Annotated in this window: 47 protein-coding genes, 1 tRNA gene and 1 CRISPR repeat array (2 of these 49 only partly in view); of the genes, 18 read left to right on the top strand and 30 right to left on the bottom strand. The window is 69.5% G+C overall.

The window, feature by feature from the left end; all coding sequences use genetic code 11:
* From FHG71_RS09675 to FHG71_RS09685, 3 genes are all read right to left on the bottom strand, one after another.
* Positions 1–744, bottom strand: partial view of a carboxypeptidase M32 gene (locus FHG71_RS09675; protein WP_139081424.1) — the 5' portion only. The gene continues 726 nt to the left of window position 1, outside the view; 744 of the gene's 1,470 nt are visible here — the first part of the coding sequence; its start codon is at positions 742–744; its stop codon lies off the left edge, out of view.
* Positions 745–1,884 (bottom strand): heme A synthase, encoded by a 1,140-nt coding sequence (gene ctaA / locus FHG71_RS09680; protein WP_139081425.1) that lies wholly within the window; start codon positions 1,882–1,884, stop codon positions 745–747. It lies immediately after the preceding gene.
* 97 nt (positions 1,885–1,981) lie between these two features.
* Positions 1,982–2,728: an RNA methyltransferase gene (locus FHG71_RS09685; RefSeq protein WP_139081426.1), complete on the bottom strand. Its 747-nt coding sequence runs from the start codon at positions 2,726–2,728 to the stop codon at positions 1,982–1,984.
* Positions 2,729–2,823: 95 nt separating this feature from the next.
* On the opposite strand from FHG71_RS09685, the gene FHG71_RS09690 reads away from it, so the two are divergent.
* Positions 2,824–3,447: a thiamine phosphate synthase gene (locus tag FHG71_RS09690; protein ID WP_139081427.1), complete on the top strand. Its 624-nt coding sequence runs from the start codon at positions 2,824–2,826 to the stop codon at positions 3,445–3,447.
* Here the strand turns inward: FHG71_RS09690 and olsA are convergent.
* The 3 genes from olsA to FHG71_RS09705 form a co-directional block, all read right to left on the bottom strand.
* On the bottom strand, positions 3,444–4,241 hold the full coding sequence (gene olsA / locus FHG71_RS09695; RefSeq protein ID WP_176559359.1) for a lyso-ornithine lipid O-acyltransferase: 798 nt from the start codon (positions 4,239–4,241) through the stop codon (positions 3,444–3,446). The two genes, FHG71_RS09690 and olsA, sit on opposite strands and share 4 nt — an antisense overlap.
* Positions 4,238–4,984, bottom strand: coding sequence for a GNAT family N-acetyltransferase (locus FHG71_RS09700; RefSeq protein ID WP_139081428.1), 747 nt, complete (start codon positions 4,982–4,984; stop codon positions 4,238–4,240). The genes olsA and FHG71_RS09700 overlap by 4 nt, the downstream gene beginning before the upstream one ends.
* A 92-nt stretch (positions 4,985–5,076) precedes the next feature.
* Positions 5,077–5,271 (bottom strand): DUF3553 domain-containing protein, encoded by a 195-nt coding sequence (locus FHG71_RS09705; RefSeq protein ID WP_139081429.1) that lies wholly within the window; start codon positions 5,269–5,271, stop codon positions 5,077–5,079.
* A gap of 65 nt (positions 5,272–5,336) precedes the next feature.
* On the opposite strand from FHG71_RS09705, the gene FHG71_RS09710 reads away from it, so the two are divergent.
* From FHG71_RS09710 to FHG71_RS09720, 3 genes are all read left to right on the top strand, one after another.
* Positions 5,337–5,990: a histidine phosphotransferase family protein gene (locus FHG71_RS09710; protein ID WP_139081430.1), complete on the top strand. Its 654-nt coding sequence runs from the start codon at positions 5,337–5,339 to the stop codon at positions 5,988–5,990.
* 77 nt (positions 5,991–6,067) lie between these two features.
* Complete coding sequence (locus FHG71_RS09715) at positions 6,068–6,616, top strand: HD domain-containing protein (protein WP_139081431.1); 549 nt, start codon at positions 6,068–6,070, stop codon at positions 6,614–6,616.
* 639 nt (positions 6,617–7,255) lie between these two features.
* On the top strand, positions 7,256–7,564 hold the full coding sequence (locus tag FHG71_RS09720) for a hypothetical protein (protein WP_139081432.1): 309 nt from the start codon (positions 7,256–7,258) through the stop codon (positions 7,562–7,564).
* A gap of 671 nt (positions 7,565–8,235) precedes the next feature.
* Here FHG71_RS09720 and FHG71_RS09725 read toward each other — a convergent pair.
* The 4 genes from FHG71_RS09725 to FHG71_RS09740 all read right to left on the bottom strand — a co-directional run bounded on the left by FHG71_RS09725 (position 8,236) and on the right by FHG71_RS09740 (position 13,781).
* The gene (locus FHG71_RS09725; protein ID WP_139081433.1) at positions 8,236–10,212 is read right to left on the bottom strand and encodes an oxidoreductase; all 1,977 of its coding nucleotides are present in this window, start codon (positions 10,210–10,212) and stop codon (positions 8,236–8,238) included.
* A 7-nt stretch (positions 10,213–10,219) separates the two neighbouring features.
* Positions 10,220–11,794, bottom strand: a complete 1,575-nt coding sequence (locus tag FHG71_RS09730) for a trimethylamine methyltransferase family protein (protein ID WP_139081434.1) — start codon at positions 11,792–11,794, stop codon at positions 10,220–10,222.
* 91 nt (positions 11,795–11,885) lie between these two features.
* Positions 11,886–12,800 carry a LysR substrate-binding domain-containing protein gene (locus tag FHG71_RS09735; RefSeq protein ID WP_139081435.1) on the bottom strand — a complete coding sequence of 305 codons (915 nt, stop codon included), beginning with the start codon at positions 12,798–12,800 and terminating at the stop codon, positions 11,886–11,888.
* A 66-nt stretch (positions 12,801–12,866) separates the two neighbouring features.
* A complete protein-coding gene (locus tag FHG71_RS09740; protein ID WP_139081436.1) occupies positions 12,867–13,781 on the bottom strand; it encodes a LysR substrate-binding domain-containing protein in 915 nt (304 codons plus the stop codon).
* Positions 13,782–13,921: 140 nt separating this feature from the next.
* On the opposite strand from FHG71_RS09740, the gene katG reads away from it, so the two are divergent.
* Entirely contained in the window at positions 13,922–16,147 is a 2,226-nt protein-coding gene (gene katG / locus FHG71_RS09745; RefSeq protein ID WP_139081437.1) for a catalase/peroxidase HPI, read from the top strand.
* Between the two features lie 57 nt (positions 16,148–16,204).
* On the opposite strand, the gene FHG71_RS09750 is transcribed toward katG, so the two are convergent.
* Positions 16,205–16,738 carry an isochorismatase family protein gene (locus FHG71_RS09750; protein WP_139081438.1) on the bottom strand — a complete coding sequence of 178 codons (534 nt, stop codon included), beginning with the start codon at positions 16,736–16,738 and terminating at the stop codon, positions 16,205–16,207.
* Between the two features lie 275 nt (positions 16,739–17,013).
* Here FHG71_RS09750 and FHG71_RS09755 point away from each other — a divergent pair, with 275 nt between their 5' ends.
* The 3 genes from FHG71_RS09755 (at position 17,014) to FHG71_RS09765 (ending at position 21,479) form a co-directional block, all read left to right on the top strand.
* A complete protein-coding gene (locus tag FHG71_RS09755; RefSeq protein WP_139081439.1) occupies positions 17,014–17,214 on the top strand; it encodes a hypothetical protein in 201 nt (66 codons plus the stop codon).
* A gap of 139 nt (positions 17,215–17,353) precedes the next feature.
* Complete coding sequence (locus tag FHG71_RS09760) at positions 17,354–21,073, top strand: PAS domain S-box protein (protein WP_176559360.1); 3,720 nt, start codon at positions 17,354–17,356, stop codon at positions 21,071–21,073.
* A 67-nt stretch (positions 21,074–21,140) separates the two neighbouring features.
* A complete protein-coding gene (locus FHG71_RS09765) occupies positions 21,141–21,479 on the top strand; it encodes a cupin domain-containing protein (RefSeq protein ID WP_139081441.1) in 339 nt (112 codons plus the stop codon).
* 63 nt (positions 21,480–21,542) lie between these two features.
* On the opposite strand, the gene FHG71_RS09770 is transcribed toward FHG71_RS09765, so the two are convergent.
* A complete protein-coding gene (locus FHG71_RS09770) occupies positions 21,543–22,214 on the bottom strand; it encodes a TetR/AcrR family transcriptional regulator (protein WP_246045405.1) in 672 nt (223 codons plus the stop codon).
* 167 nt (positions 22,215–22,381) lie between these two features.
* Here FHG71_RS09770 and FHG71_RS09775 point away from each other — a divergent pair, with 167 nt between their 5' ends.
* The 4 genes from FHG71_RS09775 to FHG71_RS09790 all read left to right on the top strand — a co-directional run bounded on the left by FHG71_RS09775 (position 22,382) and on the right by FHG71_RS09790 (position 27,315).
* Positions 22,382–23,563, top strand: a complete 1,182-nt coding sequence (locus FHG71_RS09775) for an HlyD family secretion protein (RefSeq protein WP_139081442.1) — start codon at positions 22,382–22,384, stop codon at positions 23,561–23,563.
* 4 nt (positions 23,564–23,567) lie between these two features.
* Positions 23,568–25,133 carry a DHA2 family efflux MFS transporter permease subunit gene (locus FHG71_RS09780; protein ID WP_139081443.1) on the top strand — a complete coding sequence of 522 codons (1,566 nt, stop codon included), beginning with the start codon at positions 23,568–23,570 and terminating at the stop codon, positions 25,131–25,133.
* 120 nt (positions 25,134–25,253) lie between these two features.
* Positions 25,254–26,126, top strand: coding sequence for a lytic transglycosylase domain-containing protein (locus FHG71_RS09785; RefSeq protein ID WP_218014073.1), 873 nt, complete (start codon positions 25,254–25,256; stop codon positions 26,124–26,126).
* Between the two features lies 1 nt (position 26,127).
* A complete protein-coding gene (locus tag FHG71_RS09790; RefSeq protein ID WP_139081445.1) occupies positions 26,128–27,315 on the top strand; it encodes an acetyl-CoA C-acyltransferase in 1,188 nt (395 codons plus the stop codon).
* Here FHG71_RS09790 and FHG71_RS09795 read toward each other — a convergent pair.
* From FHG71_RS09795 to FHG71_RS09825, 7 genes are all read right to left on the bottom strand, one after another.
* Entirely contained in the window at positions 27,312–29,897 is a 2,586-nt protein-coding gene (locus tag FHG71_RS09795) for a PAS domain-containing protein (protein WP_139081446.1), read from the bottom strand. The genes FHG71_RS09790 and FHG71_RS09795 overlap by 4 nt on opposite strands.
* 3 nt (positions 29,898–29,900) lie before the next feature.
* A complete protein-coding gene (locus FHG71_RS09800) occupies positions 29,901–30,488 on the bottom strand; it encodes a CHASE3 domain-containing protein (protein WP_139081447.1) in 588 nt (195 codons plus the stop codon).
* A gap of 177 nt (positions 30,489–30,665) precedes the next feature.
* Positions 30,666–32,240 carry a sensor histidine kinase gene (locus FHG71_RS09805; protein WP_139081448.1) on the bottom strand — a complete coding sequence of 525 codons (1,575 nt, stop codon included), beginning with the start codon at positions 32,238–32,240 and terminating at the stop codon, positions 30,666–30,668.
* Positions 32,241–32,283: 43 nt separating this feature from the next.
* A complete protein-coding gene (locus FHG71_RS09810; protein WP_139081449.1) occupies positions 32,284–33,006 on the bottom strand; it encodes a Crp/Fnr family transcriptional regulator in 723 nt (240 codons plus the stop codon).
* A gap of 189 nt (positions 33,007–33,195) precedes the next feature.
* The gene (locus FHG71_RS09815; RefSeq protein ID WP_139081450.1) at positions 33,196–33,951 is read right to left on the bottom strand and encodes a Crp/Fnr family transcriptional regulator; all 756 of its coding nucleotides are present in this window, start codon (positions 33,949–33,951) and stop codon (positions 33,196–33,198) included.
* Between the two features lie 120 nt (positions 33,952–34,071).
* Positions 34,072–35,553, bottom strand: a complete 1,482-nt coding sequence (glpK, locus tag FHG71_RS09820; RefSeq protein WP_139081483.1) for a glycerol kinase GlpK — start codon at positions 35,551–35,553, stop codon at positions 34,072–34,074.
* A 45-nt stretch (positions 35,554–35,598) separates the two neighbouring features.
* Complete coding sequence (locus FHG71_RS09825) at positions 35,599–36,327, bottom strand: RlmE family RNA methyltransferase (RefSeq protein WP_139081451.1); 729 nt, start codon at positions 36,325–36,327, stop codon at positions 35,599–35,601.
* Between the two features lie 104 nt (positions 36,328–36,431).
* On the opposite strand from FHG71_RS09825, the gene FHG71_RS09830 reads away from it, so the two are divergent.
* Complete coding sequence (locus FHG71_RS09830) at positions 36,432–37,478, top strand: DUF3616 domain-containing protein (protein WP_176559361.1); 1,047 nt, start codon at positions 36,432–36,434, stop codon at positions 37,476–37,478.
* Between the two features lie 204 nt (positions 37,479–37,682).
* Here the strand turns inward: FHG71_RS09830 and FHG71_RS09835 are convergent, their stop codons facing one another.
* The 3 genes from FHG71_RS09835 to FHG71_RS09845 are packed head-to-tail and all read right to left on the bottom strand — an operon-like array spanning position 37,683 to position 39,988.
* A complete protein-coding gene (locus FHG71_RS09835) occupies positions 37,683–38,732 on the bottom strand; it encodes a methyltetrahydrofolate cobalamin methyltransferase (RefSeq protein WP_139081453.1) in 1,050 nt (349 codons plus the stop codon).
* A 3-nt stretch (positions 38,733–38,735) separates the two neighbouring features.
* A complete protein-coding gene (locus FHG71_RS09840; RefSeq protein ID WP_139081454.1) occupies positions 38,736–39,665 on the bottom strand; it encodes a methylenetetrahydrofolate reductase in 930 nt (309 codons plus the stop codon).
* A gap of 26 nt (positions 39,666–39,691) precedes the next feature.
* Positions 39,692–39,988 carry a virulence factor gene (locus FHG71_RS09845; RefSeq protein WP_139081455.1) on the bottom strand — a complete coding sequence of 99 codons (297 nt, stop codon included), beginning with the start codon at positions 39,986–39,988 and terminating at the stop codon, positions 39,692–39,694.
* A 161-nt stretch (positions 39,989–40,149) separates the two neighbouring features.
* On the opposite strand from FHG71_RS09845, the gene FHG71_RS09850 reads away from it, so the two are divergent.
* Positions 40,150–41,259 carry a Ppx/GppA phosphatase family protein gene (locus FHG71_RS09850; RefSeq protein ID WP_139081456.1) on the top strand — a complete coding sequence of 370 codons (1,110 nt, stop codon included), beginning with the start codon at positions 40,150–40,152 and terminating at the stop codon, positions 41,257–41,259.
* Positions 41,260–41,285: 26 nt separating this feature from the next.
* On the opposite strand, the gene FHG71_RS09855 is transcribed toward FHG71_RS09850, so the two are convergent.
* Entirely contained in the window at positions 41,286–42,953 is a 1,668-nt protein-coding gene (locus FHG71_RS09855; RefSeq protein ID WP_139081457.1) for an alpha-amylase family glycosyl hydrolase, read from the bottom strand.
* A 210-nt stretch (positions 42,954–43,163) separates the two neighbouring features.
* Between FHG71_RS09855 and FHG71_RS09860 the strand changes: the two genes are divergently transcribed.
* The gene (locus FHG71_RS09860; RefSeq protein WP_342777512.1) at positions 43,164–44,123 is read left to right on the top strand and encodes a glucokinase; all 960 of its coding nucleotides are present in this window, start codon (positions 43,164–43,166) and stop codon (positions 44,121–44,123) included.
* 91 nt (positions 44,124–44,214) lie between these two features.
* Here FHG71_RS09860 and FHG71_RS09865 read toward each other — a convergent pair whose 3' ends face one another.
* The 3 genes from FHG71_RS09865 to guaB all read right to left on the bottom strand — a co-directional run bounded on the left by FHG71_RS09865 (position 44,215) and on the right by guaB (position 49,288).
* Positions 44,215–46,542, bottom strand: a complete 2,328-nt coding sequence (locus FHG71_RS09865) for an ATP-binding protein (protein WP_139081459.1) — start codon at positions 46,540–46,542, stop codon at positions 44,215–44,217.
* Positions 46,543–46,664: 122 nt separating this feature from the next.
* A complete protein-coding gene (locus tag FHG71_RS09870) occupies positions 46,665–47,843 on the bottom strand; it encodes an RsmB/NOP family class I SAM-dependent RNA methyltransferase (RefSeq protein WP_139081460.1) in 1,179 nt (392 codons plus the stop codon).
* A complete protein-coding gene (guaB, locus tag FHG71_RS09875) occupies positions 47,840–49,288 on the bottom strand; it encodes an IMP dehydrogenase (RefSeq protein ID WP_139081461.1) in 1,449 nt (482 codons plus the stop codon). The genes FHG71_RS09870 and guaB overlap by 4 nt, the downstream gene beginning before the upstream one ends.
* A gap of 195 nt (positions 49,289–49,483) precedes the next feature.
* Here guaB and FHG71_RS09880 point away from each other — a divergent pair, with 195 nt between their 5' ends.
* The 3 genes from FHG71_RS09880 (at position 49,484) to FHG71_RS09890 (ending at position 52,990) form a co-directional block, all read left to right on the top strand.
* Positions 49,484–51,490 (top strand): ASKHA domain-containing protein, encoded by a 2,007-nt coding sequence (locus tag FHG71_RS09880; protein WP_139081484.1) that lies wholly within the window; start codon positions 49,484–49,486, stop codon positions 51,488–51,490.
* A 45-nt stretch (positions 51,491–51,535) separates the two neighbouring features.
* A tRNA-Gly gene (locus FHG71_RS09885) sits at positions 51,536–51,609 on the top strand.
* 160 nt (positions 51,610–51,769) lie between these two features.
* The gene (locus FHG71_RS09890; protein WP_139081462.1) at positions 51,770–52,990 is read left to right on the top strand and encodes a tyrosine-type recombinase/integrase; all 1,221 of its coding nucleotides are present in this window, start codon (positions 51,770–51,772) and stop codon (positions 52,988–52,990) included.
* A gap of 256 nt (positions 52,991–53,246) precedes the next feature.
* Positions 53,247–54,556: direct repeats of the CRISPR family, unit length 29 nt; unit sequence CGGTTCATCCCCGCTCACGCGGGGAACAG.
* A gap of 95 nt (positions 54,557–54,651) precedes the next feature.
* On the opposite strand, the gene cas2e is transcribed toward FHG71_RS09890, so the two are convergent.
* The 4 genes in view from cas2e to cas5e are tightly spaced (each overlapping or abutting the next) and all read right to left on the bottom strand, a layout consistent with a single transcriptional unit that may run on beyond the window.
* Positions 54,652–55,071 (bottom strand): type I-E CRISPR-associated endoribonuclease Cas2e, encoded by a 420-nt coding sequence (gene cas2e, locus FHG71_RS09895; RefSeq protein ID WP_342777513.1) that lies wholly within the window; start codon positions 55,069–55,071, stop codon positions 54,652–54,654.
* On the bottom strand, positions 54,992–55,852 hold the full coding sequence (gene cas1e, locus FHG71_RS09900; RefSeq protein ID WP_246045406.1) for a type I-E CRISPR-associated endonuclease Cas1e: 861 nt from the start codon (positions 55,850–55,852) through the stop codon (positions 54,992–54,994). The genes cas2e and cas1e overlap by 80 nt, the downstream gene beginning before the upstream one ends.
* Positions 55,849–56,568 (bottom strand): type I-E CRISPR-associated protein Cas6/Cse3/CasE, encoded by a 720-nt coding sequence (gene cas6e, locus FHG71_RS09905; protein ID WP_139081464.1) that lies wholly within the window; start codon positions 56,566–56,568, stop codon positions 55,849–55,851. The genes cas1e and cas6e overlap by 4 nt, the downstream gene beginning before the upstream one ends.
* Positions 56,565–56,990, bottom strand: the 3' portion of a protein-coding gene (cas5e, locus tag FHG71_RS09910) for a type I-E CRISPR-associated protein Cas5/CasD (protein WP_139081465.1). It continues 267 nt past the right edge of the window; 426 of the gene's 693 nt are visible here — the last part of the coding sequence; the start codon falls outside the window, past its right edge; the stop codon is at positions 56,565–56,567. Before cas5e ends, cas6e begins: the two co-directional genes overlap by 4 nt.

Genomic DNA, 56,990 nt, shown 5'->3' on the forward strand with positions numbered 1-56,990 from the left:
GCAGTTGAACGGGTCCTCGGGGTTCGTGCGCGTCGTGATCCGCACGTCCTGACCGCTGCCGGACGAAAAAGGATGGACAGCCTTGTCGAGCCGCCCCTTTGAGAAGTCGTAGCCGAAGGCGCGGGCGACCTCGTTCGCCAGACAAAGCTGCCCCTGCTCGGAAAAGGCGCCCGTGACCCGCGGCGCCTCGGGCGCCCCTATCACCCTGTCGCGCAAGGCCACCAGACGGGGCCGCAGCGCCCCGAACATCGCGGCGATCTCAGCCGAGGTCGTCCCAGGCTCGTAGTCGTTCAGAAGCGCGTCATAAGGGTCGCCATTCCGGGCGAGTGCGGCCCCCTCCTCGCGTCGCAGCCGCACGACCTGCTCCAGCACCGGCAGGAAGCCCGCCACGTCCTCGTTGGCCCGCGCCTCGGCCCAGATCCCCTGCGCGCGAGACGTCACGCGGGCGATCTCGGAGGCCAGCGACGCCGGCACCTTCCTGTTGCGCTCGTAGCGCCGTCGGATCTCGCGCAGGTTGGCCGTTCCGACCTCGTCGGGCGCCTTGGCCGCATCCAGCCAGTCTCCGACCCGCGGATCGGTGCGGCGGGCGTGAAGGACGCCTTCCAGCGCCGCCATCTCCTCGGCTCGCTGCCCGGCCGAGCCCGGCGGCATCACCGTCTCCTGATCCCAGCCGAGCCGCCCCATGACCTGCGCCAGGGCCTCGGTCTCGCGCTGGAAGGACAGGAGCTCGGCATAGGCAGTCATTCAGCGGCCTCGGATGGTGGCGGGAATCGGATGCCGCGCGAGGAAACGCCCGCGGATCACGAGAGTCCAGAGCAGAACGGCCACCGCCTGATGAGTGATCGCGACGTGAAGCTGCGCCTGCGACAGCACGGCCCAGACGCCCAGGCCCACCTGCACCGCCATCGCGGCCAACATGTAATGGAACGCCCGCCGGGTGCTCGCGTGCGGTGACTTCGATGCCCGCAGCCAGACCACGAGCGCAAACACCGCAAAGAGATAACCTGTCATGCGGTGGATGAACTGCACGGTCCCGGCGTTCTCGAAGAAGTTGCGCCAGACGGGCTGGAGGCTCAGCGGGTCGGGCGGCAGGAAGCCCCCCGCCATGTCGGGCCAGGTCGGATAGGCCCGGCCCGCGTCGATCCCCGCCACCAGCGCCCCCAGCACGATCTGCAGGAACAGGAGGTGCACGAGCCCCGTGGACATGGAGAACAGCCGCGGCTCGGCCTGCCGCCGCGCAGTCAGCAGCTCCGTCTCGCGACGCGAAAGGAGGTTGGCGTACCAGACAATCAGCCCGAGGATAACGAACGCGAGCCCCAGATGCGTAGCCAGCCTATAGGAGGCAACCGAGGTCATCCCCTCCTGCAGTCCCGAATGCACCATCCACCAGCCTACGGCACCCTGCAGCCCGATGAGTCCGCCCAGGATCAGCAGGCGCCCCGCCCAGCCCGGCGCCAGTCGCCGCGACAGCCAGAAGCCCAGGAAGCCCGCGATGAACACGAGGCCGATCACCCTACCCAGGAAACGGTGCCCCCATTCCCACCAGTAGATGAACTGGAACTCCTGCAGCGTCATGCCCCGGTTCATCAGCTCGTACTGCGGCGAGGCGCGGTAGAGGTCGAACTCGCTCTGCCATTGGGCGGCGCTCAGCGGCGGCAGCGTCCCGGTCACGAGATCCCATTCCGTGATCGACAGCCCCGAGTCGGTGAGCCGCGTCAGCCCGCCCACCACGATCATGACGACGACCAGCGCGAACAGGGCAAGAAGCCACAGCCGCACCCATCTTCGCGCGTCGGGCCGCCCCCGGTCGATGGCCCCCGCCACCGCGGCGGGGCGTTGGGTGGTGGTCACGTCCTCGAAGATCGCGCGCGGCTTGGTCGCCATGGAAGTCCCTCTCCGGTCGGCGCGGGTCTAGACGCCGGGGAACGGCCCTTCAAGGCCGAGCCCCCCAAGTCGCCGCGCATTCGCGTCGAAATAGGCGCTATTCCGGCCGCTTGCGCGCCCAGCGGACCATCTGTCGCAGCATTCCGTGAAGGGTCTGCACGTCCTGCCCGGTCAGCGGCATCCGGCTCCACAGGTTGCGCAGGGACAGCTTCATGCTCTCGGCCTTGTGGTCGGGAAAGAAGAAGCCCGCCTCTTCCAGCCGCTCCTCGAAGTGCCGGGCAAGATGGTCCACCTCCAGCACGCTCGCCTTCTGGGTCCCGGCCATCACCTCCTGCAACGCCGGCGTCTCGTGGGTGGCCCGGCGCCATTCGTAGGCGACCAGCAGCACGCACTGCGCGAGGTTCAGCGACGGGAACTCCGGGTTCACGTCCACGGTGATGATGGCGTTGGCCTGCGCGACGTCCTCGTTCTCCAGGCCCGCGCGCTCGGGTCCGAACATCACCGCGACCCGCTCGCCCTCCCCGATCCGCCGGACCATGTCCCGCGCGGCGGCCTCGGGGCTGAACACCGTCTTGGTCAGGTCGCGCGGCCGGGCGGTGGTGGCGTAGACATAGGTGCAGTCCCCCGCCGCGCCAGCGAGGTCCGGGAACACCTGCGCCGCGTCCAGCACCCGCCCCGCCCCCGAGGCCATGGCCACCGCGCGCGGGTTGGGCCAGCCGTCGCGCGGATCGACGAGCCGCATCCGGCTCAGGCCGAAGTTCCACATGGCGCGCGCCGCGGCGCCCACGTTCTCGCCCATCTGCGGGCGCACGAGGAGGAAGGCGGGTTCGACAGGTCCTTGCATGGCACGCCTCCTAAGGGCCGCCGCGCCCGCCGGCAAGCTTGCAAAGCCGCGCCGGGGGGCTAGAAGCGGCCGGACCCCAGACCGAGAGGACCGCCATGACCGACCCGCGCGAGAGGCCGCAGATCACGCTCGTCACGCCGCCGGAGCTGGAGCTGTCCACCTTCCCCGACCTGCTGCGCCGGGTGCTCGACGCCGCCCCCGTGGCCTGCCTGCGCCTCGGCCTCTCAACCCGCGACGAGGACCGGATCAGCCGTGCGGCCGACGCCCTTCGCGAGGTCGCCCACGCGCGCGACATCCCGCTCGTGATCGAGAGCCACGTCCTGCTGGTCGGCCGCCTCGGCCTCGACGGCGTCCACCTGCTCGACGCCGCCCGCTCGGTCCGCAAGGTCCGCAAGGACCTCGGCCCGGACGCCATCGTGGGCACCTACTGCGCGGCCTCGCGGCACGACGGCATGACCGCGGGCGAGCTGGGCTGCGACTACGTGAGCTTCGGCCCCGTGGGCGCCACGCCCCTGGGCGACGGCCGCCAGGCCGAGCGCGAACTCTTCGAGTGGTGGTCCGAGATGATCGAGGTCCCGGTGATCGCCGAAGGCGCCCTGAACGAGGATCTCGTTCGCAGCCTCGCGCCGGTGACCGACTTCTTCGCCTTCGGCACCGAGGTCTGGAGCGCCGAGGACCCGGGGGCGCGCCTCCGGGCACTCGATGCGGCCATGGGCTAGAGAGCGGAGCGCACTGAGGCTTCCGCCTCGGCCGCCAGCGTCTTGCGATCCCGCCCCGCCACGGGGATCGGCGGATGGAATGTCACCTTGACCCGCCCGCCGCGCCGGGCCGCCAGCACCGCCAGCGCGTGCGGCCCGAGGTCCATTCCGCCGTACCAGGCGAAGAAGCGCGGGTCCTCGCCTTCGGGCGCCTCATAGCGCAAAGTTACCGGCTGCACGGCTGGCCCGGCCATCAGCCCGGCGAAGAGCGCCGGCCGGAACGGCAGGACGCGGCGATTGTCGGTCGAGGTGCCTTCGGGAAACAGCGCGAGCCGCGCCCCCTGCCCGATCCGCTCAGCCAGCGTCTGCGCCTGCGCCGCCACCTCGCCCCGCGCCTCCCGCCGGATGAAGACCGTTCCCGTCGCCCGCGCCAGCAGCCCGATCCCCGGCCAGCCCGCCACCTCAGCCTTGGACACGAAGACGACCGGCGCCTGCGCGTTCAGAACCAGGATGTCCAGCCAGGACGAGTGGTTGGCCACCAGCGCGCCCGGCCCCTGCATCGGCCGCCCCCGTGCTTCGACCCTCAGGCCCAGGATGCGCATCGCGATCCGGCAGACGGCGACCGTGATCCAGGGCGACAGGGGTCGGCGCGCCCCAGCCAGCGGCCGCTCGACCGCCCGCACCAGCAGCTTCAGCCCAAGCCCCAGCGCCAGGACGGTGACCAGAGGCCCGCCCCGCAGCAGGACCAGCGCCCAGCCGACCGCGCCCGGCCGGGCCGGCACGAGATCCGGCCCGTCGCGCCAGGTCAGGCTCACCCCGCCGCCTTTCCCGGCATCACCCGCTTGTTGAGCGATCCGCTGTCGAGCACCATGCAGACGTCGATGCAACCGAACGCCTCATCGAGAAACGCCCCTTCGCCGACCCCCGCCCCCAGCCGGAGGTAGGCCTTGACCAGCGCGGGCATCGCTAGGACTGCCGCGCGCCGGTCGAAGATTCTCCCCGTCATGGGAACGGGCCGAAGGGATCGTGGCCGCAACTCCTTGGGCGCGGCATGCTCGGCCGCGAGCACGCCGAGTTGCGGCGCGACCTCCGCCGGGTCGAGACCCCGGAGTGACGCGAGTCCGAAGATCAGCTCGGTCCCTTGCTCCGCCACGACCTGCGCAAGGCCGCCCCATAGCTGGTGCAGCGCCGAGCCCCCGCGGTGATCGGGGTGCAGGCAGGTCCGGCCCACCTCCAGGAGCCGTCGCCCCGAGTCCCGAAGCGGCCCAAGATCGAATTCCTCCTCGGTGGCGTATCCCCCTGCCGCCCGGGCCCCCTCGGGCGTGAGCACCCGCGTCGTCCCCACGACGGCGCCGTCCCGCAGGGGATCGACCAGCAACAGATGCAGGCAGTGCGGGTCGAATCGGTCGGCTTCGATCCGCCGCTCCCCATCCGTAAGGGCGCCGCCCCTCCCGCCAAGCTCGGCCACGAAGACGGCGTGACGCAGCGCCTGCGCCGCCGTCACGTCAGCGCCGTCGATGGCCGCCCGCAGCAGGTAGCGCGGCGCAAGGCGCGTCATCCCCAAACCGACAACTCCCTGTTGAGCCCGCGTCACGGGGCCAGCCGTTAACCCTTTGGCAACCAGACTCATGTAGGCTTTCCGCAGGACCCCTAGAAGGGGGTCTGACCAAGGGAGACGAGGGTCAGGGGAATGCGCGCGCCGTCGATGACGATCTTGCCCGTTTCGGGAAAGTTGACGGTGATGCGTTGACCCACGACGGACTGCACCTGCCCCGTGCCCCATTCGGGGTGGTCGGGATGCGCGACCAGCATCCCCGGCGCGAGGATCGAGTTCATGTCGGACATCGGGTCCCTCGGTCCAGGAACGGAAAGGCCGCGCGGCGGCACGGAAGCGAAGGGTGCACCCGCTCATGACCGAAGTCCACAGCATCGCCGACGATCTCCTTGCGACGGATCGCCCCGCGGGCGCGTCCGACCCGGCGATCGCACTGGCCGCGACGATCGTGTCGCGGATCTGCCACGACCTCGTGAGTCCCCTTGGCGCGCTCGCCAACGGCGTGGAGCTCCTGGCCCTTTCGGGGGAGGAGCCTTCGCCCGAGATGCAGCTCATCGCCCAAAGCGTGGAAAGCGCGAATGCCCGCGTCCGCTTCTTTCGCCTGGCCTATGGCGCCTGCAGCGATCAGGTCGTCGGCCGGTCCGAGCTGTCGCGTCTTCTTGCCTCGATGTCGCGCAGCGGCCGCATCGCCTACGACTGGCCGCTGACGGTCGAGCAGCCGCGCCGCATCGTCCAGGTGATGTTCCTCGTCTTCCAATGCCTCGAATCGGCTCTTCCGGCGGGCGGTCGCATCGTCGTTCGGCCCCGTGGCAGCCGTTGGGAGGTCACGGCGGATGGACCACGGCTCCGCCTGAATCCAACGGCCTGGGACTGCCTGGGCCTTCCCCGAACCCCACCGCCCGCCGGGCCGTCCCTGGTGCAATTTGGCCTTCTTGCTACCGCGCTCGCCGACTCGCGACGTCAAATAGAGTTCGACTTCGGCCCGGATCGTATCGTCGCCCGCTTCTGACCGCTGGCGCGGAACGGCGGCAAGCTACCTTCCGACATGACGGGCGCTGGACCGCCGCGTGACGAGGACGCCGACGCATGACCGACCCCGAGAACCTGCGGCGCATCGCCGCCGCCTTCAACCTGGCTGCGCAGGCCCATACGGGCCAGACCCGCAAGGGCGCAGCGGCGGAACCATATGTGAATCATGTGGCCGACGTTGCCGCCCGCCTCGCACAGAGCCCGGCGGTCACGGATGACTTGCTGATCGCGGCCATCCTCCACGATGTCGTGGAGGATACCGCCCACAGTCTCGACGAAATTATCCAGCGCTTCGGCCCAGAGGTCGCAGGCTACGTCGCGGAGGTCACGGACGACATGTCATTGCCTGATGCAGAGAGGAAGCGGCGGCAGGTCGAGGAAGCCCCCCGCAAGTCCGATGGAGCGAAGCGGATCAAGCTGGCCGACAAGGCTTCGAACATTGCCGCCCTGGCCGACTCGCCCCCGCATTTCTGGGACCGAGCGCGGAAGCGCCGCTATCTCGAATGGGCGCGAGAAGTTGTAGCGGGGCTGCGGGGCGTCGACCCCCTGCTGGAAGGAGCCTTCGACCGCGAGTCGACCCGGGCCGAATCGGTTCTGGACGACTGATGCAGTACATTGCGCGAAAAACGGCGGGTACATTCGATGGCCCAAGTGAACGGCCTTGCATAGCAAACCTTAGGGTTCCGGCTGGCGGCGGAAGTGACTCCACAACGGCGTAACAGGACGGCATGATGCGCCAGTCATGTTCAGCCGTCTCTCTTTCATCTTGAGTCTTGCCGCTTCGGGTGTTCCCCTACTCTTGTTCGCGGTCCAAGCGTTCGGAGATGCCCAGGCTGCCAACGATATGCTGGGTTTTCTGGCCCCAGGCGTCCGGGAGGCGGTCTTGTCCGACGCCGGTCTTGTGACGGTGTTGGCCACTAGCTATTTCTGCTTCGCTTGGCTTCTTTACCGTGAACACACAGCGAGCTAGCGGGCGCGCAAAGGTCTTGCCGCCTTGCAGGATGAAATCAGAGCGGCCCACCTCAACTTCGAGATGATCTAAAGGCTGACGTCGAGGAGCATGGTCGGCACGTTGCTTCCGTGTCGCGCCGAGTAGCCCGAGAAGGCGTAATTGCCGCTGGCGTGTCCGGCTTGGTTCAGGCCAACTGGTCCGCTTTCCAGAGTCTCGCTGACCATAGACAGCACTTGCAAGCCGCTGAGGGTCTGGCCGCGCCGGGAGTGAGCAGGGATGCGTGGTTACGGACCTTGACGATCTACACGGCAGAGTACGGCCTATTGATATCTGCGCTCATTTCCCTTGCTGCATCCACAGGCGACTATAACCCAAGGCCTTTAACCTCTAACTACACGTTCTTGCATTCGGAACGCTTTGTGGACATGACGAGTGAGACCCTACGCTTCGCTGTGATGGAAAGCGAGCTTTCGACGGCCTTGGCAGCTTTAATGCCGCTGATCAAGTTGCATGCGCCGGACTTGCTGAACGCGAAATTCTTTAGAGATCATGTTCGCCAAGCTATACCGCAGAAAGGCGGCGGTGAACCTTTCCCGCAATAGCTCGTTGCGAATATTCACCTCATCAGGCCCGATCCGCTACACCGGTTGAGCGTAGTTCACGCCCGCTCGCTTCAGTACCGCCCCCGAGAGATTCGGGGCATCCGTCCCGAACACATAAACCTGCCTTGAGCACCGTACGGCGCGTCGGTGACGTGGCCCCTTGCTGGTCGAGAGGCACCGCTGGAGGAGGGGCTGACCTCGGCTCGGGGACGACCCGGCCCGCCTCGGGAGCGGATTCCGAGGCCACCCTCCGGGTCTGCCAATCAGGCAAGGCACTCATCGGCTGCGCTTTATGGTCAACGGTCGGGCGAAGGGCGAGCCTGCCGAGGATGGTCGGCCGGCAGGTCGGACGGACCGCCCATGGCCAGAGAACTGGACCGCGTATCGCGCGTACTGGGATCCATTGAGCCCCACGGCACGTCGGACAGGCTCTCCGGACGCGGCGGCTTTAGGCCCATGGCGCGCGCCATGGCCCAGGACCCTGACCGTCCAACCTCCGGGCGCCTCCCACCCGCATCGCTCTCGAAAACCGTACCTCGGCCCGCGGCACCGCGGGGATTGGGCGCGTCGCTGGACCCTGAAGCACCGAGGGCAGGTCCGTCCCCAGCCTGGGCGGCGCCCCAACAACACCATAGATGCGAACTGTTCCGCAGATATGCCTCTTCCGGCGATCAGAGGGCGCGGCCCAGGCGCCGTCCCTCGTAGAAGGCGTAGGGAGCCTGCCGGGGGGCGGCGGCGTCGCCGATCACGTGGCATTCGAGATCCTTGAGGTCCTGCGACAGCGGCTCGAAGGCCCGGTTCGTGGTCGCCATCACCAGCGCCTGGGCCGTCACCCGCTCCTCGTGACTGTCGAGGAGTGAGCGCAATGTGGCTCCGTCGCCGTGCCACGCAAGGACCGCATGATCGGGCAGCATCCGCACGCCCAGCCGCGCGAGCCTTTGCCGCAGCGGGATGTCGGCCGAGGTGCGCGAAAGCTCGCGGCCCACATAGGGATCGGGCGTGACCAACGTCACGCGATGCCCGGCCTCGGCCAGATGCCAGGCCGTGCCGGCGCCCCGCCAGTTGCCGCCTTCGTCATAGACGATGACCTCCTCGCCCAGACGGGCCGCCCGGCGCAGGACCTCCTCGGGCGACCAGACGCCGCCCTGATCGAGCCCCGGCAACGGCCCAAGGTCCGGAAGCCATCGCTGCGTCGCCTCCTCGTCGGGCAGCGAACCGGTGGCCAGGACCACCGCGTCGGGCTCCAGCGCGCGCACCTCGTCCGCTTCGAGGAAGGTGTTGCGCAACACGCGGACCTGAAGGGTCGTGAACTGCCGCTCGTACCAGTCGATGAGGTCGAGGATCTGCGCCCGGCGCGGCTGAAGCCCGGCCAGCCGGAACTGCCCGCCCAGCTCGCCCATGGCCTCGGCCAGCGTCACGCGGTGCCCGCGCTCGGCTGCGACCCGCGCCGCCTCCAGACCTGCGGGCCCGCCGCCCACGACGACCACGTGCCGCGGCTGGGAGGCGCGCTCGAAACGGTCGCCGCCCCATTCGAATTCCCGTCCCACCGAGGGGTTCACAAGGCAGGAGATCCAGTAGTCGCGCGAGCGGCGGCCCCAGCACATCTGGTTGCAGGACAGGCACCCACGCACGTCCCCTGCCCGCCCTTCGGCCGCCTTGCGCACCAGATGCGGGTCGGCGATCTGCCCGCGCACGATCGACACGAGGTCCGCTTCGCCTGCCGCCAGCACGGCTTCGGCGTTGTCCGGCGTGCGGACATGGCTTTCGGCGGTGATCCGGGCGTGCCGCACGGCCTCCTTGAGCAGGCGCGTCACCGGCGTCGTCGGCGTCTCGGGGAAAAGGAAGGTGGGCATCAGCTTCTCGAAATCGAGGTAGCCGCCCGAGCCGCAGGTGACGTAGTCGATGTGCCCCGTCGCGTCGTGCAGCGCCACGATTTCGGCCAGCGCCTCGGCCGATAGGGTGACGGACTGGCTTCCCGAATGGCTGACCGACAGGCCGATCAAGAAGTCTTCGCCGCAGCTGGCGCGGATGCGCTCGACGATGGTGCGGGACAGCCGCGTGCGGTTCTCCAGGCTTCCGCCCCAGCGATCGTCGCGTCGGTTCGACCACGGCGTCCAGAACTGCTCCAGCAGCGAATGGTAGGCGGCCCAGACCTCCACGCCGTCGAAGCCCGCCTCCCGGCAGCGGCGGGCGGCCTGCACGAAGCCGTCGATCATCTCCTCGATCTCGCGCTCGGTCATCGCATGGCTGCCGTCGCTGTCGTGATAGGACGGCATCCCCGACGGCCCCCAGTGGGGCGTGAAGGACAGGTCCGAGTCGCCGTGCTGCCCCACGTGGTAGAGCTGCTGGAGGATCACGGCCCCCGCCGCCTTCACCGGCTCGACAATGGCCCGGAACGCGGGGATCACCGCGTCATCGCCGGGGCGGAAGTTGCCGCGCGTCAATACGCCGGTCGGATGAACGGGCATTGGCTCGGCCACGATCATGGCCGCGCCGCCCAGCGCCCGCTCCAGCAGGTAGGCCCCGTAACGCGGTCCGGGCAGCCCATTCTCGGACATGTTGGCCGTGTGCGCGCCGAAGACGACGCGGTTGCGCAGGGTATGCCCCCGAAGCGTCAGGGGCTGCATCATCCGGTGGTGCGCAATCATGGCGGCGTCAGTACCACATGTCCTCGGTGGCGGCCTTGCGCCGCGCCACGAAATCGCAGAGCGCGTCATCGACGCCCGGGTCGAGCGGGGGCGCCTCGTATTCGACCAGCCGCTTCTTCCAGACCCGGTTGGCGCGGGTCGCGGCGTCGATCGAGCCGCTGGCCTCCCACTTCTCGAACGGCTCGTTGTCGGCGGTCTCGCTGTCCCAGAAGGCGGTCTGGTAGTTCGCCATCGTGTGCGAGCAGCCGAAGAAGTGGTTGCCCGGCCCCACCTCGGCGAAGGCGTCCACGGCGAGCTGGTTGTCGTCCACCTGCACCCCGGCCAGGTAGGTGTGCAGCGCCCCGCACAGGTCGGCATCCAGCACGAACTTTTCGTAGGACATGGACAGCAGGCCATCGAGGAACCCGGCCGAGTGCAGGATGTAGTTTGCCCCGCAATGGATGGCGGCCAGCATGGACATCGTGCCTTCGGTCATCGCCTGCGCGTCGGGAAGCTTCGAGGTCGTGAAGTTGCCCGAGCAGCGCAGCGGCAGCCCTAGCCGCCGTGCGAGTTGCCCGATGACCAGCGAGCCCACGGCCGGCTCGGGCGTGCCGAAGGTGGGCGAGCCCGAGCGCAGCGACATCGAGGATAGAAAGTTGCCGAAGATCACCGGCGCGCCGGGCCGCTCGAGCTGCGTCAGCGCGCAGCCGGCCATCGTCTCGGCCAGTGCCTGGGCGATGGCGCCGGCGCTCGTCACCGGCCCCATCGCTCCGCCCAGGATGAAGGGCACGATGATCGCTGCCTGGTTGGCGCGGGCATAGGCGCGCAGCGAGTTGGTCATCGTTCCGTCCCAGACCAGGGGCGAGTTGACGTTGACGTTGCCCATGATGACGCAGTTCTGGTCCGTGAACTCGCGCCCGAAGACGATGCGCGCCATCTCGATGCTGTCCTCGGCCCGGCTCTCGGCCGTGACCGACCCAAGGAAGGCGCGGTCCGACAGCGCCAGGTGCGCGTAGACCATGTCGAGATGGCGCTTGTTCACGGGAATATCGGTGGGCTCGCAGATCGTCCCGCCGGAATGGTGGAACCAGGGATAGGACTGGGCGAGCTTGATGAAGTTCTTGAAGTCCTCCAGCGTGCCGAAGCGCCGCCCCCGGTCGAGATCCATCACGAAAGGCGAGCCATAGGCCGGAGCGAAGACGATATTTCGGCCGCCGATACGCACCGAGTTGGCGGGGTTGCGGGCGTGTTGGATGAATTCGTGTGGCGCGGTCTTCAGGATCTCACGCAGGAGGCCGGGCGGGAAGCGGACGAGCGTGCCCTCCACCTTGGTGCCCGCGCGGCGCCAGTGGTCCAGCGCCGTCGCATCGTCGCGGAACTCGATCCCCGTCTCCCACAGGATGCGATCGGCGGCGGCTTCGATGCGCAGGAGGTTCTCCTCCGACATCACCTCATAGGGCGGAATGCCGCGCACGATGTAGGGTACGCGCGCCACGGGCTGCGCCCCGCCCCGCTCGGCCCGCCGGCCATCCCGCCCGCCGCTGCGCTGGCGCGCGGAGGCTTTCGCGGGGGTCTCGTTCTCGATGGTCGGGGCCTGAGTCATGGGGACGCCTGTTCTACCGGTCATGCCTGAGCTTAGGCGCCTGCCCCCCCGCTGTGACGGTCAGAAATGTTCCCTCTCGCATAACCCCAAGTTATGCAGGTCCGGGCGCAAACTGCGCCACGAGCCAGTCGGTGAACAGCCCTGTCGCCCGCGACGGCCGACGACCCAAAGGCCACAGGACATGGTAGCTTTCTGGTGGGGTCGCGGGCCGGTCGGTGACGCGAACGAGCTTGCCCTCGGCCAGGAGCCCCGCCAGCAGCCTCTGCCAGCCCAGCACCACGCCTTCGCCCGCCATCGCGGCATAGATGGCGTCTGTGTAGTGGTTGAACTGGATCGCGGCCCTTTCGGGCGCCCCGCTCAGGCCCACCAGCGCCGCCCAGCGCGGCCAAGACAGCCATTCGGGCTCGGTCTTGTCGAGCCCGATCAGCGGCAGGGCTAGAATACGGTCCAGCGCGATCGTCGGGCCGATACGGTCCCGAAGCGAGGGGCTGCAGACGGGAAAGACTTCGTCCGGCTGGCTGGCCAGGCTCCGGGCATCCGCGAAGGGCGGCTCTCCGTAACGCACCACCACGTCAAGCCGTCCGTCCCGCAGGTCGAAGCTAGCGTCCTCCGAGATGAGCCGGAGCTTGATCTCGGGATGGGCCGCGCGGAACGCGGACAGGCGCGGGACCAGCCAGAAGTGCGAGAAGGCCAGCGTGGCGCCCACGATCACCGTATCCTCGACCAGGGGCTCGCGAATGGCCTCAATGGTTTCCGCGACGCGCCCGAAGGCCTCGGTCATGACCGAAGCCAACGCTTGACCCCGCGCGGTCAGTTCGACCCTGCGGTGCGATCGGACGAAGAGCGGAGTGTTCAGATCCTCTTCCAGCCTCCGAATCTGCCGGCTCACAGCGGCCTGCGTCACGCCCAGTTCGGCGGCGGCCAAGGTAAAGCTGCCATGCCGCGCCGCCGCCTCGAAACTGGTGAGCGAGGCCAAGGACGCGACGCTGCGGCGGATCGTGGGCATGAAGGCGGTCCCGTGGATTGTGAGAACAAGGTCGCTGACCACGCCCGCCCTCGCATGGCAAGCCGGTCAGGGCCCGACCGGCCGTCCACCCAGCCCCTCGGCAGACCGGCGCACCACCTCGGACATCTGCCGCAGCGGCTCGGCCAGCGGGCTCTGCCGACGCCAGACCATGCCGACCGTGCGCGACGGCTGCGGCTCGACGAAGTGCGCCACCGACACGGGGGCTGACCGCGTCTCGACCGGGACGGCCATCTCGGGGATCAGCGTCACCCCGATCCCCGCGCCCACAAGCTGAACCAACGTCGAGAGCGAGCTTCCTTCCAGCATCTCGCGCGGACGGGCCCCGCGCAGGTCGCAGAAGGACAGAGCCTGCTCGCGGAAGCAGTGCCCCTCTTCCAGCAGCAGAAGCCGCATCTCGCGCAGGCCGTCGCGATCGGGCACGGGTCGGTCCGCGTCCGCCGCCGGACGGACCAGCACAAACTCCTCCGAGAACAGAGCCACCTCGGTCAGCGCGGGCTCCGAGACCGGCAGCGCGACGATGGCCGTGTCCAGCCGCCCTTCGGCCAGTTCCGTCAGCAGCTTGGAGGTCACCGCCTCGCGCAGCTGGAGATCCAGACCGGCGTTGGTCTGGGCCAGCTGGGCGATCAGCGTGGGCAAGAGGTAGGGCGCGACCGTGGGGATCACGCCGATTCGCAGCCGCCCCACCAGCCGGTCTCGCGCGGCGCGGGCGAGATCCCCCAGTTCGTCCACGGACCGCAGGATGTCGCTCACCCGTGCCGAGAGTTGCTCGCCGAAAGCCGTAAGCCGCACCTGCCGCGCCCCACGCTCGAAGAGCCGCGTGCCCAGCGTCTCCTCCAACTCGCGGATCTGCATGGAAAGCGCCGGCTGCGAGATGGCGCAGACGTCCGCGGCCCGTCCGAAATGGCCATGCCGGGCCACCGCATCGAAATAGCGAAGCTGCTTAAATGTCAGGTTCATCATCAGCCAGACTTATCGGAACCATCAGAAGATCCGAATAAAACCTATGGAACCACTTTGCTACATCCCTTTCAACGGAGCGGACCGAATCCGCCCCAGCGGGTCCTGCTCCGGTGAACTTGATGCGAGGATTGGAGAGCGAGATGGACGGAAACGCAGTCGGTGACGTCGCCAAGTGCCCCGTGGCCCACGGCGGCCACAAGCGGGCGAGCTTCGGGGGTAGGAGCAACCGGGACTGGTGGCCCAACGCGCTCAACCTCCGGGTCCTGCACCAGCACACCGCTCTGGCGAACCCGATGGGTCCGCTTTTCGACTACGCACAGGAATTCGGCCGGCTCGACTATGACGCGCTCAAGGCCGACCTGCGCGCGCTGATGACCGAGTCGCAGGACTGGTGGCCGGCGGACTGGGGCCACTACGGCCCCCTGTTCATCCGCATGGCCTGGCATAGCGCCGGCACCTACCGCACGGCCGACGGCCGCGGCGGCGCCTCGACCGGCACGCAGCGCTTCGCACCGCTGAACTCCTGGCCCGACAACGGCAACCTCGACAAGGCCCGTCGCCTGCTCTGGCCCGTCAAGCGCAAGTACGGCAACCGCATCTCCTGGGCCGACCTGATGATCCTCGCGGGGAACGTCGCGCTCGAATCCATGGGCTTCAGGACCTTCGGCTTCGGCGGCGGCCGGGCGGACGTCTGGGAGCCCGAGGAGGACATCTACTGGGGCGACGAGGGCGAGTGGCTTGCCACCTCGGAGAAGGAGCACAGCCGCTACTCGGGCGAGCGCCAACTGGCGAACCCGCTCGCGGCCGTGCAGATGGGCCTCATCTACGTCAACCCCGAGGGTCCCGACGGCAATCCCGACCCCGTGGCTTCGGGCCGCGACATCCGCGAGACCTTCGCCCGCATGGCGATGAACGACGAGGAGACCGTGGCGCTCGTGGCCGGCGGCCACACCTTCGGCAAGGCTCACGGCAATGGCCCCGCCGCAGCCGTGGGCCCCGAGCCCGAATCCGCCCCCATCGAGGCCATGGGCCTGGGCTGGCTGTCCACGCACGGCACCGGCAAGGGCTATGACACCATCACCTCGGGCATCGAGGGCGCCTGGAAACCCAATCCCACGACCTGGGACATGGGCTACTTCGACGTGCTCTTCGGCTACGAATGGGAGCTGGTGCGCTCGCCGGCGGGTGCCAAGCAGTGGGTCGCCAAGGACGTGCGCCCCGAGCACATGATCCCTGACGCGCATGACCCGTCCAAGTCGCACCGCCCGATGATGACGACCGCGGATCTCGCGATGCGCTTCGACCCGATCTACGGGCCGATTTCGCAGCGCTTCCACGCCAACCCGGACGAGTTCGCCGACGCCTTCGCCCGCGCCTGGTTCAAGCTCACCCACCGCGACATGGGGCCCAAGCGGCTCTATCTCGGGCCCGAGGTGCCGGCCGAGGACCTGATCTGGCAGGACCCGATCCCCGCCGTGGACCACCCGCTGGTGGACGCCGAGGACATCCGCGACCTCAAGGCGCGCATCCTCGCCACGGGGCTCTCGGTCTCCGACCTCGTGCGGACCGCCTGGGCTTCGGCCTCGACCTTCCGCGGCTCGGATAAGCGCGGCGGCGCCAACGGCGCACGCATCCGTCTCGCGCCCCAAAAGGATTGGGAGGCCAACGAGCCCCAGCAGCTCGCCAAGGTCCTGTCGGTGCTCGAAGGCGTGCAGGCCGACTTCAACGCCCGTGCGACCGGTGGCAAGAAGGTCTCGCTCGCGGACCTGATCGTGCTGGGCGGCGTCGCGGCCGTCGAGGAGGCCGCGCGACGGGCCGGCCACGAGGTGGAGGTGCCCTTCGCGCCCGGCCGGATGGACGCCACGCAGGAGCAGACCGACGCCCACTCCTTCGAGGCCTTGGAGCCGCAGGCCGATGGCTTCCGCAACTACCTCAAGGAGGTTCTGTCGATGCCCGCCGAGGAGATGCTCCTCGACCGGGCGCAGCTTCTCACGCTGACGGCGCCCCAGATGGCGGCTCTGGTGGGCGGGCTCCGGGCGCTCGACGCCAACTGGGGCGGCGCGCGGCACGGCGTGCTCACGCATCGGCCGGGCGTCCTGACGAACGACTTCTTCGTCAACCTGCTCGACATGGGCACGGCCTGGACCCCGGTCGGCGAGGCAGCGCAGGTCTACGAGGGCCGCGACCGCGCCACGGGCGAGCTGAAATGGACGGGCACCCGCGTCGATCTCGTCTTCGGGTCGAACTCGCTCCTGCGCGCCTTGGCCGAGGTCTATGCCCAGGACGACAACGCCGGCAAGTTCGTCGCGGACTTCGTGGCCGCCTGGACCAAGGTCATGAACCTCGACCGCTTCGACCTCGCCTGATCCGCCAGCAAACCCGCAGGACGGCCCCGCCCCCACCGGGCGGGGCCGTTCCCGTTTCTAGCGCACCAGCGCCAGCGCCTCGCGAAAGCGGGGATGCTCGCAGGACCCCAGCCATTCGAAGATCGCCATCTCGGCCGTGACGATCTCGGCCCCGTGCCGCTCCATCCGCGCCAGGGCCGCGTCGCGGCTGGCTGGGCGGCGCGAGCCCACGGCATCGGCCACGACCGCGACGGGACGTCCCAGCGCCCGCAGCCCCAGCACCGTTTGAAGCACGCAGACATGCGCCTCGCAGCCGACGACCACGCAGGTGCGGTCAGGCGGCAGCCGATCGGGTATCCCGGGCGCGTGTAGGGCGTCGAAGGTCATCTTCGTCACCACCTCCTCGGGCTCGAGATCAAGCTCCGGCACGCTGGCGCCGAGCGCCCGCGGATTCTGCTCGGTCGCCAGCACCGGGACGTTCGAAAGCCGCGCCGCCGCCAGCAGCCGGCCCGTCTCGGCCACGACGACCGAGCCCTCGTGGATCGCCGGCATCAGTCGGGCTTGCACGTCAATCACGAGCAGGAGGGAGCGGTCGGCCTGGAGAAGGGGCATCGGAAGCGGCTCGTCGAAGGATCGAGAACGGGAACAGGGCCCGGCCTCCGGGTGTGGCCGCGCAGAGACAGAATGACGCAACGTGACACAAACCGCCACGGGCATCGAACCGAACCACCTCCGGATGAGTTGGGCTGGCAAACGTCAAAGTCCAGAGGTGTGCCGTCCCTGACAACCATCTCTCGCTGCCAGTTCCGCCCTGCGGTTTCGCAAGCGGAACCTATGCGGCGACAGTCTGTCGCACAAACGGCGCTCCCCATCCCACGAGGCTCCACATGACCGCTCATCTCCACCGCTCCGACCGGCCCGTTCCCGGGCTGGAGGACTATATCCCCCGCATCGACGGCCAGATCCGGCCGGGCTTGCGCAAGGCCTTCCCCCTGCCCGTCGACGACGAGCGTTTCGACCGGCTTCTCGACGCGCTGGCGGGGCGAGGGAGTCCCGTCGTGGGGTCCCGGCCTTCGAGCCACCCCTGACGGCCCCGAGTCGAACACAGCGCCCGACATAATTAAGCCACATTGAGACGCATTACTCCGCCGGAAGTGGAGTTGAATGTGGCAGGACGCGGCGTGGCCGACCCGGCGGCGCGGCGTTCACGGGTTGAGCGGCGCGACCATGAATCATGGGCCAGCCCTGATCGTCCAGGATGTCCGGCCGCTGCGCGAGCCGGAGACCTCGTCCGACTGGACGGGCCAAGCTGACTTCCTCGCGCTGGCCGATACGTTGCCGGCCCCGGTCTTCGTGTCGGACCCAAGGGGCGCCTGTCTTTATGCGAACCGCGCCTTCACGAATCAGACCGGCTTGCCATGCGACAAGCTTTGGGGTGACGGCTGGCTAGTCCCGTTGCATCCGGCCGACCGGGCACGGCTGATCGGAAGCTGGGCCTGGGCCGCCGCCACTGGCGAGCCCTTCGATATCCGCCACCGGCTCCGCTCCGGGGATGGCACGTTCCGCTGGTTCGATTCACGCCTCGCGCCCGTACGGGAGGGCGGCGTCATCGTCCGATGGGTCGGCACCCTGACCGAGGTCGCCAGCGCCGAAACGCCGCGTGTGGACGAGGAGGCCTGGTACCGCGCCCTCTTCGAGCAGGCGGCCGTGGGGGTGGCGCGGGTCGATCTCGACGGCCGCATCCTCGAGGCCAACGCCCGATTCCGCTCGATCCTGGGCTACTCGACCGAGGAACTGCGCCAGTCCGGCTTCCAGGGCATCACGCACCCCGAGGACCTCGCGACGGACCTCGACAACGTCGCGGCCCTGTTGGCGGGGCGCATCCCCTCCTACCGGATGGAGAAGCGATACCTCACCGCGACCGGTGCGGAGGTCTGGGCCAACCTGACCGTGGGCCTCGTGCGCGACGTGTCGGGCCGCCCCGACTTCTTCGTTTCCGTCATCGAGGACATCTCCGAGCGGCGGCGCACCGACGACCGGGTCCGCGCCAGCGAGGCCCGCTTCCGCGCCCTCATCGAGCATGCGCCCGGCAAGATGTGGATCGCGCGCCCGGACGGGACCGTGGACTATTTCAACGCCGCTTGGCGCGGCTTCACCGGCCAGCCGCAGGTTCCCCGGCGCCTGTCCTGGCTGCGGGACCTCCATCCCGACGACCGGGTCGCGCTTCTGGCCGACCGACGGAGCGCGATCCGCAGCGGCCAGCCCTACTCCGTCGAGTGCCGGATCCGTCGCGCGCGCGACGGCGCCTGGCGCTGGCATCTGGGACGCGTGGCTCCTCTGCGGGACGAACGGGGCGCCATCTTCGCCTGGGTGGGCACCGCGACCGACATCGACGACGTGCGCCGCGCCGACGAGGAGCGCCGCGTCGCCGCGCGCCGCGACGCCTTCCTTCTCGCGCTCGAGGACCGGCTGCGCCCGCTCAACGACCCCATCGGCATGATCGTGGCCGCCGCCGAGGTTCTGGCGCGGGAGTTGGACGTCGACCGGGTCTGCTATGGCGAGGTCGACGAGGAGGCCGACAGCTACCGCATCGTCGCCGGCCGCGCGCCCGAGGTGCCCTCCGGGGTCATGGACGTGACGTTCCGGTTGGCCGAGTTCGATCCGCTCCTGCGGGCGCTGCGCGGCGGAGCTGCCTTCGTGTGCCCGGATGTCCAGGGGGACGGGCGCCTGCGCCTCGCACAGGGGTCCGCGGCACGCAAGCTCTCCTCGCTGGGCGCGATGATCTGCGTGCCCTTGGTCAAGAACGGCCGGCTCGACGTCGTGCTCTCGGTCGAGGTCGGAGCCGTCCGCGACTGGACCTCCGAAGAGGTCCGGCTTGTCGAGGAGGTCGCGGCTCGGACCTGGTCCGCCGTGGAGCGGGCGCGCTCCGAGCGCCGCCTGCGGGAGACCGAGGAGCGCTACCGCCTTGCCGCGGCGGCGACCAACGACGCGATCTGGGACTGGCAGGTCTCCGGCGACCACGTGGTGTGGAACGAGGCGCTCCGCACCCTCTTCGGCTACTCCGAGACCGCAACGCCGGGCGACTGGTGGCTTGATCGCATCCATCCCGAGGATCGTGACCGCATCGACCGCGACCTGAATGCGCTGGTCGCCGGCGATGGCACGAAGTGGAGCGCGGAATACCGCTTCCGCCGCGCCGACGGGAGTTACGCGGACGTCCTCGACCGCGGCTTCGTCCAGCGCGACGATCAGGGTGGCGCCCTCCGTGTGATCGGCGCCATGCTCGACATGACGGCGCGCAAGGCCGCCGAGGAGCGCCTGCGCGACAGCGAGGACCGGCTCCGCCTGGCCACCAAGGCCGCTGCCATCGGCACCTGGGACTTCGACCCCGCGTCGGGACACCTCTGCTGGGACGTCCGCTGCAAGGAACTGTTCGGCCTGCCCGCCGAGGCCGCCGTGACCTGGCGCACCTTCCTGGACGGTCTCCACCCCGAGGATCGCGAACGGACGACCGCCGCCGCCGAGGCCGCCCTTTCGCCAGATGGCTCGGGCGAATACGACATCGAATACCGCACGGTCGGCCTTGCGGATGGGGTGAAACGCTGGGTCGGCGCCAAGGGCCGCTGCTTCTTCGCCGAGGGCCGCGCGGTGCGCTTCATCGGCACGGTGATCGACGTGTCCCGCGCCCGCCGGGCCGAGCTGGAACTGGCCGAGCTGGCCGCCGGCCTGGAGCGCCGGATCGAGGAGCGCACGGCTTCGCTGCAGGAAACCGCGCGCGTCCTCGAAACCGAGATGCGCCATCGCGAGGAAGCGCAGAACCGTCTTCTGCAAGCCCAGAAGCTGGAGGCGCTGGGGCAGGTGGTGGGTGGCGTGGCCCATGACTTCAACAACGTCCTGGCTGCGGTCCAGGGGGCCTTCAACATCCTGTCCCGCCGGGTCACGGACGACAACCTCCGCTTCGCCATCGGCGAAGGGCGCAAGGCCGGGGACCGGGCCGCGGCCCTCGTGCGGCAGATGCTGGCCTTCGCGCGCCGCCAGCCAGCCCAGCCCCGCGTGATCCGGCCCGAGACGGCCCTGCCCGCGCTCGAAGGGATGCTTCGCCACGCGGTCGGGCCGGGCATCGCCATCCGCATCGACGTGTCGCCGGGAATCTGGCCGGTGCTGGCCGACCCCCACCAGCTCGAGGTGGCACTCCTCAACCTGGCCGTGAACGCGCGCGACGCCATGCCCGATGGTGGAACCCTGACGGTCAGCGCCGGCAACCTACCGGCAGAGAACGCCCCGCCCGGAGAGTTCGCCGCCGGCGACCGGGTGGCCATCCGCGTGACCGACACCGGCTGCGGCATGGACGAGGCGACGCTCGCCCGCGCCTTCGAGCCGTTCTTCACCACCAAGGATGTGGGCAAGGGCACGGGCCTCGGCCTCGCACAGGTGCACGGTGTCGTGCAGGCCGGCGGCGGCGCCCTGCAGGCGGACAGCGCGCCGGGCCGCGGCACGACCATCTCGCTCGTCCTTCCCCGCTCGGCGATCCGGGCCGAGCCGTCCGAGGCCGCGTCGCACGGCCCCTCCGACCTGCGCGGCAACGCCCGCATCCTCCTCGTGGACGACGACGATCAGGTGCGGGCCATCACCGCGGCACTCCTGCGCGATCTGGGCCATTCGGTCATCGAGGCGTCGGGTGCGGCGGTGGCGATGGCGATGGCGCAGATCCATCCCATCGACCTCCTCCTGACCGACGTGGTGATGCCGGGCACCGACGGCCCCACGCTGGCTCAGTCGCTGCGGCTCGAACGGCCGGACCTGCCGGTGCTATTCCTCACTGGCTATGCCGCCGGGCACCTCCTCCGCGGTGAGAAGGTGATCGCGAAGCCCTTCACCGGCGAGGAACTGGGCCGTCAGGTCATCGAGGCGCTCGCACAGCCGAGCGACGACACCGGTCCGGCCTAGCGGCTCCGGACGGAACGCAAGCGTGCCGTGCGTCGTTGGACGGGGACCCAGCGGGCCGGAGGACTCCATGACCGACACGACCGTGACAAAGGTGAACAGCGCCCATTCCCCACGCGGGCCCGAGGGCGAGGTCTATCTCGCCTCGGGCAAGAGCCTGTCCATGCGCCTCTGGACCGGCGAGGCCCCCACAGAGGGCACTCCGCGCCGGCGCGACTACGAGACGGTGGGCTATGCAGTCGCGGGCCGTGCCGAGCTCGTGACCGAAGGCCAGACCGTCCGGCTCGAGCCCGGCGACTCCTGGGTGGTTCCCGCCGGAGCAGAGCACAGCTACCGCATCCTCGAGTCCTTCACCGCCGTCGAGGCGACCTCGCCGCCGGCGCAGGTCCATGGCCGCGACGAAGCCTGACGGCCGTTGTGACGCAGATTCTTCGCGACATCCCGTAGGGCCGGCTGGGAATATCCTACTCCATCAGCCCGACACGGAGTAGGCGGCCAGGAACACGGCGACGGCGCCATGCGCCGCCCTGTCCAGCGCCTCGGGCGCGGGTGGCTCGGGTGCCTTGCCGAAGAGCCGGGGCCGCAGGAGCCCTGCCATGCAGAGCTCCAGGAACTGGTGCCCGGCCAGGGCTACGTCGGGCACCACCAGCCGCCCGGCGGCGGCCTCGGCCGCGAACAGCCGCCGCAGCCGGCCCTGGGCCCGTTCCATGCCCCCGTCATAAAACCGCGCGCCCAGTTCGGGCATCCGCTCAGAGGTGCCGATGATGATGCGCTGCGCCCGCACCACCCGGTCCGAGCACATGAGCTCGGCGATCCGCCGCCCGTAGAGGAACAGCTTCTCCGCCAAGGGCAGGTCCTGCTCCAGAAGCAGATCCACCTCGCCGAAGAGCCGGTTGCGCTCCCGCTCCACGAGACTGACGTAAAGATCCTCCTTCCCCTCGAAGTAGACGTAGAGCGTGCCCTTCGACACGCCTGCGGCGCGGCAGATGTCGTTCATGCTGGCCGCATCGAAGCCCTGCTCCAGAAAGACCTGACGCGCGCCCTCAAGGATCTGGTCACGCTTGGCCGGGTCCTCGCCGGCCGCGTGACGACGCCGGGCGGCGCCGGCGGGTTCGGGCATCAGATCCGGGGCACTGGCAGGCATGGCTCTCTCCGTCGGTCCTCGTCCATATAGTCGAACCAATCGGTTCGATGAAGTCTTGATCGACGGCGGGCTAACCGCTATCTGCAAATCGAACTGAACGGTTCGGTATTCTCACCACTTCCCCTCTCCATTCCCGCCGCCGTCGCGGCGCAGCAAGGATCGCCGCCATGTCGCGACACGACCGCCTGAGCCAAGCCTCCGTCCTCGACTCCGGCGCCGTTGGTCCGGCGCCGTCCTTGGCCGCGCCCGCTACGCCGATACCGGACGCGCCGCCCAAGCACGGTCGCAAGAAGATCGTTCTGGGCCTGATCGCGCTCGCGGTGCTGGGCGGCGCGGGCTACGAGGGGCGCCAGTGGTGGACCGAGGACCGCTTCCTCGTCGAGACCGAGGACGCCTATGTCCAAGCCGACATCGCGCTCATCAGCAGCCGCGTACAGGGTTACGTGGCCGAGGTCCTCGTGAAGGACAACGACCGCGTGCGCGCCGGCGACATGCTGGTGCGGCTCGACGACGGCGACTACCGGATCGCGCTCGACACCGCCGAAAGCCGCGTCGCCACCGCCGGGCAGACGCTTTCGCGCATCGACGCCCAGACTCAGGCCACCCGTGCCGCCGTCCAGCAGGCCCGCGCCGGGCTCGACGCCGCGCTGGCCCAGCTCCGCACCGCCACAGCCAACGCCCAGCGCGTCCGCTCGCTGTCCGAGTCCGGCGTTGCCGCCCAGGCTCGGCTCGACGAGGCCACCGAGGCGCTCGACACTGCGACCGCTGGCATCGCGCAGGCCGAAGCCGCCATCGCCAGCGCCGAGGCGCAGGTCGCGGTCCTGACCGCCCAGCGCGCCGAGGCCGAAGGCACGCGCGACGAACTGGAGCTCGCGGTCGAGCAGGCACGGCGCAACCTCGACCTGACGGTGCTGCGTGCGCCCGCCGACGGCACGGTGGCGAACCTCGCGCTGGAGGTGGGCGACCTCGTCCAGCCCGGCGCACGCCTCGCGGCGCTCGTCCCGCAGGACGGCCTTTACGTCGAGGCCAACTACAAGGAGACGCAGATGGCGAGCGTCCAGCCCGGCGCCACGGTCCACGTGACCTTCGATGCCCTGCCGGGGCAGGAGTTCGAGGGCACCGTCGCCTCGACCGCCCCCGCCACCGGCTCGGTCTTCTCGCTCCTGCCCCCCGACAACGCCACGGGCAACTTCACCAAGGTCGTCCAGCGCGTCCCCGTCCGCATCGAGCTGCCCGCCCGGGCGCTCGCCACCGGCCAGCTCCGCGCGGGGCTTTCGGCCATCGTCGAGGTGGACCGCCGCACCGCTCCCGAGGCCGGGACGGTGACAACCGCTGCCGTCACGGAGTGACCCCATGTCCGCCGCCCCCGCCATTCCGGCCGAGCCCGAGCTGACCCCCCGCCGCGTCCTGGCCTTCCTGGTCATGGTCTTCGGCATGTTCATGGCGATCCTCGACATCCAGATCGTCTCGGCCTCGCTCCCGGACATCCAGGCGGGGCTCGGCGCGTCCTCCGAGGAGATCAGCTGGGTCCAGACCAGCTACCTCATCGCCGAGGTCATCATGATCCCGCTCTCGGGCTTCCTGGCCCGGGTCATGTCCACGCGGCTCCTCTTCACGCTGGCGGCGGCGGGCTTCACGGCCACGAGCTTCCTCTGCGCCACCTCCTCCTCGATTACCGAGATGATCGTCTGGCGCGGACTCCAAGGTTTCCTGGGCGGCGGAATGATCCCCTCCGTCTTCGCGGCGGCCTTCACGATCTTCCCGGCCAGCAAGCGCAGCCTCGTCTCGCCCATGGTGGGCCTCGTGGCGACGCTCGCCCCGACCGTGGGGCCGACGCTGGGCGGCTACCTGAGCCACACCCTCTCCTGGCACTGGCTGTTCCTCATCAACGTGCCCTTCGGCATTGCGGTCAGCCTCGCGGCCTTCTCGCTCATCGACTTCGACAAGCCCGACTGGAAGCTCATGGGCAAGTTCGACTGGTGGGGGCTCCTCGCGCTCGCGGCCTTCCTGGGCGGGCTGGAATACGTGCTGGAGGAAGGTCCCGCGAACGACTGGTTCGCCGACCACCTCGTGGCCCTCGTCGCCGCCGTCATGGCCGTGGGCTGCGTCGCCACCTTCTGGCGCGCCTTCACCCGCGACGAGCCGCTGGTGGACCTGTCGGCCTTCGGCAACGTCAACTTCGCCGTGGGCTCGCTCTTCAGCTTCGTCATGGGCGCGGGCCTCTACGGCATGACCTACCTCTACCCGCTCTACCTCGCCTCGATCCGCGGCCTCGACAGCCTCCAGATCGGCGAGACGGTCTTCGTCTCCGGCCTCGCGATGGCAGTCTCCGCGCCTCTCGCCGGGTTCCTCTCGACGCGTCTCGACCTGCGGGTGATGCTGCTCCTCGGCTTCGTGGGCTTCGCGTCGTCCTCGTGGATGCTGACCGGCCTCACCGCCGACTGGGATTTCCAGGAGCTGCTTTGGCCGCAGATCCTGCGGGGCCTGTCGCTGATGATCTGCATGGTCCCGATCAACAACCTCGCCCTGGGCACCCTCCCGCGCGAGAAGGTCAAGGGCGCCTCGGGCCTCTACAACCTGATGCGCAACCTCGGGGGCGCGATGGGCCTCGCGGTCATCAACACGATGCTGACCGACCGGCAGGACCTTCACTACGCTCGCCTGTCCGAGTCGCTGAACTGGTCCAACCCCGAGGCGGTCCGCCAGCTCGACCTGATGGCCGCGAACCTGACCGCGCAGGGGCTCGACGGCGCGACCGGGGCGCTCGCCCAGATGGCGGGGCGGCTCCAGGGGCAGGCGGCGGTGATGTCCTTCATCGACGTCTTCCTGCTCATCACGGTCCTCTTCGCGGGGCTGGCCGCGACGGCGCTCCTGATGAGGAAGCCCGCCGCCAACGGCGCGGGCGCCGCGGCCCACTGACGGCTTGGCGAGCGGCACAGGCGAGCTACGTTCCTCCTCGGGATGGGACTTCGCACGCTGCCACTCGCCGCCGCTTTCTGCCTTCTTGCGACCGCCGTCGCGGGAGAGCCGCTCCGGCCCGTGCCGCGAGACCACATCGTCGCTGTCGCGCTGGAGATCCCCGACACCCTGCGCCCCCGCGCCCGCCCGGCCGACGACCGGCGCTGCGCTCCGGACGGCGCGATCTGCATCGCCACCCGGTCCTATGCCGCCGACGTCTGCCGGACCATCGAGGCGGCAGCGGCGCTCCACGGCCTCGATTCCGGCTTCCTCGCCCGCCTGCTCTGGCGCGAGAGCCTGTTCGACGCCGCCGCCGTCAGCCCCGCCGGCGCCTTGGGCATCGCCCAGTTCATCCCCGCCACGGCCGAGCGGCGCGGCCTCTCCGACCCGTTCAACCCCGCCGAGGCGATCCTGGCCTCGGCCCATTACCTCAGGGATCTCCGGGGCCGCTTCGGCAACCTGGGCCTCGCCGCCGCCGCCTACAACGCGGGCGAGGAACGGGTCTCGCGCTACCTCGCGGGACGCTCGGGTCTGCCGGGCGAGACACGCGCCTACGTCGCCGCCATCACGGGCCACGCCGCCGAGGACTGGCGCAATGGCCCCACGCCGCGACCCGACCTCGCGCTCGACCCCGGTCGCCCCTTCCTTGACGCCTGCCTCGACAAGGCCACCGCCCGCCGGATGCCCAGCTTCGAGCCGCAGCTCCGCCCTTGGGCCGTCATCCTCGCGGGGCGCGACGACGCCGAGGCGGCCAATCTGGAGGCGCGGCAGGCCGTCGCCCGCGCGGGTACCCTGCTGTCGGGCGAGCGCATCGACACCGCGCGCCAGCGCTTCCCCGGCATGAGGACCGCGCGCCACTTCGCCCAGGTAGGCCGCGACTCCCGGTCCGAGGCCGACGCGCTCTGCGCCCGGCTCAAGGGCGCGGGCCTGGGCTGCATCGTCCGGAGGAACTGAGATGGCCGACCCCGTGGTGATCGCCGGGGCCGCCCGCACCCCGCTTGGCGCCTACCAGGGCGAGCTTTCCATGCTGCCCGCGACCCGCTTGGGCTCCCTCGCCATCGCCGCCGCGCTCGATCGTGCGGGCCTCACCCCCGACCGCGTGGACGAGGTGCTGATGGGCTGCGTCCTGCCCGCGGGACTCGGCCAAGCCCCCGCGCGGCAGGCGGCGCTCGGGGCCGGGCTCCCGACCGCTGTTCCCTGCACGATTGTCAATAAGGTCTGCGGCTCGGGGATGAAGGCCGTCATGCTCGCCCATGACGCGATCCTGTCGGGCGCGTCCGAGATCGTGGTCGCGGGCGGCATGGAGAGCATGAGCAACGCCCCCTACCTTCTGCCCAAGGCCCGCGGCGGCTACCGCATCGGCCACGGGCAGGTGCTCGACCACATGATGCTCGACGGGCTGGAGGACGCCTACGACCTGCGCCCCGACGGCACGCGCCGCTCGATGGGCACCTTCGGCGAGGACTGCGCCGCCCGCTACCAGCTCACCCGCGAGGCGCAGGACGGCTACGCCACCGCCAGCATCGCCCGTGCCCGCGAGGCGACCGGGCGCGGCGCCTTCGCCTGGGAGATCGTGCCCGTCGAGGCCAAGGGCGAGCCCATCATCACCGACGAGGGCCCCCGCCGAATCAAGCCCGAGAAGATTCCGACCCTGAAGCCCGCCTTCGCCCCGGACGGCACCATCACCGCCGCGTCCTCTTCCTCGATCAACGACGGCGCGGCGGCCCTGGTCCTCCTGCGCCAGTCCCGCGCCGAATCCGAAGGCGTCCAGCCCCTCGCCCGGATCATCGGTCAGGCCACCTTTGCCGGAGAGCCCGGCTGGTTCACTACCGCCCCGATCCACGCCATCCGTCGCCTCTGCGACCGCCTCGGCTGGCGGCCCGGCGACGTGGACCTCTACGAGATCAACGAAGCCTTCGCCGTTGTGCCCATGGCTGCGATGCAGGAACTGGGCCTCCCGCACGACCGGGTGAACGTCCAGGGCGGCGCCTGCGCTCTGGGCCATCCCATCGGCGCCTCGGGCGCGCGCATCCTCGTGACGCTGCTGGGGGCCCTGCGCGAGCGCGACCTCGACCGGGGCATCGCCGCCATCTGCATCGGCGGCGGCGAGGCCATGGCCGTCGCGGTGGAGCGCCTGCGCTAGAGCGCGACCCCCTTGGGCTCGATGCGCCCCAGTGCGCGAAGGACATGCAAACCCAGTTCCGGTCCGCTGAAGGGCTTGCCGACCACCGCCTCGCCTTCCAGGGCATGGACACCGGAATAGCCGGTCATGAACAGAACCGGCAGGTCCGCCCGCTCGGCCCGCATCCGTCGGACCAGCTCCGGCCCGTCGATCCCCGGCATGACGACGTCCGTCAGCAGCAGATCGATGGCGTGGCTCTGCGCCAGTCCCTGCGCGGCCGCCCCGCCCGCCGCCTCCACGACCTCGTAGCCCAGTTCGCGCAGATAGGCGGCCGTGACGGGGCGCACCTGGTCGTCGTCGTCCACCAGAAGGATCGCCGCCCGCCCGTGCAGTTCGGGCGCGACCGCTGCCTCCGTCGCCGCGTCGACCGGCTCCACGGCCGAGCGCGGCAGGTAGATCCGCATGGTGGTGCCCCGGCCCGGCGCGCTGTCCACCGTCACCGTCCCGCCCGCGCCATGGGCGAAGCCGTGCACCTGCGACAACCCAAGCCCCGTGCCCTGTCCGGGGTCCTTGGTGGTGTAGAAGGGCTCGAAGATACGCGCCGCCTTGGCCTCATCCATGCCGCAGCCGGTGTCGGCCACGGCGACCACGACAAGGTCGCCCGGCCCCAGCCCCTCGGGTCGGGGCTCGGCCGCTCCAAGATTGCGCGCACTCACCCGCAGGCGACCACCCTCAGTCATCGCGTCGCGCGCATTGATCGCCAAGTTCAGCAGCGCCACCTCGAACTGGTTGGGGTCCACCAGCACCGGCCAGGTCCCCGGGGCGACCTCGATCCCGCAGTCCACCTTGGCGCCCGCCGCATGGCGGATCATCCCTTCGAGCTCGCCCACCATCGCGGCCGGATCGACCACCTTGGGCTCCAGCGGCTTGCGTCGCGCAAAGGCCAGCATCCCGCGCACCAGCGCCCCCGCCCGCTCGCCCGCCTTCTGGCCCTGCTCGATGACGAAGCCGAGCTTCGGGTCGTCGATGCGCCGGTCGAGGATGGCGAAGGCGCCCTGCACCGCCGCCAGGATGTTGTTGAAGTCGTGCGCCACCCCGCCCACCAGCCGGCCCAGCGCCTCCATCTTCTGCGCCTGGAGCAGTTGCGACTGCGCGGTCTCCCGCCGGCGCATCTCGGCCTGGAGGCTCAGCGCAGCCTCTTCCAGCGCTCCGGTCCGCTCGGTCACGCGGGCCTCCAGGACGGCATTGAACGACCGCAGCGCCGCCTCGGCCCGCGCCCGCTCGGTCGCCACGGCGACGTAGTGGCAGACCGTCTGCAGGAACGCGATATCCTCGTCCGTGAACGGTCGCCCCGAACGGCGGCCGAAGCCCAGCGTCCCCAGCAGCGTGCCATCGACCATCAGGGGCGTGCAGGCATAGGCGGTCAGGCCCTGGCCCCGGATGAAGGCGTGAAGCGGGTCGTCCGAATCCTGCACCCTAGCGACATGTGCCGGCCGGCGGTCGCGCGCGACGCAGCCGCAGACGGCCTGCCCCAGCTCCAGCCGGGCGCCGTCGCGGACGGCGGCCTCCGTGAGGCCGGCATGGGCGGCCAGGAGCAAGCTGCCGGACTCGTCGAGCCGATAGTTGAAGAAGACATCGAGAGCCAACGGCTCCGCGATGAGCCCATAAACCCCTTCCACCATGGCCGCAGGCTCGCCCGACACCAGCAGCCGCTCGGCCGCCTGCGCCAGAAGCGCAAGCCGCTCCTCGCTCGCGTGCTGACGGGTGATATCGCGCGAGACGGACAGCAGGCGCTCGGGCGCGCCATCCGCGCCCGCGATGACGGTCACCGACACGTCCCACCACTTGGGAGTGCCGCGGGCGGTGGGACAGAAGGCCTGGAACCGGCCCGTCCCGCCTGCCAGGGCCGCCGCGATGGCCTCGCGCACGCGGGGGCGGTCCTCCGGCGTCCAGAAGGAGATCCAGTCCACGTCCCGGAGCTGCCGGTCGAAGTCATCGACCTCCATGGCGCAGAGCCCGCCTTCGGAGAAGAACTCGAGCCGGCCGTCGAGGCTCAGAAGCTTGATGCAGTCCGGCGAGGCGGACAGGATCCGGCGATTGAGCTCCTCGCTCGCGCGCAGAGCCTCCTCGGCCTCCTTGCGGGCCGTGATGTCGAGAAAGGCGCCCGCGACGACGCGCGGCTGCCCCTTGGCATCGCGCTCCACGACGCGGCCCGAGTCCAGGATCCAGACCCAGCGCCCGTCCTTGTGGCGGACCCGGTATTCGCACCGGAAGAATGGCGTCCGCCCCGCCAGATGGGGTTCGATCCCGGCCAGCGCCACCGCGCGATCGGCCGGATGGACCATCCCGCCCCAGGCCGCCGGGTCACGGGGCATCTCGTCGGGCTCGTGGCCAAGGAGTTCGCGGCAGCCATGCCCGTAGTCCACGATCCGGGCCTCCAGGTCGCGCTGCCAGGTCCCCAGCCCCACCCCGTCCACCATGGCGGCGATCCGCGCATCCCGCCGGTGGCGGTCCCGGGTCAGACGGGCCTCGGAATCGAGCCGCCCCGCCCGCATGACGAGCGCCGCCGAAACCGCCAGCAGCGACACGACGCCCGCCACCATGCCCTAGAGAGCCCAGCGGGCTCGCGCCTCGGCGCGGTCGGCCGCGTCGCCGCGCCGTGCCAGCGTCCGCTCCTCCTCGCCGATCAGGCTCGCGATGAGCGCGCGCGCGCGGATCATCGCCTCGCGCCCTTCATTTGTGTTGATGATGGCCAGGGCCTCGGCCTGCCGTTCGGCCTGCCAGAGCTGCACCGTCTGGTCCAGAAGCGCAACCCGGCGCTGAGCCAGCCGCGACAGAGCAAGGATCCGGCCATTCTGCACCGGATCGCCCGAGGTCATCTCGTCCAGTTCATGCAGATGACGGCCGACTTCGACCATGCCCGCATAGTAGAAGTCGAGATACTCCGAGTCCCCGGTCAGCAGGAAGCCGCGCTGCCCCGTCTCCGCGGACTGGAGCGCGGACAGGGCCCGTTGCGCGTCCACGATCACTTCGACTCCATGCAGCCGCGCCCGCTCGGCCTCGGCCCGGACGCGGTCGCTGGCGACCGCGTTCCAGACCAACGACAGAAGCAGGACGAGAACCCCGATCAGCGAGGCCAGGATCGGCGCCGACCGCGCCGGGCCAGCCCGTCCCTTCAGGCGTGCTGACGCCATGGCCGCTCGTTCCGCTTCGGCTGGAGAGTCCACGACCGCTCTCGGCCGGGCATCGACGTCGTCACGCAACCTGCACCTGCCAAGCCCGACCAATCCGAGGAGACCTCCGCTTACCCCGGCGCCATGGTTCGCTCAATCGTCGCGTGGCCGTCGGGGCTGCGACCATCCGTCCCCGCCTCAGGTCGGCTCCGGCCCGGCTGCGTCCAGCATCCGGGCGGCAGGCGCGACCAGTTCCCAGGTCACCCCCTCCGGCGCATGGTCCAGCCGGACCGAGCCGTCGACGGACGCCTCGGCCATGCGCACCATGACCACCGTGCCGAAGCCCGTCCGCGTCGGGGCCGCCACCGGCGGCCCGTCCCTCTCGATCCAGCGAAGGCGCACCACCGCGCCCTCGCCCTCGCCCTCGCCATCCACGCTCCAGCCCACATGGACGTGGCCCTGCCCGTCCGACAGCGCGCCGTACTTGCCGGCGTTGGTGGCCAGTTCGTGCAGCGCCATCCCCACCGCCTGCGCCGCCCCGGGCGTGAGCCGCAGGGGCGGCCCGGCCAGCGTCACACGGTTTCCCGCCAGATCGGCGAAGTGCGCGAGCTGCGACAGGACCAGCGACCTCAGGTCGACGTGCCGCCAGTCGCCGCGCACCAGCAGGTCGTGGCTGGCCGACAACGCGGCCAGCCGCAGGAAGAAGAGGTCGGCGAACCGCTCGGGGTTCGAGCGCCGCGCCGTCTGCCGCGCCACCGCCTGCACCACCGACAGGAGGTTCTTGGACCGATGGCTCATTTCGCGCAGCAGCAGCTCGGTCTCGGCTTCCGTCCGCCCTCCGGCGGTCGGCCCCGGTTCGCGCCGGATCACAGGCTCCGCCCGCGAGCGTCGCCCGACGAGAGCCGCCAAGGCCAGCAGCCCCCCGAAAAGCTGGACCGCGAGCAGCGCGTCCTGCGGCGCCGCATCCGGCAGGACGAAGGGTCCCTGCCCGCCCAGCGTGCCCCAGGCTGCCGCGCAAGGAACCACGACCGCCACCAGAGCCGCGCCCGCGCGGGGCAGCCGCGCGATCGCCAGCAGGAGAAGAGGCACCAGCGCCGCCAGCGCCAGCGGCGCGGGACCGGGCGCCGGGCCGAAGGTCATCGCCGTCAGTCCCGCCAGGGCGCCGCCCATCGCCAGCCACTCGACCAGGGTCCTCGGCGCGGGACGTTCCCGGACATGCGCCGACCAGAGCGCCAGGACAAGCGGCGCCACGGTCAGCGTGCCCACCGCATCGGCCAGGAACCAGGCCCGCCACGCGACCCACAGGCTCCCGGCCTCCACCGACCACGATCCGGTCGCCAGAGCGCCCAGCAGCGCCGCGGGTCCCTGCACCAGCCCCACGGCGGCCAGCACCACCCGGAGCACCTCGCCCGAGGTGACCCCCCGCATCGTCCGGCCGAAAAGCCGCCCGACCACCAGAACGGCCAGCAGCGGCTCGACCACGTTCACCGCTGCAAAGCCCAGCGTCGGCAGGACCCCTTGCCCGACCATCAGGTTGGCGGCGGCATTGCCGACGGCAAGGCCCAGCCCGCAGGCGGGCCAGCTCAGGCGCGGCAGCCGCAGGAACAGAGCGATTCCCAGGCCCGCCGCCGGCCAGAACAGCGCGACGGTCCCCGGTCCCGCCAGGAACAAGAGCCCCAGCGCCGAAGCCGCCGCATAGGCCAGAGCCACCGGCAGGGCGACGCCCAGGCCCGAGAGCCAGAAAGGTCGCCGAAGGAACGCCAGCGCGATCATCCCGCCGCCTCCTCGGGCCTCGCGGCCGGGCGGCCGGCGGCGGTCATCGTTCCGGGCTCGCGAAGATCGGATAAACCCCGGGCAGCACGCTTTCGAAATGGTTCACCACCGCCGCATGGCAGCCACAGGCGGCCTGCTCCAGCGCGGCGCGGTCCGACACGGTGATGCGCCCGCGCGAATAGCTGATCAGCCCCCGCGCCTGCAGCGAGGTCGCCGCCGCCGTCACCGTGGTCCGCTGCACGCCCAGCATCTCGGCCAGGAACTCCTGCGTGAGCGGCACCTCGTTGCCTCCCGCCCGGTCCTGCGCCGTCAGGAGCCAGCGGCAGAAGCGGGGCTCGAGGCTGTGGAGCACGTTGCAGGCCACCGACTGGAGCACCTGCGCGATCATGCAGTCGGCGTAGCGGGCCAGCGCGTCGCGCAAGCTGGCAGAGCGGCCCTTCATCTCCTCCAGCCGGTCGCTGTCGATCCTCAAGGCGCCGCCCGGGATCTGCACCACGGCGCGGGCGAAGGCCGGCTTGTGGCCCATCGACACGATACCTCCGATCGCCCCCTCGCGCCCGACCGTCGCCGTCTCGGCCAGCGAGCCGTCAGGCAGCGCCACGATCAGCGAGACCATGGTCCCCCCGCAGGGGAAATGGCACGAGGTCACGTCGTCGCCGGCCTCGAACAGGATGGCTCCGCGCGGCAGAGGCACATGCGACAGGAACGGCGCCAGCAGCCCGAGGTCGTCGGGCCGCAGCGCCCCCAGAAGGCGGTTGGAGGGCATGGGCCTACCGTCCGCCCCGCTCGCGCGTGCCGCCCGTCCACCCCATCCCATCTTGCGCACGTCCCCTTTCGCGCGGGCGCGCCGGGCCAACGCCCGACGCCGCCTGTTCTTTTGACCAGAATAGTCGCTGCTTCCGGCGGCGTCTGTCTACAACTAGACATTAGGAGGAGATTGTTGCCCGCCAGGACGTCAGATCGGCGATTCGGGACGCAGCCCGGGCAGGACGCGATCATAATGCGCCGCGACCGTATCCTGGCAGTCGCAGGACACCGCCCGCAGCCCGGCCCGGTCCAGCACCCGCAGCCGCCCGCGCGCATAGCCGATCAGGCCCTGCGCCTGGAACGCGGCGGCGGTGCGGGTCACATAGGTGCGGCTCACCCCCAGCATCTCGCCCAGGTATTCCTGCGTGAGCGGCAGCTCGGCCGCGCCCTGCCGGTCCTGCATCGTCAACAGCCAGTTCGCCATGCGCTGCTCGAGGCTGTGCCGGCCGTTGCAGGCCACCGTCTGAAGGAGCTGCGCCAGAAGGCAGTCCGCATAGCGGGCCAGCGCATCGCCCAGAGCCGCCACGCGCTCCTTGGCCTCTTCGACATGGCCCACCTCGACCCGCCAGGCCGCGCCCGGGATCTGGACCACCGCACGGGCGAAGGCCGGCCGGTGCCCGCGGCTCACGAGGCCCCCGACCGCCCCCTCGCAGCCGATCAGGCCCGTGTCGGCGGTGCGTCCATCGGGCAGCACCACGATCAGCGACAGCATGGTCCCGTCGCAGGGAAAGTGCATCCAGCCCACGTCCTCGCCAGGCTCGAACAGCCGTTGGCCGCGGGACAGTTCCACGGCCCGCAGATGCGGGGCCAGCGCCCCGCGCCCCTCGTTCCCCATGGCAGCCAGAAGGCGGTTGCGGCACAGGGCCTCGTCGCCCGGCCATGGTGAGGATTGCGCGTCATCCACGGCGCGTCCTCCCGCCCCGGTTCCCCCGACCTTGTCCGCGGCGGGGGCCGGGCGGTCGGGGTTGGTGTCCTTGTCGCCGCGCTATCTATCCCGGCGTTGCAGGGCTTCCAGCCATTCCGGTCAGGCCGCCGCCCGCCCGCGCGTCCGCGCCACGGCGTCGGTCCACAGCGCGAGCCGACGTGCTCGCTCCTCGCCGGACATGACCGGTTCGAAGCGCCGCTCCAGCGCCCAGGCCCGGGCGAACTCCCCAGGCCCCGGCACCACGCCGGTCGCATGCCCCGCAAGCCACGCCGCCCCCAGCGCCGTCGTCTCGCGCACCACCGGCCGGTCCACCGGCGCGCCCAGAAGATCCGCCAGCCGCTGCATCGTCCAGTCCGAGGCCGTCATGCCCCCGTCCACCCGCAGCACCGCCGGACGGGCGCCAAACCAGTCCTGCCGCATCGCCTCCCACAGATCATGCGTCTGGAAGGCCACGCTCTCCAGCGCCGCCCGGGCGAACTCGGCCGGTCCCGTGGCGCGCGTGAGGCCGTAGACCGCCCCCCGCGCCTCGGCGTCCCAATACGGCGCGCCGAGCCCCGTGAAGGCGGGCACCATGACCACGTCCTGCGACGGGTCCGCCGCTTCGGCCAGGGCCTGCGTCTCCCCCGCGCGGCCGATCAGCCGCAGGCCGTCGCGCAGCCACTGCACCACGGCGCCCGCGATGAAGATCGAGCCTTCCAGCGCATAGGTCACCTGCCCGTCCAGCTTGTAGGCAATGGTCGTCAGCAGCCGCGACCGCGACCGCACGAAGTCCGTCCCCGTGTTCAGGAGAGCGAAGCACCCCGTCCCATAGGTCGATTTCATCATGCCGGGCTCGAAGCAGGCCTGCCCGACGGTCGCCGCCTGCTGGTCTCCCGCCACGCCCCGGATGGGGATGGACCCGCCCAGCAGCGTCGTCGTGCCGAAATCGCCCGCGCAGTCGCGCACCTCGGGCAGCATCGCCAGGGGGATGCGCAGCCGCGCGCAGATCTCGGCCTCCCACTCGCCCCGTCGGATGTCATACAGCATCGTCCGCGCGGCGTTCGTCGCGTCCGTCGCATGGACCTGCCCGCCGGTCAGCCGCCAGATCAGGAAGCTGTCCACCGTCCCGAACAGCAGACGCCCCGCCTCGGCCCGCTCCCGCGCACCTTCGACGTTCTCCAGAAGCCAGGCGATCTTGGTGGCCGAGAAATAGGGATCGATCAGCAGCCCCGTCCGGTCCCCGATGGCCTCGCCCCAGCCTTCCGCCTCCAGCTCCTCGCAAAGCGGCGCGGTCCGGCGGTCCTGCCAGACGATGGCGTTGTGGATGGCCTGCCCGGTGTCGCGGTCCCAAACCAGCACCGTCTCGCGCTGGTTGGTGATGCCCAGCGCGGCGATGCTCCGGGGCGCGACGCCCTCAACGGCCCGCTGCGCCGTGGCCAGCACCGAGCCCCAGATCGCCTCCGGGTCGTGCTCCACCCAGCCCGAGGCCGGAAAGATCTGCAGGAACTCCTCCTGCGCGATCTTCCGGGGCCGCAGCCCCTCATCGAAGAGCAGCGCGCGGGATGAGGTCGTGCCTTGGTCGATGGCAAGGATATAGGTCATCATGCCCGCGACTGTCGCGCAGGCGGGCGGATTCGCGCAAGAGGCTCAGCCCTCCGCGGGCCGCCCCCGGAACCCCATCGCCACGACGAACTTCTCGGATGAATCCGACCGGCTCGCGGGGGGCTTGACGTTCTCGACCTTGGTGAAGGCCTGCTTGAGCCGCTTCTGAAGCTCACCCTCCGCGCCCCCGGCCAGCACCTTGGCGACGAAGGTTCCGCCCGGCGCCAGAACATCGAAGGCCAGTTCCGCCGCCGCCTCGCACAGCGCCACGATCCGCAGGTGGTCCGTCTGCTTGTGCCCGGAGGACGCCGCGGCCATGTCCGACATCACCACGTCGGCCTGCCCGCCCAGCCACTCCTTCACCTGCCGGTCGGCGTCGTCCGACAGGAAGTCGAGTTGGTGGATCTCAGCCCCCGGCACCGGGTCCACCTCCTGCAGGTCGAGCCCCAGCACCCGTCCCTGCGGCTTGCCGGCCTTCTCGCCCAGGGCGTTCACGCGCGGCACCGCGACCTGTGCCCAGCCGCCCGGCGCGGACCCAAGGTCCACGACCCGCGCGCCGGGCTTGAGGAAGTGGAACTTGTCGTCAAGCTCCAGGAGCTTGAAGGCCGCCCGCCCGCGATACCCCTCGGCCTTGGCGCGCTTCACGTAAGGATCGTTGAGCTGCCGCTGGAGCCAGAGCGTCGAGGACAGCTTCCGCCCCTTCGCGGTCTTCACCTTGACCGTGAGATCCCGCGTGCCCCGTCCCGACGTGCCCTTGGCCGGTGTCTTGCCCATGTCCTGCGTCCTCTTGCCGAAGGGGACATATGGAGCGCCCGCGCCGGAAAGGGAACCCGCCCCGCCACGGCCCGGTTGACGGCGCGCGCCTCGCAGGAACTCTCATGACCCCAGCCCGCACCGTCCGCCTCGCCTTCCGCGACCTCCCTGTGATCGACGGCAAGCCCGTGCCCGTCCATCGCGACATCTCCGCCATCGTCCGCGAGGGCGACACGCTCTTCCTCGCCTGCGACGAAGGCGCCGGGATCGAGCGTCTCCTGCGCGACGGCGACGGCTTCGGCCATCACCGGCACATCCGGCTGGGCGACCTCCTCGACCTGCCCGCCGGCCCCGAAGGCGAGATGGACATCGAGGGGCTCGCCATCGACGGGGGCTGGCTCTGGGTCCTGGGCTCCCAGTCGCTCAAGCGCGACAAGGTCAAGGCGCATGCCCCCGGCCCCGAGGCGCTCGATGACCTCGCCGACATCGATTGGGACGGCAACCGGCAGTTCCTCGGGCGCCTGCCCCTCGTGACGCGGCACGGCGGCCTTTGGCCCGTCGCTCAGGACGGCGACCGCCGCGCGGCGCACCTGCGCTTCAAGGGCAAGGGCCGCCTGCGCCGCTGGCTCCGCAAGGACCGACACCTCGCGGCCTTCCTCGACCTGCCCTCCAAGGAGAACGGGCTCGACGCCGAGGGGATCGTGGCGCGCGGCGACCGGGTCTGGGTGGGCCTGCGCGGTCCGGTCCTGGGCGAAAGCGCCGTCGTTCTGGAGATGGAGATGAGGGTGACCGGCAAGGGTCATCTCAAGGCCCGCCGGATCGAGGGCCGCTCGCGCCTGCGCAAGCACTTCGTGGACACCGACGGCCAGGGCATCCGCGACATGAAGTGGGACGGCGACGACCTTCTGCTGGTGACGGGCCCGGTCCTGTCCGGCAACGGCCCGGCCGCGATCCTGCGGCTCCATGGCTTCGCCGGGCGCGACGACGAAGGATACCTGGGCGAGTCCGGCCAGACCCTTCTCCAGCGCCTGCCCTATCGCGAATCGACGGACCACCCCGAGGGGCTGGTCCAGTGGGACGGCCCTGAATGGCTCGTGGTCTGCGACAGCCCTGCTCCGGAGCGCGTGGGCGACGACCCGCCCTACGTCGATGGCGACGTCTGGCGCCTGTAGGGCGGGCGTCGCACCGCCGCCACCTGCGTGACCCTTGCAGGTGCCCGATTCGCACAAGCTTGCCCGAACCGGCCACCCCATTTCGGGTGTTGCGCGAAGCGGGGGAGGACCGTTCGGTCCTGTCAGAAACCGTTAAGGATCGTCCGGCAGTCTGCGGGCATGACACACGCCATGCCCGCCTCCGTTGTCCAACTTCCCCGCGCCTCAGGCGCGGCGACGCCCGCCCGCGCGGCGCTGGCGGCCTTCGCCCTCGGCCTGCGGGGCGCGGTTGAACTTGATCCACTCGCCGCCCGAGGGGTCGTTGTTGGTCAGGAAGTTGGCGGCGCGGATGGCCTCCATCTCCTTGCCCGGACGGGGACGGGTCGAGCCCAGCCCGAACAGCGTCACGAAGATCTCGTCGTCCATGCCCTCGGGCAGCACGATCCCGGCCGCCGCGACCTCGGCCTTCTTCTCGGCGATGACCTTCTGCGTCACGGGCAGCGCGACCGGGTTCATGATCGCGCTGGTCATGCCCGCGCCCATGGCCATCGGCAGGAAGGCGTTGTTGATGCCGTGCCGGTTCGGCAACCCGAAGGAGATGTTGGACGCCCCGCAGGTCGTATTCACGCCCAGTTCCTCGCGCAGGCGGCGCACCAGCGTGAAGACCTGGAGCCCGGCCGTCGCCATCGCGCCCACCGGCATCACCAGCGGATCGACCACGATGTCATGCGCCGGGATGCCGAAGTCGGCCGCGCGCTGCACGATCTTCTTTGCCACGGCGAACCGCACGTCCGGGTCCTCGGAGATCCCCGTGTCGTCATTCGAGATCGCCACCACCGGCACATTGTACTTCTTGACGAGCGGCAGCACGAACTCCAGCCGCTCCTCCTCGCCGGTGACCGAGTTCAGGAGCGGGCGCCCCTTGCAGACCTGAAGCCCGGCCTCCAGCGCCGCGGGCACCGAGGAGTCGATGCAGAGCGGCACGTCCACCAGCCCCTGCACCAGCTCGATGATCTTCCGCATCAGCGGAGGCTCGGTCTCGTTGGGGTTGGGGTTCGAGTTGTAGACCACGCCCGCGTTGATATCGAGCACCGTGGCCCCGGCCGCCACCTGGGCGATGGCGTCGGATTCGACGGTCGAGAAGTCCCCGGCCTCCAGCTCGGCCGCGAGCTTCTTGCGCCCGGTCGGGTTGATGCGCTCGCCGATCACGCAGAAGGGCTGGTCGAAGCCGATGATCGCGGTCTTGGTCGCGCTTTCGACGATGGTGCGGGTCATGTCCTATCCGTTCACGGCAAGGGCGGGCTGCTGGCCCGTCCGGTTGTTGGCCCAGGTGGCGGCGGTCGAGATGCCACCGAGAGGGAAGATATGCACCTGCTCGATGCCGAAGGACGGGTTCGCGGCCTTGTGGGCGGCGAGCTGGTCCACGACGTCGTTGGGCTCGTAGGGCAGCAGGAGCTTGGTCACGTCCATCGCGCGCTTCTGCAGGACCTGGAGCGAGGGGCCCACGCCGCAGGCGATGGCGAACTTGATGAGTGTCTGGAGCTTCGCGGGCCCGGCGATGCCGATATGCACCGGCAGCTCGATGCCCTCGGCCTGGAGGCGGTCCACCCAGGCGATCACCGGCTTGGCGTCGAAGCAGAACTGCGTGGCGAGCGCGAGCTTGGCCCCGGTCCGCTGCGCGAAGGCCTGCTTCCAGCGCAGCGCCTCCATCACCATGCGGTCCGACCCGTCGGGGTCGATGTCCTTGTTGCCCTCGGGATGCCCCGCCAGATGCAGGCGCTGGAAGCCGTGATGGTCGAAGAGCCCGGTCTCCAGCAGATCCATCGAGGACTGGAACTCGCCCAGCGGGTCCTTGCGGCCGCCCGCGAGGATCAGCCCCTCGGTGATGCCGGCCTCGCCCTGGTAACGGGCGATCCAGTCCGACAGCATCGCGCGATCGGCGATCGAACGGGCCGGAAAGTGCGGCATGACGTCGAAGCCCTGCGCCGCGATCCGCTTGGCGGTGGCGACCATGTCCTCGATGGCGGTGCCGTCGATATGGGCGATGTAGACGCGGGTGCCGGGCGGCAGGATCGCGCGGAAATCCTCCACCTTCTCGGCGGTGCGGGGCATGACCTCGATGGACCAGCCCGACAGGAAGCGGGGCGTCGCCTCGGAGGGCGCGGCGGGCGACTCGGCCTTGCGGCGCATGAACGGGAGAAGGGACATCAGGATCTCCGGAAAGCGCAGGGCGGTCACGCCCGGCCGTGGTTGTCGATCAGCGCCTTGAGGCGCGCGGTGTCGTATTCGGCTTCTATGCGCGCAGCCTCGGCGCCCGCGACCTCGCCCGGCTCACCCTCGACCGGATACGGCGCGGCCTTGCGCCATTCGGACAGGTACGAATCGGTGTCCCGGGCCCCGGCCTTCATGGCGGCCCTGTCGATGGCCTGCTCGAAGCGCTCCGAAAGCTGGATCTTGGTCCCGCGCCGCCCCGATCCGACGATCACCTGGGCCGGGATGTCGCGCCAGTACACGATGGTCACGTCGGGCATGAGGTCCTCTGCTCGTTCTCGCCTGCGTTCTATGACAGTCCGCGACATTGTCGATGCCGGTTTTCGACATGTTGGACCTGTGCTGCGACCGAGCACCGGACTTGCGCGTCGGGGGCAGTCCCCGCTAGTCTACCAGCAAGTTCAGATTTGGAGGGCGCACCATGGCGCCCAGGCGTCCCGAGAGCGCGGGCGCGTTCCCGATCGCGGTCGAATCGCCCGCGCCCAAGATCCCGGATCCGGCCACGCTCTATGCGGCGCTGGACCTGGGGACCAACAGTTGCCGCATGCTGATCGCGCAGCCCAAGGGCAGCGGGTTCCATGTGGTCGACAGCTTCTCGAAGTCAGTCCAGCTCGGTCAGGGTCTGGAGGCGACGGGTCGTCTGTCGCGTTCGGCCATGGCGCGCACCATCGGCGCCATTGGCATCTGCAAGCAGAAGCTCGGCCGCCACAGCGTGAGCCGGATGCGGCTGGTGGCGACCGAGGCCTGCCGCCGCGCCCGCAACGGCGCGCAGTTCCTCCAGCAGGTCCGGCGCGAGACGGGCCTGGCACTGGAGATCATCCAGCCCGAGGAGGAGGCGCGCCTCGCCGTGATCTCCTGCGCGCCGCTGGTGTCGACGCGCACCGAGCAGCTTCTCGTGGTGGACATCGGCGGCGGCTCGACGGAACTGGTCTGGATCGACCTGACCAGCGTGCCGAAACGGGAACGTCCCCGCGCGATCATGCGGCTCCATGCGGGCTTCCGGCAGGCGCCGGCGCCCTTTCCGGTGGCCAAGGTCGTGGACTGGATCAGCGTGCCCCTCGGCGTGGCGACGCTGCGCGACCAGTTCGAGGACGTGCAGGACGACGCCGCGCGCTTTGCGCTGATGAGCTGGTACTTCGAGGAGAATTTGTCGGCCTTCGCCCCTTCGGCCACGCAGCAGTCGCGCGAGGGATTCCAGATCATCGGCACCTCGGGGACGGTGACGACCGTGGCGGCCTCGCATCTCGGCCTCAAGCGCTACGACCGCGCCAAAGTGGACGGGCTGCGCATGACCTCGGACCAGATCGATGCGGTGGTGAAGGAATATCTGGCGCTCGGCCCCGAGGGACGCCGCGCCGATCCGCGCATCGGCCGGGACCGGCACGAGCTCATCATGTCGGGTGCGGCGATCCTGCAGGCGCTCATGCGGCTCTGGCCGACCGACCGACTTTCGGTCGCCGACCGCGGCCTTCGGGAAGGCCTGCTCTACGCACAGATGAGCGCGGACGGGGTGCTGGAGGACACGCTCTAGGCGCGTCCTCCGCGATCAGCGTCTGTTCAGTCCGAGCGGGACAGCAGGCAGACCTGCCAAGGGCCGAGCACGACTTCGGTGGTCCCGGGGGCCACGTCCACCCCGAGCCCCTGTCCCGCCACGCGCCACTCGCCCAACGGGAGCAGCGCTGTCGCAGTGCCCTCGCCCAGGTTGGCCGCGACGAAGACCTGCTCGCCACCCCCGATGCGCAGGAACTCGATCGCGTTGCCGGACACGATCATCGGCGACTGGGCCCCTGTCCTCAGAGCGGGATGGCGCCGGCGGAAGGCGATCGCGCGGCGATAATGATCGAGCATCGACCCCGCGTTGTCCTCCTGCGCGGCCACGGACAACGGCAGATGCGTGGGCGAGACGGGCAGCCAGGGCTTGCCGGTCGTGAAGCCGCCCGCCTGGTTCGACGTTTCCCAGACCATCGGCGTGCGCGCCCCGTCACGGCCCTTGAACTCGGGCCAGAAGGCGATGCCGTATGGGTCCTGCAGGTCCTCGAAGGCCACGTCGGCTTCTGGCAGGCCCAGTTCCTCGCCCTGGTAGAGGCAGACCGAGCCGCGCAGGCACATCAGCAGCGTCGTATAGGCCCGTGCCGCTGGGTCCGAGAGACGCCAGCGTGTAATGTGCCGCACTGTGTCATGGTTCGAGTAGGACCAGCAGGGCCAGGCATCGGGCGCGGCGCGCGACAGCCGGTCGAAGGCCGCCGCCACGAAGGGCGCCGTCGCCCGCGACGGCTGCAGCAACTCGAACGGGTAGCACATCTGCACCTTGTCGCCGCCCGAGGTGTATTCGGCCATGATCTCGAGGCCGCGCTGCGCGTCGCCCACCTCGCCCACGGCCGCCGCGCCGTAGGGCACGAGTTCAGCCCGGAAGCGGCGCAGGAAGTCGAGGTTCTCGGGCTGATTCTTGGAGAACAAGTGGAGCTGGTGGTTGTAGGGGTTTACGCCGGGCGCGATCGAGTCGTTGCGCATCTCGCGCGGCAGAGGCGGGTTGTCCCGCAGGTACTTGTCGGCAAAGTAAAAGTTGATCGTGTCGAGCCGGAACCCGTCTACGCCTCGCTTCAGCCAGAACCGCACCACGTCGAGCAGCGCCTCCTGTACAACGGGCTCGTGAAGGTTGAGGTCGGGCTGCGAGGTCAGGAAATTGTGCAGGTAGTACTGCTCGCGCCCCGGATGCCAGTGCCAGGCCGAGCCGCCGAAGACCGAAAGCCAGTTGTTCGGCGGAGTGCCGTCCGGCTTGGGATCGGCCCAGACGTACCAGTTCGCGCGAGGGTTGTCGCGCGATACCTTGCTCTCGGCGAACCAGGGGTGCCGGTCCGAGGTGTGCGACAGCACGAGATCGATCATGACCCGCAGGCCCAGCTCGTGCGCCCGTGTCACCACGCGGTCGAAATCGGCGATCGTCCCGAACATCGGATCGACGTCGCAGTAGTCCGACACGTCGTAGCCGAAGTCCTTCATGGGCGAGGTGAAGAACGGGCTGATCCAGATCGCCTCTGCCCCGAGGCTCGCGATATGAGGCAGGCGCTCGGCGATGCCGAGGAGGTCGCCGACGCCATCGCCATTCGAATCCTGGTAGCTGCGCGGATAGATCTGATAGATGACGGCACCGCGCCACCAGTCGGGATCGATCGGAAGGGGCGTGACGCCGGTCAGGTAGTCGGGCGCGCGGTCGGTAGGCTGCATCGCGGGACGCTCCGTGTTCATGGTCCTCGATGGTCATGGCAGAGCGGCGACAACCGGTCCAGTGGGCCTTCGGCGCCATGTTCGGCGCGACCCCGGCAACGCCGCGTCGAGCGGCGGAGGCTTGATGCCCGAGGTCGATGCGGCCTATCACCAGTGGGCTCACCAACCCGAGGTTGCCCGATGCCCTTTTCCTCCGACACGCTGACGCTCGTGGCCGACATCGGCGGCACCAACACGCGCGTCGCCCTGGCGCGGGGACAGGAGGTGCTGACCGACACGATCCGCCGCTATGCGAATGCCGAGCAGCCGAGCCTTGAGGCCGCCCTGCGTCGCTTTCTGGCGGAGTCGGGCCGCCCTCGCGTGGCGGCCGCCTGTGTCGCCGTAGCGGGGCCTGTCAAGGACGGACGGGGAACGTTGACCAACCTCGACTGGACCTTCGACGAGGGCACCCTGGCCGAATCCACGGGCGCGGGCCTTGCCGCGATCCTGAATGATCTGCAGGCGCAGGGTCATGCCCTAGGCTTCGTCGACCAGTCCCGTGTGACGACCATTGTGCCGTTCCGTGACCACAATCCGCATGCGGCGAAGCTGGTCATTAACGTAGGGACCGGCTTCAACATCGCCCAGGTCTTCGACACCGAGGCTGGGCGCCTGGTTCCTCCCGCGGAGGCGGGGCACATTACCCTGCCAGTGCGTTCCGAAGCGGACCTGCAGATGGCCCGCTTCGTCGGCGCGGCCCACGGCTTCGGATCGGTCGAGGAAGTACTCTCGGGCCGCGGCATCGTGCAGGTCCATGACTGGTTGGGAGACGTGGAGAGCGATCCGAGCCGCGCGACCTCGGCGGAGATCATGGCAGCCTTGGCCAAGGGCGGCGATAGCCGCGCCACCAGGGCCGGCCGCATCTTCGTGCGGATACTCGGCGCGGTCTCGGGAGACCTGGCCCTGACCACCCTACCCTTCGGCGGAGTCTGGTTCGTGGGCGGACTCGCGCGGGCCTTCACACCGTACCTGAAGCCCTTCGGCTTCGTGGAGGCCTTCTGCGACAAGGGCCGCTTCTCCGATTTCATGACCAACTTCGGCGTTGGTGTGGTCGAGGACGATAATGCTGCCTTGACCGGATGCGCGGCACATCTCGTCGGTTTGAGGCGGGTCGGCCACTCGCCGGCCTGACAGATAGTGCTGCGGCGTGCCGCTGCTCCAGTTGGCGCAGTCCGTTACCGATGACCTATAACTTGCGGATCGTCCCGACCGCCCTCTGCCTTCAGGCCGGCTCCAGCCTGTCAGGGCCCGAGTCAGAAGGTTGCCTGCTGCCCCGGCCCGGTTCGCCGATGTTTGGGTCACCAGTCCCAACGACATCAGGGATATCACAAGCAAGTCGCTCTTCGACGATGGCGCAGAGGGTGGCAAGCGAGAACGGCTTGGGCAGGAAGGCCGAGCCGTGCACCAAAGCTTTCTGCTCCCCGAACGCCTCCTCGGCGTAGCCGGACGCGAAGATGACCTTCGTCCCCGGTCGCAGCTTCAGTCCCTGGCGGACCCAGGTAGGGCCATCCATGTCCGGTAGCACCACGTCCGAGAGAATCAGGTCGATCGTCTGACTGGCGTCGGATACAGCCTCGAGCGCAGCGGCGGCGCTGTCCGCCTCGATGACGTGATGGCCGCGCAGACGCAAGGCGCGGGCCGCAAAGGCCCGGACCGGAGCCTCGTCCTCTGCCAGCAGAATGGTTCCCTGCGCGGGACGAGGGGGTGATCTGTCCGCCGGCACAGGAGCGGCGGTTGTCGGGTTCTCGTGGGCCGGAAACCACAGCGAGAAAGTGGTACCCTCCCCCACCACGCTTTCGGCGAAGATGTAACCGCCCGTCTGCTTCATGATTCCGTAAGCCGTCGACAGGCCAAGCCCGGTGCCCTCACCCGGCTTCTTTGTCGTGTAGAAAGGCTCGAAGATCTTGGGCAGCCGCTCGGGCGGAATGCCCAGTCCCTCGTCGATGACCCGCACGAGGACGTATCTACCCGGAGAGATCGTCGCGCGCCCCAGCACGCGCGGTTCGTTGAGCCGGAGATTGCCAGTCTCGATGCGGATTTCGCCACCGTCGGGCATCGCGTCGCGCGCGTTGACGATCAGGTTCATCACCACCTGCTCCAACTGCCGTCGGTCGGCCCGGACATGAAGAAGACCCGGGTCGTGGTCGAGGGCGAGCCGCACCTTTTCGCCCACGAGCCGGTTGAGCAGATGCGTCAGGTCCGAGAGCACGTCGCGCAGGTCGAGGGTCTCGGGCATCATGCTCTGCTTGCGCGAAAAGGCGAGAAGCTGGCCCACGAGGCTCGCCGCACGGTTCACGTTCTGGCGGACTTGGATGAGGTCGGCGTAATCGGGGTCGCCCTGGTCATGGCGCAGGAGCAGAAGGTCGCAATGGCCCAAAATGGCCGTGAGAAGGTTGTTGAAGTCGTGGGCTACGCCGCCCGCAAGCTGACCCAGGGCCTGCATCTTCTGACTTTGCACGAACTGCGCCTCGAGCGCCTTGTATTCGGACACGTCGTCGAGAACCGCGATGAGGTGGCGGTCCCCGGCCGGACCGGAGGGACTCAGCGAGACGCGCAGCACCGTGTCCTGGTGGGCGCCCGTGCCGCGCAGCACCTGAGGCCCGGACGTGGGCCGGCCCTCGGCCACGTCCGACAGCCATTCGATCAACGGCCGCCCCATACCTTCAAGCATGTCCGACAGGCGCGGGTCCGGGCGCAGGGGCGTCGGCAGCAGGGCGCGGGCATGCCGGTTCGCGGCCAGGATACTGCCGGTTCGGGACAGCTTCAGCAGCGGGACCGGGAAGTCCTCGATCGTGTCCCAAGATCGCATCGACCGGCCGGACCCCTGCCCCGGCGGAAGCAGGAGGATCACCTGTCGCTCCCCATCCTCGATCTGGGCCACCAGCCTGTCGGTGACTCCGGTGGGCAAAGCCAGCGCTTGCACCGAACCGGCCACCAGGGGCGGTTCGAGGACCAGCAGGTCCAAGTGGTCGGGCGGCTCGCCGACGAGGTGACGGAAGGCGTCATTGGCTTCGATCACCGCTCCGGCCGGAGTCGCGACCAGGGTGGGAATCCGCTCGCAGGCGTCGTCCTCGTCCCCGAGTCGCCACAGGACGAGGTCTGAGCCCAGCCCCTGGACTGTCAGATCCCGCGTCCGGCATGGACCAGGAAGGCGCAGTCGGGCGTGGCCGTCGACTCCCACCTCGGCCATGAGCCGATCCATCAGGCCTTTCGGGTCGGCCAGGCTCGGGCGCAGCACGTCCTCCATGGTTTCGGGCGATCCGAGGACCGTTCTCGTCTGATCGCTCGCACCCAGGATGCGCCCCTGCGCGTCGGTGAGGAGGCTGACAGAACGGTCGGCACGGATGGCGGACAGGGCCGTATCCCGCCGGATGCGGACCTGCCGGCGCTCCATAGCCCTGCCGGCACGCTCAAGAACGACGACGGCAAAGAGGGTGGCCCCGAGAATCCCGGACCCCCATCCGAGCGAGGTCGGTCCGGCCAACATCGAAATGACCAAGGCGACCGTTCCGGTCGCCACCACATGGATCGACAAGGCGCGGCGGAGCACGCCGTCCCCGTGCCTTCGGGGCCTGGATGCCGGAAAGGCACAATAACTGGCCCTAATGCGTTCTGCCTGTCCCACCGGATCGCCGTTGCTGACTCGTGCAATCACATTGCACCGCAAAATGGCTAACGAATGGTTAAGACCTCGTCCCTACGAAGGACGGACTGAAAGAAGCCGTCCCCAGCGTCGCCCGGTGGCACGAAGAACCGGTCGACGACCTGCCATCCTGTGTGGCGCTGGCGAAAGGCCGCGATGCGATCGTCGCATTCCTCGGCCAGGATTGAGCAGGTGGAGTAGGCCAGATGGCCCGCCGGCACGACCAGCGGCGCAGCGGCATCTAGGATGGTGTCCTGAAGCCGAACCAGATCGTCGAGGCGGCCGGACGTGAGCCGCCACTTGGCGTCGGGCGTCCTTCGCCAGGTGCCGCTGCCCGAGCAGGGTGCGTCCACCAGCACGAGATCGAAGGGAGCCTTGCGGGCCGGATCGGTGTCCAGAGCGACGGTCAGGCCCGCACGGGCGGCACGGGGCGGAAGGTCGGTCATGCGGCGCGGGTCCGCGTCGTGGGCCACGAGGTCGAGCGGCGCGAGCGACCCCATCGCCAGGGTCTTGCCTCCCCCGCCGGCGCAGTAGTCGAGCACGCGGACGCCAGCGCGAAGCGGCAATCTCAGCACCGCGGCCTGCGAGGAGGCGTCCTGTAGCTCGACGAGGCCGGTCAGGTAGGCCTGCGAGGCGGCAACCTTGCTGGCGCCTCTCGTCACGTGGAGCGCTGTGTGCACTTCGGGATCGGCCTGGGTCTCGATCTCCTCGGCCGCCAGCGCGGCCTGGGCCTGGTCGCGGGTCACCTTGCGAAGGTTGGCGCGCAGCGTCACAGGCGCGCGGGCGGTCAAGGCCAAGGCGCCGGGGTCGGCGCCGGCGCCCAGCGAGGCATCGAGGCGCGGCAGGAGCCAGTCGGGCCAGTCGAGCCGCACGGCCCGGGGCGCCTCGGCGATCGGGCGGCCGACCTCGGCCGCTGTGGGTGGGGAGAGGGCGTGGCCCTCGCCGGTCATCAGGGTCGCGGGGTCGGTGCCCGCGAGGCGCAAGGCGCCGAGCATCAGGCCTCGGCCTGTTTCGGCGCCGCCAGCCCAGCCGAGGGAGCGGCGGCGGCGGAGCGCGTCGTAGACGAGGTCGCGCACGGCAGCGCGGTCCTTGGACCCGGCGTAGCGCGCGCCGCGCGCCCAGTTGGTGAGCGTCCGCTCGGCTGGGGCCCCGGCCAGGACCTCGTCCAGGACCTGGGCCGCGGCGGCGAGGCGGGCAGCGGGAGTCATCCGACGCGGTAGTTGGGCGACTCGCGAGTGATCTGCACGTCGTGGACGTGGGATTCGCGCAGGCCTGCACTCGTGATCTTCACGAAGTGGCAGTTGCGGCGCATCTCCTCGACGGTGGCGCAGCCGGTGTAGCCCATGGCGGCGCGGAGACCGCCGACGAGCTGGTGGATCACCGCATGGGCCGAACCCTTGTAGGGCACCTGCCCCTCGATCCCTTCGGGAACCAGCTTGTCCGAGGCGGCATCCTTCTGGAAGTAGCGGTCCGCCGAGCCCCTCGCCATGGCGCCGAGCGAACCCATCCCGCGGTAGGATTTGAAGCTGCGGCCCTGGTAGAGGATCACCTCGCCCGGCGATTCGTCGGTGCCCGCGATCATGCTGCCCACCATGGCGCAGGAGGCGCCGGCGGCGATGGCTTTGGCGAAGTCGCCCGAATACTTGATCCCTCCATCGGCGATCACCGGCACGTCGCCCGCCGCCGAGGCCGCGTCCATGATGGCGGTGAGCTGCGGCACGCCCACGCCGGCCACCATGCGGGTCGTGCAGATGGAACCAGGGCCGATGCCGACCTTCACCCCGTCCGCGCCCGCGTCGATCAGGGCACGCGTTCCTTCCGCGGTGGCGACGTTGCCGGCGATGACCTGCACCTCGTTCGAGAGCGCCTTGAGGCGGCTCACGGCCTTGCCCACGCCCTCGGAATGGCCGTGCGCGGTGTCGATCACCACGATGTCCACCCCGGCCTCGACCAGGGCCTGGCTCCGCTCGAATCCCGCCTCGCCCACCGTGGAGGCGGCGGCGACACGGAGGCGGCCGAGGGCGTCCTTGCAGGCGGCGGGGTTCAGCACGGCCTGCTCGCTGTCCTTGAGCGTGAGAAGCCCGGTCAGCTTGCCCTGCCCATCGGTGATGAGGAGCTTCTCGATCCGGCGGGCCTTCATCAGCGAGCGCGCGGCGTCGAGGTCGGCGGGCTCATGCAGGACGGCGAGGTTGTCGCTGGTCATCATCACATGGACCGGGGTGCGGTCGTCGGAGGCGAAGCGCATGTCGCGGTTGGTGACGATGCCGACCACGCGACCCTTCTCGTCCACCACTGGGAAACCGGTGACGCCGTGGCGGGCCTGAAGGGCCTTGGCGTCGGCCAGCGTCTGGTCGGGGCGCAGGGTGATCGGCGCGTCCACGATGCCCGAGACGAAGCGCTTGACCATGCGGACCTCGGCGGCCTGCAGCTCCAGGTCGAGGTTGCGGTGGATCACGCCGATGCCGCCGGCCTGCGCCATGGCGATGGCCATCCGGCCCTCGGTCACGGTGTCCATCGCGGAGCTGAGCAGCGGGATGTTCATGGCGATGCCGCGCGTCACCCGGGTCCGCGTGTCCGCCGTGGACGGCAGGACCGACGAGGCTGCTGGGACCAGGAGCACGTCGTCGAAGGTGAGGGCTTCGCGGATCTCCATGGGGCGACTCCTGGGCTGGGACGGAATCACTGCCTCTTGTCACGGAACGGAGCCTGACGCAAACCGCTGCCCGCCTGCCGTTCCCGTTCCAGTCCGCTCGTGTCGGGCGCGATAGGATTCCGCCGCATCCAGAGGAGCATCCCCGTGTCCGAGATCAGCGCCTTGCCCCAAGCCGAAGCCCAGACCGCCGAAGCGATGGTCATCTTCACTCCTTCGGGCAAGCGGGGCCGGTTCCCGGTCGGCACGCCCGTCCTGACGGCGGCGCGGCAGCTCGGCGTGGATCTCGATTCGGTCTGCGGCGGGCGGGGCATCTGCTCCAAGTGCCAAGTGACCCCGCAGTTCGGTGAATTCCCGAAGCACGGCGTGACGGTCGCGGCCGAGGCGCTGTCCGAATGGAACGCCGTCGAGGCCCGCTACGACCGCATCCGGGGCCTCAAGGAGGGGCGGCGCCTGGGCTGTCAGGCAAGGATCGAGGGCGATGTCGTGATCGACGTGCCGCCCGAGAGCCAGGTGCACCGGCAGGTGGTCCGCAAGGAGGCCGACGCGCGGGAGATCGTCATGGATCCGGCGACGCGGCTCCTCCTCGTGGAGGTGCAGCAGCCCGACATGCACGAGCCGCGGGGCGATCTGGAGCGGCTCGCGGAGGCGCTGAAGGTCCAGTGGGGCGTCGAGAGCGTGACCGCGCCTCTGTCGGTGCTGGCCCGGCTGCAGACGGCGCTAAGAAAGGGCGAGTGGCAGGTCACGGTCGCGCTGTGGAAGGGTGACGAGGGACCGGCGAAGGTGCTAGACCTCTGGCCGGGATTTCATGAGGGGCGGATCTACGGGCTCGCCATCGACCTGGGCTCGACCACCATCGCGGCACATCTGACGGACCTGCGCAACGGCACCGTCAAGGCCAGCGCGGGGGCGATGAACCCGCAGATCCGCTTCGGAGAGGACCTGATGAGCCGGGTCTCCTACGCGATGATGAACCCCGGCGGCGACCGCGAGATGACGAAGGCGGTGCGCGCGGCCATCGACGGGCTGGCGAAGTCGCTGGCCGAGCAGGTCGGGATCGGGGCGCGCGACATCCTGGAGGTCGTCTTCGTCTGCAATCCGGTGATGCACCACCTGCTGTTGGGGATCGACCCGGTCGAGTTGGGGCAGGCGCCCTTCGCGCTGGCGACCTCGGGAGCGATGGGACTGGAGGCGCGGGACCTGTCGCTCTCTGAGATCAACGACGCGGCGCAGGTCTATGTCCTGCCCTGCATCGCCGGGCACGTGGGCGCGGACGCCGCGGCGGTGGCGCTGTCCGAGCGGCCCGACCAGTCGCATGATCTGGTGCTGACGGTCGACGTGGGGACGAACGCCGAGATCCTGCTGGGGAACACCTCGCGGGTGCTGGCCTGCTCCTCGCCCACCGGGCCCGCCTTCGAGGGGGCGCAGATCAGCTCGGGCCAGCGCGCGGCGCCGGGGGCCATCGAGCGGGTGGAGATCGATCCCGCGACCAAGGAGCCGCGTTTCAAGGTGATCGGCTGCGACCTGTGGTCGGACGACCCGGCCTTCGTGGAGGCCGTGAAGGGCACGGGCGTCACCGGCATCTGCGGGTCGGGCATCATCGAGGTCGTGGCCGAGATGCGGCTCTCGGGGCTTCTGGACGCGGGCGGGCTGATCGGCTCGGCCGAGCAGACCGGGACGGCGCGGGCCGAGGCGCAGGGGCGGACCAACAGCTATCTTCTGTGGGACGGGACCGCGCAGGGCGGCCCGCGCATCAGCGTCACGCAGGGCGACATCCGGGCGATCCAGCTCGCCAAGTCGGCGCTCTATGCGGGGGCGCGGCTGCTGATGGACGAAATCGGCGTGGACAAGGTGGACCGGGTGACGCTGGCGGGGGCCTTCGGCGCGCATATCAGCCCCAAGCACGCCATGGTGCTGGGGATGATCCCCGACGTGCCGCTGGACCATGTGCGAAGCGCCGGCAACGCCGCCGGGACGGGCGCGCGGATCGCGCTGTGCTCGGTCGCGGCGCGGCGCGAGGTGGAGGGGCTCGTGAGCCGGATCACCAAGGTCGAGACCGCCATCGAGCCGCGCTTTCAGGAGCACTTCGTGGCCGCCAACGCGATCCCGCATGCGACGGACCCGTTCCCGAACCTGCTGGGGCAGGTGACGCTGCCGGAGGTGAGCTTCAACACCGCCGGGGAAGGCCGGCGCCGGCGGCGCTGACCGCTTGACGAGGCCCGAGGGGATCGTTACCTCGGGCCCATCACCGCGGGTATGGTGAAAAGGTATCACGAAAGCTTCCCAAGCTTCAGTTACGGGTTCGATTCCCGTTACCCGCTCCACACTCTCGTCTTGGACGGTCCAGAGACGATCATAGAGTGCCAAGAAACGATGAATTTGGCCACTCAGCCGTCTTAGATGATGCGGTGAAGTCCAGCGACTTCCGCGTCAGTTGTTGGTAAGAATGTTGGTACGAGGCGTCCTCATCGAGGCCATACCAACATGCCGTTAAACAAGCTCACTGATGCGAGACTGCGGAACCTCAAGGCTGAAGATACGGGCAACTTAGCCGACGGCGGCGGCTTGTACCTCTTCACTGCCACCACGGGTCGGCGGACTTGGCGCTTGGCTTACCGTTTCGGTGGTAAACAGAAGACCATGGTCGTCGGGCCGTACCCATCTGTGCGACTAGCAGAGGCTCGCGAAGCGCGCGAGGAGGCCAAGCGGCAACTGCGCAAGGGTGTTGATCCCATGGCGGTCCGTAAAGAGGCCAAAGCGAGCCAAGTGACCGAGGAGGTTAGTCCCATAACTTGGCACGACGTTGCCGGAGAGTACCTTCGCAAGCTGCAACGCGAGGGTAAAGCTTGGCGCACGGTGAAGAAGCAGTCGAGCCAACTCGCCCTAACCTACCCCGCTCTGGGCACACGTCCGGTTGCTGAGATCCGCCCTAGAGAAGTCTTGGACATGTTACGCCAGATCGAGGCACGCGGTCGCCTGATCTCGGCACGTGAGGTCCGTTCCTTGTGCTCGCGGGTGTTCCGGTACGGAGTTGCCGCGCAGCACTGTGAGGCGGATCCGGCTGCCATCCTGAAGGGCGCGCTGACCAACGCGACTGAGAAGCATTATCCTGCGATCTTCGATCCTGCAGAAGTGGGTGCACTGATCCGAGCCGTTCGGGGCTATGAAGGCGATCCTGCAACCCGCACGGGGCTCCTGCTCTGCGCTTACACATTCCTTCGCCCCGGCGAGGTCCGGTCGCTGCAGTGGGATGACATTGACTGGGAAGACCAGGTTATCACAATTCCTGCAGATCGCATGAAGATGCCTCGGCCCCACAAGGTGCCTCTTTCAAGGCAAGTGCACGAGATCTTAGAACAGATGCGGCCGATCTCCGGCACTCGTCGCTACATCCTGCCGAGCCTGAGGCCCGAAGACCGCCCTATCAGCGACAACACTATGAGCGCAGCGCTCCGGCGGTTGGGTTACCCGCAGGGCACGATGACCGTGCACGGCTTCCGACGCATCGCCTCGACAATGCTCAACGAACTCGGTTGGAACCGCGACTGGATCGAGCGGCAACTCGCACATGCTGAGAGCAACAAGGTGCGCCGCGCATACAACGCAGCCGAGTACTTGGAGGATCGAACCCGCATGATGCAGGCCTGGGCAGAGCGTCTAGACGAACTTGCAAGCGTACCTAAGGCATTTCGGCAACAAACGTGATCGTCCTCACGCGCGCGGTAAGTGCCCGGTTGGGATAGGTGGAAGGCGGCGCGGGCCGGTGCATCCCCGATCTCGCAGGGGACGATCCTCGATCTGCCCCTCGAGAACGTCACCGCTCGGTCCATTCCTCTTCGCGCGAGGAACAGGCCTTAGCTTTCTTTTTGGCGGCCACCAAGCGGTACTAGTCGTCCCTGATCGGTTCAGCCCGCTCGCGCGGAGAACAATTCTGGGCGAACGCGCCGGTTTGGATGGACGGCGGTTCATCCCCGCTCGAGCGGGGAACAGCGATCACGGGCAATGGCCGCGTATTCGGGGGATAGTTCATCCCTGCTCACGCGGGGAACAGAGGGACGCGCCACCCGCGACGGTGATCGTGGCCGGTTCATCCCCGCTCACGCGGGGAACAGCCGGCCGGCGTCTCGCTGGACTACGACATCGACGGTTCATCCCCGCTCACGCGGGGAACAGCGCCTCAGCAGCCCCGGCATGGACACGTCGTTAGGTTCATCCCCGCTCACGCGGGGAACAGCGCGACATGATCGGGGACGCCTGCAAGATCGGCGGTTCATCCCCGCTCACGCGGGGAACAGTCGCCGCCCAGGCGCACCAGGTCGCGGTTCCACGGTTCATCCCCGCTCACGCGGGGAACAGCTGCGCAGGGCAACTCCCCCGGCTGCGCGTGGCGGTTCATCCCCGCTCACGCGGGGAACAGGGCAACTTCTCCGCGCCCGCCTCGCCCGCCTACGGTTCATCCCCGCTCACGCGGGGAACAGCTGCGCAGGGCAACTCCCCCGGCTGCGCGTGGCGGTTCATCCCCGCTCACGCGGGGAACAGACGAACAGCGCCGTGTCACCCACGACGAGCGGCGGTTCATCCCCGCTCACGCGGGGAACAGTCCGCCGAGGTGTCGTGGACCTTCCCGGCCGCCGGTTCATCCCCGCTCACGCGGGGAACAGGTCAGCCGCGCGCATGGCCCGCTCGTCCTCGGCGGTTCATCCCCGCTCACGCGGGGAACAGACCGGTGCGCCGATGGGCATGTGAATACCCATCGGTTCATCCCCGCTCACGCGGGGAACAGCTGTCCCTCGTCGCCACCTACTGCGTGATGGCCGGTTCATCCCCGCTCACGCGGGGAACAGTGGAGGGGCGGCAAATGAGGTGGGCGCTCTCCCGGTTCATCCCCGCTCACGCGGGGAACAGTTGATCCGATCGGTCAGCGCGGCGTCCGCGTCCGGTTCATCCCCGCTCACGCGGGGAACAGTAGACCTTCATCATCTTGTTGGCGCCCATGTCCGGTTCATCCCCGCTCACGCGGGGAACAGACGCGCTCCTGCCCTTCGCCCTCGTAGGCAAACGGTTCATCCCCGCTCACGCGGGGAACAGCGGTCCTTGAACGAGCGGCACATTCCATTCGGCGGTTCATCCCCGCTCACGCGGGGAACAGGCCTCGGGCGGCAACATCTCGGGCATGATCTACGGTTCATCCCCGCTCACGCGGGGAACAGTACCGCTTGCGGAGCGCGTCGAACGCCGCAGACGGTTCATCCCCGCTCACGCGGGGAACAGTCTGACTGGAAGCAGTTTTCCTGTCTGTATTTTTTCAATGTCAAAGAGCTTACCGACCGGAGCAGACTCCGAACAGTTCGGGATGAGAGAAGTTCTCAGCCTTTATGCGGGTGGAACGCCACCAACTTCAGCCCGTCAAAGTCGACCGGCATGCGGCGGTTGTGCCCCACAGTGACGAAGTCGAAGCCTTGGTCTGTCGATGCTCTCCATACCAGCACCGCGTCACCCTCATCGATCCAGGACTCGACCTCGCGCCAGATCCGCTCACGTGTGCGAGTGGAATAGTCGCCCACATAGACTCCTGCCCGCACCTCCAGGAGCCACGCTGCGAGCCGCCCTCGTAGACGCGGGGGGGCGTTCTCAACCACGATGACCATCATCGCCGGAGCCATCCTCCTTGAAGGCCAGGCCCAGCGCCTCGGGTGGAGGCTCCGGTCACGGCAATTGGCCAGCGGAGAGCACCTCCTCAATCCGTGGGATGATCTTCGAGAGCAGCCCTGTCCGCCGGAATGCATCCCGGCAAGCGAGTCGTACGCTCCGTTCCGGGCTCATGTCGAGCTTACCCTTTTCGGCAAGACCCGCCACCCGGAACGCCTCAGGCACGACCGTTTCTAGCTTCCATAGGTCCGCGATGTCGTACACGAACGACAGGGGCTTGCCCGTGTGCAGGAAACCGATCGCCGGGGCGTAACCGGCGGCCAAGACCGCCGCCTCAGTCAGCCCATGAAGGCACGCCGTTGCTGCCGAAAGACAGCGGTTGGGGACATCTCCCGCCTCCCAATTAGCCACATCGTAGCTCCGCCGCGTCCAACGCACCCCATGTGCTTGGGCCAGCAGTTCGTAAGCCCTCCGCACCTTTGCCCCTTCAATGCCTCGCAGCTGGTCAATTGATCGTCGCTCGGGGGCCGCCTCGTCGAAGCGCATCTCGTACATGCGCCGCACCACCCGCAGCCGCGCCGCGGGATCGAGCGCGATGGCCGCCTGCCAGAGGAGCTTGTCCGCCCGTGCCCCGCCTGGCTGTCCAGCAGAGTACAGTCGGACACCACCCTCTCCGACCCAGGTGATGAGCGTACCGGTCCGCGCAGCCAGCGCCACGGCCGCATGGCTGATGCGCGCTCCGGGCTCGAGCATAAGGCCAGCCAAGCCTCCGACAGGGATCTGTGTCCGGGTGCCGTCAGCATTCACCGCAACGAAGGCTCCGTCCTGCACATCCAGCTGAGCCCGTTCCACGAAGACGAGCGAGGCTCGGTCCTTGAGCGGAATTGGTCGCGGCGGCGGCAGTCCGGGCAGACTCATGCTGCGCGACGGATCAGCATGAGCCCGCAGCCGAATGCCTTCGCCCGCCCGAAGCCCTCGGCTATGCGCCCAAGGAACGCTCCGGGCTCAGTCACCTTCAGCATGCCTGTCGTCTCAAGCACGCCAAACTGCGGCTGGCCTTTGCGGGGCCCTCGATGCGAGGGTAGTGCCACCACCGCATAGTCAGACACTGTTACGCCCTGGGCTTCAAAGCCGTGCTTGCTGCCCTGCTCGGCCAGCCAAGCGGCTCCTTTCTCCTGCGCCAAGGCCATACGTGCCCCAGACCTCGCCTCCGAAACACGGCCCGAGGGAAGGCCGTGCAGCGCATCCATGACAACATCGACATGAACTCGCCCCGGCTTGCCATCCGCACCGGGAGCCCCGATGCGCCGGGTTCGCGTGGCATTGACACGCAGCATGAAGCCAAGCCGATCACCGGCGCGCAGGTCGGGGGCGAACTCTTTCACTTCAGGCTGGTCAAAGAGGCCACCGGCTGCCCAGAGCGGCTCACGCTGCGAGAGCACCAGGAAGCGCCCTTGTCCCTCGGCCCGCCACAGGAAGTCACGCCGCCGATCCGGACCATCCGCAAAGAGCGTCCAGAGCAGCCGGTGGTGAGCGTCCATGGCCCGACTGGCGTCCTCCGGGTCCAGCAGACCTGCCAGGGCTGCCGCCGAGGGCGTACGGGAGAGCGCAAGCCGTGACAGGAACAGGGTCATGCCCGGTCTCCGATATGCATGACATGGACCGCGCGGGAGGCGAAGTGCCAGGTACCTCGATCCAGGACAGCGTCCTGTCGCTGCTCGCGACGCTCGTTCGCGCCAAGCGGCTCATCGCTGGCCACCAGTCGCAGCACAGGGGCGCGACGCCCCTCCCGGAAGGGCGGTAGCTGCAAGTTGGAGAGTGCCTCGACCGCTCCCTCCGCCTCCACGATCCGGGGACTGGGCGGCACAGCTAGCGGGCAGGACTTGCGGCCGAGATAGAGCGCAAAGGCCGGCTGCCGCAGCGCATCGGCCAGAGGCGCCAGCGGCTGGCCCCAGAGCACCACGCCATAAAGCACCCCCACCCGATAGTCGCGCAGGGTGATGGTGGTGTTGGTCCCTTGTCCGGCCCGCCTCAGCGCCTCCGGTCGACTATCGGG

Origin of the sequence: Rubellimicrobium roseum (assembly GCF_006152145.1) — a bacterium.
Lineage (GTDB): Bacteria > Pseudomonadota > Alphaproteobacteria > Rhodobacterales > Rhodobacteraceae > Rubellimicrobium > Rubellimicrobium roseum.

Coding starts and splice junctions, on each gene's coding strand:
- FHG71_RS09750 (WP_139081438.1), bottom strand. CDS start 16,738: ATGCCCCTTCTCCAGGCCGACCGCTCCCTCCTGCTCGTGATTGACGTG.
- FHG71_RS09850 (WP_139081456.1), top strand. CDS start 40,150: ATGGCGCCCAGGCGTCCCGAGAGCGCGGGCGCGTTCCCGATCGCGGTC.
- FHG71_RS09710 (WP_139081430.1), top strand. CDS start 5,337: ATGACCGAAGTCCACAGCATCGCCGACGATCTCCTTGCGACGGATCGC.
- FHG71_RS09795 (WP_139081446.1), bottom strand. CDS start 29,897: ATGGTGGCGGGCGTCGTGTCGCTGCTGGCGGTTTCGGCGGCGCTCGTC.
- FHG71_RS09840 (WP_139081454.1), bottom strand. CDS start 39,665: ATGTCCCTTCTCCCGTTCATGCGCCGCAAGGCCGAGTCGCCCGCCGCG.
- FHG71_RS09845 (WP_139081455.1), bottom strand. CDS start 39,988: ATGCCCGACGTGACCATCGTGTACTGGCGCGACATCCCGGCCCAGGTG.
- FHG71_RS09755 (WP_139081439.1), top strand. CDS start 17,014: ATGACCGCTCATCTCCACCGCTCCGACCGGCCCGTTCCCGGGCTGGAG.
- FHG71_RS09835 (WP_139081453.1), bottom strand. CDS start 38,732: ATGACCCGCACCATCGTCGAAAGCGCGACCAAGACCGCGATCATCGGC.
- FHG71_RS09715 (WP_139081431.1), top strand. CDS start 6,068: ATGACCGACCCCGAGAACCTGCGGCGCATCGCCGCCGCCTTCAACCTG.
- FHG71_RS09760 (WP_176559360.1), top strand. CDS start 17,354: ATGAATCATGGGCCAGCCCTGATCGTCCAGGATGTCCGGCCGCTGCGC.
- glpK (WP_139081483.1), bottom strand. CDS start 35,553: ATGACCTATATCCTTGCCATCGACCAAGGCACGACCTCATCCCGCGCG.
- cas6e (WP_139081464.1), bottom strand. CDS start 56,568: ATGACCCTGTTCCTGTCACGGCTTGCGCTCTCCCGTACGCCCTCGGCG.
- FHG71_RS09735 (WP_139081435.1), bottom strand. CDS start 12,800: ATGCCCACGATCCGCCGCAGCGTCGCGTCCTTGGCCTCGCTCACCAGT.
- FHG71_RS09870 (WP_139081460.1), bottom strand. CDS start 47,843: ATGACTCCCGCTGCCCGCCTCGCCGCCGCGGCCCAGGTCCTGGACGAG.
- FHG71_RS09855 (WP_139081457.1), bottom strand. CDS start 42,953: ATGCAGCCTACCGACCGCGCGCCCGACTACCTGACCGGCGTCACGCCC.
- FHG71_RS09700 (WP_139081428.1), bottom strand. CDS start 4,984: ATGACGCGCCTTGCGCCGCGCTACCTGCTGCGGGCGGCCATCGACGGC.
- FHG71_RS09800 (WP_139081447.1), bottom strand. CDS start 30,488: ATGGCGTCAGCACGCCTGAAGGGACGGGCTGGCCCGGCGCGGTCGGCG.
- FHG71_RS09740 (WP_139081436.1), bottom strand. CDS start 13,781: ATGATGAACCTGACATTTAAGCAGCTTCGCTATTTCGATGCGGTGGCC.
- cas2e (WP_342777513.1), bottom strand. CDS start 55,071: ATGCATTCCGGCGGACAGGGCTGCTCTCGAAGATCATCCCACGGATTG.
- guaB (WP_139081461.1), bottom strand. CDS start 49,288: ATGGAGATCCGCGAAGCCCTCACCTTCGACGACGTGCTCCTGGTCCCA.
- FHG71_RS09830 (WP_176559361.1), top strand. CDS start 36,432: ATGACCCCAGCCCGCACCGTCCGCCTCGCCTTCCGCGACCTCCCTGTG.
- FHG71_RS09775 (WP_139081442.1), top strand. CDS start 22,382: ATGTCGCGACACGACCGCCTGAGCCAAGCCTCCGTCCTCGACTCCGGC.
- FHG71_RS09825 (WP_139081451.1), bottom strand. CDS start 36,327: ATGGGCAAGACACCGGCCAAGGGCACGTCGGGACGGGGCACGCGGGAT.
- FHG71_RS09730 (WP_139081434.1), bottom strand. CDS start 11,794: ATGACTCAGGCCCCGACCATCGAGAACGAGACCCCCGCGAAAGCCTCC.
- cas1e (WP_246045406.1), bottom strand. CDS start 55,852: ATGAGTCTGCCCGGACTGCCGCCGCCGCGACCAATTCCGCTCAAGGAC.
- FHG71_RS09770 (WP_246045405.1), bottom strand. CDS start 22,214: ATGCCTGCCAGTGCCCCGGATCTGATGCCCGAACCCGCCGGCGCCGCC.
- FHG71_RS09880 (WP_139081484.1), top strand. CDS start 49,484: ATGGTCATCTTCACTCCTTCGGGCAAGCGGGGCCGGTTCCCGGTCGGC.
- FHG71_RS09690 (WP_139081427.1), top strand. CDS start 2,824: ATGACCGACCCGCGCGAGAGGCCGCAGATCACGCTCGTCACGCCGCCG.
- FHG71_RS09780 (WP_139081443.1), top strand. CDS start 23,568: ATGTCCGCCGCCCCCGCCATTCCGGCCGAGCCCGAGCTGACCCCCCGC.
- FHG71_RS09725 (WP_139081433.1), bottom strand. CDS start 10,212: ATGATTGCGCACCACCGGATGATGCAGCCCCTGACGCTTCGGGGGCAT.
- FHG71_RS09805 (WP_139081448.1), bottom strand. CDS start 32,240: ATGATCGCGCTGGCGTTCCTTCGGCGACCTTTCTGGCTCTCGGGCCTG.
- katG (WP_139081437.1), top strand. CDS start 13,922: ATGGACGGAAACGCAGTCGGTGACGTCGCCAAGTGCCCCGTGGCCCAC.
- FHG71_RS09685 (WP_139081426.1), bottom strand. CDS start 2,728: ATGCAAGGACCTGTCGAACCCGCCTTCCTCCTCGTGCGCCCGCAGATG.
- FHG71_RS09705 (WP_139081429.1), bottom strand. CDS start 5,271: ATGTCCGACATGAACTCGATCCTCGCGCCGGGGATGCTGGTCGCGCAT.
- FHG71_RS09890 (WP_139081462.1), top strand. CDS start 51,770: ATGCCGTTAAACAAGCTCACTGATGCGAGACTGCGGAACCTCAAGGCT.
- ctaA (WP_139081425.1), bottom strand. CDS start 1,884: ATGGCGACCAAGCCGCGCGCGATCTTCGAGGACGTGACCACCACCCAA.
- FHG71_RS09790 (WP_139081445.1), top strand. CDS start 26,128: ATGGCCGACCCCGTGGTGATCGCCGGGGCCGCCCGCACCCCGCTTGGC.
- FHG71_RS09810 (WP_139081449.1), bottom strand. CDS start 33,006: ATGCCCTCCAACCGCCTTCTGGGGGCGCTGCGGCCCGACGACCTCGGG.
- FHG71_RS09765 (WP_139081441.1), top strand. CDS start 21,141: ATGACCGACACGACCGTGACAAAGGTGAACAGCGCCCATTCCCCACGC.